This window comes from Rhodoferax sp. LS1R11 (genome assembly GCF_056521395.1).
Genome location: NZ_JBWMAW010000016.1, coordinates 1 through 54,506 on the forward strand (window position 1 = coordinate 1; position 54,506 = coordinate 54,506).

General features: G+C 60.2%; 56 protein-coding genes and 1 pseudogene (1 of these 57 running past the window's edge). 33 read left to right on the top strand and 24 right to left on the bottom strand.

The window, feature by feature from the left end; translation table 11 throughout:
* Positions 1-253 precede the first annotated feature (253 nt).
* The 3 genes from AC097N_RS16875 to AC097N_RS16885 are packed head-to-tail and all read right to left on the bottom strand — an operon-like array spanning position 254 to position 3,627.
* Positions 254-1,159 (bottom strand): LysR family transcriptional regulator, encoded by a 906-nt coding sequence (locus AC097N_RS16875; RefSeq protein ID WP_479583080.1) that lies wholly within the window; start codon positions 1,157-1,159, stop codon positions 254-256.
* 3 nt (positions 1,160-1,162) lie between these two features.
* A complete protein-coding gene (locus AC097N_RS16880; protein WP_479583083.1) occupies positions 1,163-1,951 on the bottom strand; it encodes a carbon-nitrogen hydrolase family protein in 789 nt (262 codons plus the stop codon).
* On the bottom strand, positions 1,948-3,627 hold the full coding sequence (locus tag AC097N_RS16885) for a flavin monoamine oxidase family protein (protein WP_479583085.1): 1,680 nt from the start codon (positions 3,625-3,627) through the stop codon (positions 1,948-1,950). Before AC097N_RS16885 ends, AC097N_RS16880 begins: the two co-directional genes overlap by 4 nt.
* Positions 3,628-3,847: 220 nt before the next feature.
* Here AC097N_RS16885 and AC097N_RS16890 point away from each other — a divergent pair, with 220 nt between their 5' ends.
* From AC097N_RS16890 to AC097N_RS16900, 3 genes are all read left to right on the top strand, one after another.
* Positions 3,848-5,044 carry an acyl-CoA dehydrogenase gene (locus tag AC097N_RS16890; protein ID WP_479583087.1) on the top strand — a complete coding sequence of 399 codons (1,197 nt, stop codon included), beginning with the start codon at positions 3,848-3,850 and terminating at the stop codon, positions 5,042-5,044.
* 346 nt (positions 5,045-5,390) lie between these two features.
* Positions 5,391-6,641, top strand: a complete 1,251-nt coding sequence (locus AC097N_RS16895; RefSeq protein WP_479583090.1) for a CaiB/BaiF CoA transferase family protein — start codon at positions 5,391-5,393, stop codon at positions 6,639-6,641.
* 27 nt (positions 6,642-6,668) lie between these two features.
* Complete coding sequence (locus AC097N_RS16900) at positions 6,669-7,655, top strand: hypothetical protein (protein ID WP_479583094.1); 987 nt, start codon at positions 6,669-6,671, stop codon at positions 7,653-7,655.
* A gap of 16 nt (positions 7,656-7,671) precedes the next feature.
* Here the strand turns inward: AC097N_RS16900 and AC097N_RS16905 are convergent, their stop codons facing one another.
* Both AC097N_RS16905 and AC097N_RS16910 read right to left on the bottom strand, forming a co-directional pair.
* Complete coding sequence (locus tag AC097N_RS16905) at positions 7,672-9,018, bottom strand: HD-GYP domain-containing protein (protein ID WP_479583096.1); 1,347 nt, start codon at positions 9,016-9,018, stop codon at positions 7,672-7,674.
* Positions 9,019-9,089: 71 nt separating this feature from the next.
* Positions 9,090-9,608: a flavin reductase family protein gene (locus AC097N_RS16910; protein ID WP_479583099.1), complete on the bottom strand. Its 519-nt coding sequence runs from the start codon at positions 9,606-9,608 to the stop codon at positions 9,090-9,092.
* A gap of 139 nt (positions 9,609-9,747) precedes the next feature.
* Between AC097N_RS16910 and AC097N_RS16915 the strand changes: the two genes are divergently transcribed.
* A complete protein-coding gene (locus tag AC097N_RS16915) occupies positions 9,748-10,566 on the top strand; it encodes a M14 family murein peptide amidase A (RefSeq protein ID WP_479583101.1) in 819 nt (272 codons plus the stop codon).
* On the opposite strand, the gene AC097N_RS16920 is transcribed toward AC097N_RS16915, so the two are convergent.
* The gene (locus AC097N_RS16920; protein ID WP_479583104.1) at positions 10,563-11,231 is read right to left on the bottom strand and encodes a DsbA family oxidoreductase; all 669 of its coding nucleotides are present in this window, start codon (positions 11,229-11,231) and stop codon (positions 10,563-10,565) included. The two genes, AC097N_RS16915 and AC097N_RS16920, sit on opposite strands and share 4 nt — an antisense overlap.
* Positions 11,232-11,296: 65 nt before the next feature.
* On the opposite strand from AC097N_RS16920, the gene AC097N_RS16925 reads away from it, so the two are divergent.
* The 9 genes and pseudogenes from AC097N_RS16925 (at position 11,297) to AC097N_RS16965 (ending at position 19,814) form a co-directional block, all read left to right on the top strand.
* Positions 11,297-12,433: an NrtA/SsuA/CpmA family ABC transporter substrate-binding protein gene (locus AC097N_RS16925; RefSeq protein ID WP_479583106.1), complete on the top strand. Its 1,137-nt coding sequence runs from the start codon at positions 11,297-11,299 to the stop codon at positions 12,431-12,433.
* 12 nt (positions 12,434-12,445) lie between these two features.
* Complete coding sequence (locus tag AC097N_RS16930) at positions 12,446-15,679, top strand: bifunctional diguanylate cyclase/phosphodiesterase (RefSeq protein ID WP_479583108.1); 3,234 nt, start codon at positions 12,446-12,448, stop codon at positions 15,677-15,679.
* A gap of 131 nt (positions 15,680-15,810) precedes the next feature.
* Entirely contained in the window at positions 15,811-16,389 is a 579-nt protein-coding gene (locus AC097N_RS16935; RefSeq protein WP_479583111.1) for a cytochrome b, read from the top strand.
* 42 nt (positions 16,390-16,431) lie between these two features.
* Positions 16,432-16,983: a YceI family protein gene (locus AC097N_RS16940; protein ID WP_479583299.1), complete on the top strand. Its 552-nt coding sequence runs from the start codon at positions 16,432-16,434 to the stop codon at positions 16,981-16,983.
* Between the two features lie 62 nt (positions 16,984-17,045).
* Positions 17,046-17,618, top strand: coding sequence for a YceI family protein (locus tag AC097N_RS16945; RefSeq protein WP_479583113.1), 573 nt, complete (start codon positions 17,046-17,048; stop codon positions 17,616-17,618).
* Positions 17,619-17,827: 209 nt separating this feature from the next.
* Positions 17,828-18,310: pseudogene (locus AC097N_RS16950) on the top strand (FxDxF family PEP-CTERM protein); the annotation flags it as partial.
* Positions 18,311-18,312: 2 nt separating this feature from the next.
* Positions 18,313-18,846, top strand: a complete 534-nt coding sequence (locus tag AC097N_RS16955; RefSeq protein ID WP_479583115.1) for an FxDxF family PEP-CTERM protein — start codon at positions 18,313-18,315, stop codon at positions 18,844-18,846.
* 119 nt (positions 18,847-18,965) lie between these two features.
* The gene (locus tag AC097N_RS16960; RefSeq protein WP_479583117.1) at positions 18,966-19,493 is read left to right on the top strand and encodes a cyclic nucleotide-binding domain-containing protein; all 528 of its coding nucleotides are present in this window, start codon (positions 18,966-18,968) and stop codon (positions 19,491-19,493) included.
* A gap of 120 nt (positions 19,494-19,613) precedes the next feature.
* On the top strand, positions 19,614-19,814 hold the full coding sequence (locus tag AC097N_RS16965) for a hypothetical protein (protein WP_479583120.1): 201 nt from the start codon (positions 19,614-19,616) through the stop codon (positions 19,812-19,814).
* A gap of 133 nt (positions 19,815-19,947) precedes the next feature.
* Here the strand turns inward: AC097N_RS16965 and aptA are convergent, their stop codons facing one another.
* Positions 19,948-21,297: an omega-aminotransferase AptA gene (gene aptA / locus AC097N_RS16970; protein WP_479583123.1), complete on the bottom strand. Its 1,350-nt coding sequence runs from the start codon at positions 21,295-21,297 to the stop codon at positions 19,948-19,950.
* 91 nt (positions 21,298-21,388) lie between these two features.
* Here aptA and AC097N_RS16975 point away from each other — a divergent pair, with 91 nt between their 5' ends.
* A complete protein-coding gene (locus tag AC097N_RS16975; RefSeq protein WP_479583126.1) occupies positions 21,389-22,336 on the top strand; it encodes a LysR family transcriptional regulator in 948 nt (315 codons plus the stop codon).
* A 57-nt stretch (positions 22,337-22,393) separates the two neighbouring features.
* Here the strand turns inward: AC097N_RS16975 and AC097N_RS16980 are convergent, their stop codons facing one another.
* From AC097N_RS16980 to AC097N_RS16990, 3 genes are all read right to left on the bottom strand, one after another.
* Positions 22,394-22,768 carry a hypothetical protein gene (locus AC097N_RS16980; protein ID WP_479583128.1) on the bottom strand — a complete coding sequence of 125 codons (375 nt, stop codon included), beginning with the start codon at positions 22,766-22,768 and terminating at the stop codon, positions 22,394-22,396.
* Between the two features lie 94 nt (positions 22,769-22,862).
* Positions 22,863-23,315, bottom strand: a complete 453-nt coding sequence (locus AC097N_RS16985; RefSeq protein WP_479583131.1) for a CBS domain-containing protein — start codon at positions 23,313-23,315, stop codon at positions 22,863-22,865.
* Positions 23,316-23,436: 121 nt separating this feature from the next.
* The gene (locus tag AC097N_RS16990; RefSeq protein WP_479583133.1) at positions 23,437-24,078 is read right to left on the bottom strand and encodes a dienelactone hydrolase family protein; all 642 of its coding nucleotides are present in this window, start codon (positions 24,076-24,078) and stop codon (positions 23,437-23,439) included.
* Between the two features lie 203 nt (positions 24,079-24,281).
* Between AC097N_RS16990 and AC097N_RS16995 the strand changes: the two genes are divergently transcribed.
* Positions 24,282-25,190: a LysR family transcriptional regulator ArgP gene (locus AC097N_RS16995; protein ID WP_479583135.1), complete on the top strand. Its 909-nt coding sequence runs from the start codon at positions 24,282-24,284 to the stop codon at positions 25,188-25,190.
* A gap of 108 nt (positions 25,191-25,298) precedes the next feature.
* On the top strand, positions 25,299-25,916 hold the full coding sequence (locus tag AC097N_RS17000) for a TetR/AcrR family transcriptional regulator (protein ID WP_479583137.1): 618 nt from the start codon (positions 25,299-25,301) through the stop codon (positions 25,914-25,916).
* Between the two features lie 45 nt (positions 25,917-25,961).
* Here the strand turns inward: AC097N_RS17000 and AC097N_RS17005 are convergent, their stop codons facing one another.
* The 3 genes from AC097N_RS17005 to AC097N_RS17015 form a co-directional block, all read right to left on the bottom strand.
* Positions 25,962-26,384, bottom strand: a complete 423-nt coding sequence (locus AC097N_RS17005; RefSeq protein WP_479583139.1) for a universal stress protein — start codon at positions 26,382-26,384, stop codon at positions 25,962-25,964.
* 96 nt (positions 26,385-26,480) lie between these two features.
* Entirely contained in the window at positions 26,481-27,347 is an 867-nt protein-coding gene (locus AC097N_RS17010; RefSeq protein WP_479583141.1) for a metallophosphoesterase, read from the bottom strand.
* Between the two features lie 17 nt (positions 27,348-27,364).
* Positions 27,365-28,321 carry a LysR family transcriptional regulator gene (locus AC097N_RS17015; protein ID WP_479583143.1) on the bottom strand — a complete coding sequence of 319 codons (957 nt, stop codon included), beginning with the start codon at positions 28,319-28,321 and terminating at the stop codon, positions 27,365-27,367.
* Positions 28,322-28,445: 124 nt separating this feature from the next.
* On the opposite strand from AC097N_RS17015, the gene AC097N_RS17020 reads away from it, so the two are divergent.
* Positions 28,446-28,865 carry a hypothetical protein gene (locus AC097N_RS17020; protein ID WP_479583145.1) on the top strand — a complete coding sequence of 140 codons (420 nt, stop codon included), beginning with the start codon at positions 28,446-28,448 and terminating at the stop codon, positions 28,863-28,865.
* Between the two features lie 188 nt (positions 28,866-29,053).
* Here the strand turns inward: AC097N_RS17020 and AC097N_RS17025 are convergent, their stop codons facing one another.
* From AC097N_RS17025 to pedF, 6 genes are all read right to left on the bottom strand, one after another.
* Entirely contained in the window at positions 29,054-30,934 is a 1,881-nt protein-coding gene (locus AC097N_RS17025) for a phosphoenolpyruvate carboxykinase (GTP) (protein WP_479583147.1), read from the bottom strand.
* Between the two features lie 465 nt (positions 30,935-31,399).
* Positions 31,400-31,540, bottom strand: coding sequence for a hypothetical protein (locus AC097N_RS17030; RefSeq protein WP_479583149.1), 141 nt, complete (start codon positions 31,538-31,540; stop codon positions 31,400-31,402).
* A 162-nt stretch (positions 31,541-31,702) separates the two neighbouring features.
* Complete coding sequence (locus AC097N_RS17035; RefSeq protein WP_479583151.1) at positions 31,703-32,251, bottom strand: DUF1003 domain-containing protein; 549 nt, start codon at positions 32,249-32,251, stop codon at positions 31,703-31,705.
* Between the two features lie 68 nt (positions 32,252-32,319).
* Positions 32,320-33,366 (bottom strand): L-glyceraldehyde 3-phosphate reductase, encoded by a 1,047-nt coding sequence (mgrA, locus tag AC097N_RS17040; RefSeq protein ID WP_479583153.1) that lies wholly within the window; start codon positions 33,364-33,366, stop codon positions 32,320-32,322.
* Positions 33,367-33,486: 120 nt separating this feature from the next.
* Positions 33,487-34,353, bottom strand: coding sequence for a substrate-binding periplasmic protein (locus tag AC097N_RS17045; RefSeq protein WP_479583155.1), 867 nt, complete (start codon positions 34,351-34,353; stop codon positions 33,487-33,489).
* 55 nt (positions 34,354-34,408) lie between these two features.
* Positions 34,409-34,903, bottom strand: a complete 495-nt coding sequence (pedF, locus tag AC097N_RS17050) for a cytochrome c-550 PedF (RefSeq protein WP_479583157.1) — start codon at positions 34,901-34,903, stop codon at positions 34,409-34,411.
* A gap of 258 nt (positions 34,904-35,161) precedes the next feature.
* Here pedF and AC097N_RS17055 point away from each other — a divergent pair, with 258 nt between their 5' ends.
* Positions 35,162-37,252, top strand: a complete 2,091-nt coding sequence (locus AC097N_RS17055; protein WP_479583159.1) for a sigma-54-dependent Fis family transcriptional regulator — start codon at positions 35,162-35,164, stop codon at positions 37,250-37,252.
* 19 nt (positions 37,253-37,271) lie between these two features.
* On the opposite strand, the gene AC097N_RS17060 is transcribed toward AC097N_RS17055, so the two are convergent.
* Positions 37,272-38,273, bottom strand: coding sequence for an MBL fold metallo-hydrolase (locus AC097N_RS17060; RefSeq protein ID WP_479583161.1), 1,002 nt, complete (start codon positions 38,271-38,273; stop codon positions 37,272-37,274).
* A gap of 210 nt (positions 38,274-38,483) precedes the next feature.
* On the opposite strand from AC097N_RS17060, the gene AC097N_RS17065 reads away from it, so the two are divergent.
* Genes AC097N_RS17065 through AC097N_RS17105 form a run of 9 tightly spaced genes read left to right on the top strand, consistent with a single transcriptional unit; the run spans position 38,484 to position 45,809 of the window.
* A complete protein-coding gene (locus AC097N_RS17065) occupies positions 38,484-39,221 on the top strand; it encodes an ABC transporter ATP-binding protein (protein WP_479583163.1) in 738 nt (245 codons plus the stop codon).
* The gene (locus tag AC097N_RS17070) at positions 39,218-40,198 is read left to right on the top strand and encodes a PQQ-dependent catabolism-associated beta-propeller protein (protein ID WP_479583165.1); all 981 of its coding nucleotides are present in this window, start codon (positions 39,218-39,220) and stop codon (positions 40,196-40,198) included. Before AC097N_RS17065 ends, AC097N_RS17070 begins: the two co-directional genes overlap by 4 nt.
* Before the next feature lie 20 nt (positions 40,199-40,218).
* On the top strand, positions 40,219-41,397 hold the full coding sequence (locus AC097N_RS17075; protein ID WP_479583167.1) for a type 1 periplasmic-binding domain-containing protein: 1,179 nt from the start codon (positions 40,219-40,221) through the stop codon (positions 41,395-41,397).
* Positions 41,394-42,266 (top strand): ABC transporter permease, encoded by an 873-nt coding sequence (locus AC097N_RS17080; RefSeq protein ID WP_479583169.1) that lies wholly within the window; start codon positions 41,394-41,396, stop codon positions 42,264-42,266. Before AC097N_RS17075 ends, AC097N_RS17080 begins: the two co-directional genes overlap by 4 nt.
* Complete coding sequence (locus AC097N_RS17085) at positions 42,263-42,967, top strand: hypothetical protein (RefSeq protein WP_479583171.1); 705 nt, start codon at positions 42,263-42,265, stop codon at positions 42,965-42,967. Before AC097N_RS17080 ends, AC097N_RS17085 begins: the two co-directional genes overlap by 4 nt.
* A gap of 6 nt (positions 42,968-42,973) precedes the next feature.
* Complete coding sequence (locus AC097N_RS17090; RefSeq protein ID WP_479583173.1) at positions 42,974-43,579, top strand: hypothetical protein; 606 nt, start codon at positions 42,974-42,976, stop codon at positions 43,577-43,579.
* A 3-nt stretch (positions 43,580-43,582) separates the two neighbouring features.
* On the top strand, positions 43,583-44,077 hold the full coding sequence (locus AC097N_RS17095) for a hypothetical protein (protein WP_479583175.1): 495 nt from the start codon (positions 43,583-43,585) through the stop codon (positions 44,075-44,077).
* A 14-nt stretch (positions 44,078-44,091) separates the two neighbouring features.
* The gene (locus AC097N_RS17100; RefSeq protein ID WP_479583177.1) at positions 44,092-44,817 is read left to right on the top strand and encodes a hypothetical protein; all 726 of its coding nucleotides are present in this window, start codon (positions 44,092-44,094) and stop codon (positions 44,815-44,817) included.
* A 2-nt stretch (positions 44,818-44,819) separates the two neighbouring features.
* Positions 44,820-45,809 carry a tripartite tricarboxylate transporter substrate binding protein gene (locus AC097N_RS17105; protein WP_479583179.1) on the top strand — a complete coding sequence of 330 codons (990 nt, stop codon included), beginning with the start codon at positions 44,820-44,822 and terminating at the stop codon, positions 45,807-45,809.
* A gap of 70 nt (positions 45,810-45,879) precedes the next feature.
* On the opposite strand, the gene AC097N_RS17110 is transcribed toward AC097N_RS17105, so the two are convergent.
* Entirely contained in the window at positions 45,880-47,619 is a 1,740-nt protein-coding gene (locus tag AC097N_RS17110; RefSeq protein WP_479583181.1) for a PQQ-dependent methanol/ethanol family dehydrogenase, read from the bottom strand.
* Positions 47,620-48,002: 383 nt separating this feature from the next.
* Between AC097N_RS17110 and pqqA the strand changes: the two genes are divergently transcribed.
* The 5 genes from pqqA to pqqE are packed head-to-tail and all read left to right on the top strand — an operon-like array spanning position 48,003 to position 51,289.
* Positions 48,003-48,077, top strand: a complete 75-nt coding sequence (pqqA, locus tag AC097N_RS17115) for a pyrroloquinoline quinone precursor peptide PqqA (RefSeq protein ID WP_068167214.1) — start codon at positions 48,003-48,005, stop codon at positions 48,075-48,077.
* A gap of 55 nt (positions 48,078-48,132) precedes the next feature.
* On the top strand, positions 48,133-49,068 hold the full coding sequence (gene pqqB / locus AC097N_RS17120) for a pyrroloquinoline quinone biosynthesis protein PqqB (protein ID WP_479583304.1): 936 nt from the start codon (positions 48,133-48,135) through the stop codon (positions 49,066-49,068).
* Positions 49,061-49,771: a pyrroloquinoline-quinone synthase PqqC gene (pqqC, locus tag AC097N_RS17125; protein WP_479583183.1), complete on the top strand. Its 711-nt coding sequence runs from the start codon at positions 49,061-49,063 to the stop codon at positions 49,769-49,771. The genes pqqB and pqqC overlap by 8 nt, the downstream gene beginning before the upstream one ends.
* A 27-nt stretch (positions 49,772-49,798) precedes the next feature.
* The gene (gene pqqD / locus AC097N_RS17130) at positions 49,799-50,095 is read left to right on the top strand and encodes a pyrroloquinoline quinone biosynthesis peptide chaperone PqqD (protein ID WP_479583185.1); all 297 of its coding nucleotides are present in this window, start codon (positions 49,799-49,801) and stop codon (positions 50,093-50,095) included.
* A gap of 3 nt (positions 50,096-50,098) precedes the next feature.
* On the top strand, positions 50,099-51,289 hold the full coding sequence (gene pqqE / locus AC097N_RS17135; protein ID WP_479583187.1) for a pyrroloquinoline quinone biosynthesis protein PqqE: 1,191 nt from the start codon (positions 50,099-50,101) through the stop codon (positions 51,287-51,289).
* Here pqqE and AC097N_RS17140 read toward each other — a convergent pair.
* Genes AC097N_RS17140 through AC097N_RS17150 form a run of 3 tightly spaced genes read right to left on the bottom strand, consistent with a single transcriptional unit; the run spans position 51,267 to position 54,004 of the window.
* On the bottom strand, positions 51,267-52,187 hold the full coding sequence (locus tag AC097N_RS17140) for an alpha/beta fold hydrolase (protein WP_479583190.1): 921 nt from the start codon (positions 52,185-52,187) through the stop codon (positions 51,267-51,269). The genes pqqE and AC097N_RS17140 overlap by 23 nt on opposite strands.
* 13 nt (positions 52,188-52,200) lie before the next feature.
* A complete protein-coding gene (locus tag AC097N_RS17145) occupies positions 52,201-53,187 on the bottom strand; it encodes a quinoprotein relay system zinc metallohydrolase 1 (RefSeq protein ID WP_479583192.1) in 987 nt (328 codons plus the stop codon).
* A gap of 4 nt (positions 53,188-53,191) precedes the next feature.
* Positions 53,192-54,004, bottom strand: a complete 813-nt coding sequence (locus AC097N_RS17150) for a quinoprotein dehydrogenase-associated SoxYZ-like carrier (protein ID WP_479583195.1) — start codon at positions 54,002-54,004, stop codon at positions 53,192-53,194.
* 146 nt (positions 54,005-54,150) lie between these two features.
* Between AC097N_RS17150 and pssA the strand changes: the two genes are divergently transcribed.
* On the top strand, positions 54,151-54,506 hold the 5' portion of the coding sequence (pssA, locus tag AC097N_RS17155) for a CDP-diacylglycerol--serine O-phosphatidyltransferase (protein ID WP_479583196.1). The gene runs 256 nt beyond the window's last position; only the first 356 of its 612 coding nucleotides appear in the window; it begins with the start codon at positions 54,151-54,153; the stop codon falls past the right edge of the window.

Consider the following 54,506-nt stretch of genomic DNA (forward strand, 5'->3'; position numbering starts at 1 on the left):
GGGCCCGTTGCTGGCCCCGCGGTTTCCTCCCTCGAGGCTTGTACGACGCCCGCCCTTCAGTTCACTCCTGTCGCAACTGGTGCGCCGCTGCGGGTGGGCATCCTACAACCCTTAACAGGAGTTGCCACTCGTGGTCAATTTGTGTGCCGCAAGAACCCCCATAACGGAAAGCACGCAGCGAAATCAAATGCTTTGCTTATTCCGGCGGTGGTTTATGTCATTGGCCTGCTGCCAATATGCTCCCGCACATCCATCACACCGCCTGAACCGCCACCTGCTCCAGCCAGGCCAAAAACAGCTTGGTTACGGGTCGCACGTCATCGCGCTCGGGCGTGACCAGGTAGTAAGCGCGGAGGCCTTTGAGGGGCTGATTGCACGCCACCTTCAACTCGCCCCGCGCCAGTTCGACCTCGATCAGCAAGCGCGGCACCAGTGCCAGGCCCAGGCCGTTGGCAGCGGCAGCGGCCGTCATCGAAAACAATTCGTAGCGCGGGCCTGACAGGGCCAGAGGGGCGGTCACGCCTGTCGCGTCAAACCATTGCCGCCACGCAGCCGGGCGGGTGCTTTGTTGCAGCAGGGGGAGTTGGGCGATGGCTGCCGGCGTCAGCGTGGTTTGTGTACCGAGAAACTGGGGGCTGCAGACCGGCACCACGTCTTCTGACAGCAAGCGTACCGAGCGGGTGCCTGCCCAGTTGTTGACCTGTTCCTGCGTGCCTGCATACAGCGCCGCGTCAAACGGCGATTCGGCAAACATGAAGGGCCGGGTGCGGGTCTCGATGTGCACCGTGATTTCCGGGTGCATCGCCGCCAGTTGAGGCAGGCGCGGGATCAGCCAGCGCGTGGCAAAGGTGGGTACCGCCGCCAGATGAATCGTGCCGCCGCGGCCCTGCGCCGACATCACGTCCAGCGTGTCCTGTTCCAGCGCCTGCAGCCGGGGGCCGACCTGGCGCGCGTAGTCATCCCCCCGCTCGGTCAGCGCCACGCCATGGCGGGTGCGGCGAAACAGCGTGACGCCCAGAAACGCTTCGAGCGCCGTGATCTGGCGCGACACCGCGCTCTGGGTCAACGCCAGCTCTTGCGCGGCGCGGGTGTAACTCTCGTGGCGGGCGGCGGCTTCAAAGCACAGCAGGGTGTGGGTGGAGGGGATTTTGCGGCGCATCGGTTACCTCTTTTTCAAGTCGGCCAGGTGCGTGCTGTGGACGCGGGCGGCGTCCAGCCGGTCACTCTCCAGGGTGGCGAACACCAGGGTTTCGTCCCGCCCGGCCTGCGACAGCACCCTGCCATCGGGCGCGGCCACCGTGCTCAGGCCGCCGTAGTGCAGGTCACCCTCGTGCCCCACGTAGTTGGCATAGGCCACATAGACCTGGTTTTCATACGCCCGCACCGGCACCACGGCGGTGGCCACGAAATCGAAGTCGGCCATGTTGGCGGTGGGCACCACGATGAGGTCGGCGCCTGCCAGGGCCAGACGCCGGGTGTTCTCGGGAAATTCCACGTCGTAGCAGATCAGCAGGCTCACGCGCCAGCCCTTGAGTTCGACCCAGGCCGAGGCCGCTTGACCGGTGGAAAACTGGGTGTGGTCCAGCGCGCCAAATAGATGGGTCTTGCGGTAGTGGAGGCACGGTTCTCCTTCGGCGCTGATCCACTGCGCGGCATTGAAAACCGCGCCTTGTTCGTCACGCTCTGGGTAGCCATAAACAATCGCCAGGGTGTAGCGCCGCGCGATGGCCGCCACGGCCTGTGCCCAGGCGCCGTCCGCAGACTGGGCCTGTTGCAATACAGCGGTGGGGCCAATGTTGTAGCCGGTCAAAAACATTTCGGGGCACACCAGCACGTCGGCACCGCCCATGCTGGCCTGCTGCGCGGCCAGGTCGAGCCGCTGCAGGTTGCCCGCCACATCCAGCGGGCCCGGTGTGCACTGGTACAGGGCCAGGGTCAGCGGGGTTTTCATTCGGGTAATTCGATGGGGCCCAGCGTGTCAAACACGTCGCCCGGACCGGGGTTCTCAGGGTGGGTATGCCCGCCCAGATGGTGCAGGATGCCCCACACCGCGTTGAGCGAGGTTTGCACTGCGCCTTCGACCCACGCGGGTGTCCACGACACGTCGTCGCCGGCGATGAAAATGCCGCGCTGTTGCTCGGGCATCTTGTCCTGCATGAAGTGCGCAAACATGCGCTGGTTGTAGCGGTAGTGGCCGGGCAGGGCACCCTTGAAGGCGCCCAGAAAATGCGGGTCAGCTTCCCATGACACGCAGATGGGGTCGCCCATGATGTGGCTGGCAATGTCCACGTTGGGGTAGATTTTTTTGAGGGCGTCGAGTGCCAGCTTGACGCGTTTTTCGACCGGCTGGGGCAGCATTTTCAGCGCGTCGCCCATCCAGGCGTAGGACAGGCAAATCACGGCGGGCTGGTCTGGCCCATTGTCAAACAGGTAGGTGCCGCGCGTGAGCCGGTCGGTCAGCGTCATGCTCATGACGTCGCGCCCGGTCAGCGGGTCTTTGTCTTTCCAGAAGGGGCGGTCCACCATGACAAAGGTTTTGGACGACTGCATGTAACGCGTGCGGTCCAGCGCCATCCACACCTTTTGCGAGAACAAGGATTCTTCGCAGTCAATCTGGGTGGTCAGCAGCCAGCTTTGGCAGGTGGTCAGCACCGCCGCATAAGCCCGCGTGTCGCCCCAGCGGTCGGTCACCTCCAGCTGGCCATCGATGCCGCGGGCAATGCGGGACACGCCGGCCCGGGTGGCCCCGGCGTGTAACGACGCCAGCGTGGTGCCCGCTGGCCAGTGCGTCAGTTGCGCGGGCGCCTGGCGCCACAGGCCGTGCGGCACCTGGTCGGCGCCGCCGACGATCAGGCGCTGGTTCTCGTCGCAGTTGGTCATGACCACGCGCAAAATTTCCAGCATCGAGTTGGGAAAGTCCGAGTCCCAGCCGCCGGTGCCAAAACCCACCTGGCCAAAGACCTCGCGGTGATGGAATGACAGCCGCGCAAACGCCTTGGAACTTGCAATAAAGTCATAAAAGGTGCGGTCGTCCCAGATGGGAATCAAGGTGTTCCACAGCTGCTTGAGGGCTGTTGGGTCACGCTCGCGAATGGCGTTTTGCACGTCCGTGAAGCGGGCGTCGGTTTCCAGCGCTTCGGCCCACGCCTGGGCCACTTCGCGAAACAGCGGCGGCAGGTCGGCCAGCGACTCCGCGTAGTAGGTCTCGCCCTCCAGGTCAATCACCGTGCTGCCCGAGGCGGGCGTCAGCGGGTTGGGAAAGGCCTGGGTCTGCAGGCCCAGTTGGTCGACGTAATGGTAGAAGGCCGTGGATGACACCGGGAAACGCATGCCCCCCAGTTCGGCCACCACGCCTTGCGTGCCCTCAAAGTGCTGGGAGCGCAGCCGCCCGCCCATTTTGGACGCCTCGTAAATGACCGGCTTGAGCCCGAGTTTCATCAGTTCGTAGGCCGCCACCATGCCCGCCATGCCGGCACCCACAATGGCCACTTCCTGCCCGAACCGGCTGGGCGGCAGGGTGCCCAAACCCGCGGGATTGCTGATCCAGTCATCAAACGCAAAAGGAAAATCGGGCCCGAAGTGGGTGACGGGTTTTGTGGAGATGTCCGTGTGGGGCGTAGAACTCATGGCTCACCTTGATGACGACGAAGAGCCGGAATTTTGATCCTGCCTCGCACGCTTGTAAATGGGATGGAAGACGAAGCCACTATACCGCCCAAGCGGGCTTGAGTTATGCGCCATGCGCATGTCTGGATGAGAAACGATTGATTGTGAATCCGCCAAAGCACCGCTAACATCAAGGCCGTTCTGCCCCCTCTCGTTACGACATTCATTCACGGAGATACGTATGGCCCACGCCGCATTCAACTGGCAAGACCCCTTTCTGCTCGACAGTCAATTGAGCGACGATGAACGCATGGTGCGCGACGCCTCCGCCGCCTATTGCCAGGACAAACTGCTGCCCCGCGTGATTGAGGCCTTTCGCAAGGAGCAGACCGACGTCGCCATCTTCCGTGAAATGGGCGAACTCGGCCTGCTCGGCCCCACGATTCCCGAAGCCTACGGTGGTCCCGGCCTCAACTACGTCGCCTACGGCCTGATTGCGCGGGAAGTCGAACGCGTCGATTCCGGCTACCGCTCCATGATGAGCGTGCAAAGCTCGCTGGTCATGGTGCCGATCTTTGAGTTCGGCACCGAAGGCCAAAAACAAAAATACCTGCCCAAACTCGCCACCGGCGAATGGATTGGCTGCTTCGGCCTGACCGAGCCCGACCACGGCTCCGACCCCGGCTCCATGGCCACCCGCGCCCACAAGGTGGCCGGTGGCTACAAATTGAGCGGCAGCAAGATGTGGATCTCCAACAGCCCGATTGCCGATGTGTTTGTGGTCTGGGCCAAAGAAGTTAGCGAGAGCGGCCAGGTCGGCCCGATTCGCGGTTTTGTGCTGGACAAAGGCATGAAAGGCCTCAGCGCCCCGGCCATCCACGGCAAGGTCGGCTTGCGCGCCTCCATCACCGGCGAAATCGTGATGGACTGCGTGTTCTGCCCCGAAGAAAACGCCTTTCCCGAAGTGCAGGGTCTCAAAGGCCCCTTCACCTGCCTCAACAGCGCCCGCTACGGCATCGCCTGGGGGGCTTTGGGCGCGGCCGAAGACTGCTGGTTCCGCGCCCGTCAGTACACCATGGACCGCAAGCAGTTTGGTCGCCCCCTGGCGGCCAACCAGCTGATCCAGAAGAAGCTGGCCGACATGCAAACCGAAATCGCGCTCGGCCTGCAGGGCTGCCTGCGTCTGGGCCGCATGAAGGACGAAGGCACGGCCTCGGTGGAGCTCACCTCGCTGCTCAAGCGCAACTCCTGCGGCAAGTCACTCGACATCGCCCGCCTGGCGCGCGACATGATGGGCGGCAACGGTATCAGCGACGAGTTCGGTGTGGCGCGTCATCTGGTGAATCTGGAGGTGGTGAACACCTATGAAGGCACGCACGACATCCATGCGCTGATTTTGGGGCGGGCGCAGACGGGGATTGCGGCGTTTGGCAATTGAACTTCCCGGCTTGGCGATGCCACTGGGGCGGATGGTTCTGTTCGTGTCCCCCGCCCTTCGGGCTCCTCCTTGACCTCACTGCACCATCCGCCCCAGTGGCATCGCCAGCAATCACTGTTGGCGCGCAATGAATGAATATCCTCACTGCAGCGCAAAAAGCAGGTTGACGCAGGACGGTGTGGCGTTCAGCGCAGTGAGGTTAAGGAGGAGGCCGTAGGACACGAACGGAGTTGAATGCCGCGCCGTCCTGCGTCCAGACGGGAAGTCTGGGGCCGGAATCAGCCTTCGGCAGTCACTCATTGTGGGCATCAGCGCAACGTAAACAGCACGCAACGGAAGAATCGACATGACAGATAAACCATCGGCTTTAGGCCACCTCAAGGTCCTCGACTTGTCACGCGTCCTCGCCGGCCCCTGGTGTACCCAGATGCTGGCCGATCTGGGCGCCGACGTCATCAAGGTCGAACGCCCCGGCGCCGGGGACGATACCCGCCACTGGGGCCCGCCCTTCCTGAAGGACGCTGACGGCCGCGACACCGACCAGGCCAGCTACTTCACCGCCTGCAACCGCAACAAACGCTCCATCACCATCGACATCGCTAAACCCGAAGGCCAGGCGCTGATTCGCCAGATGGCCTTGCAGAGCGACATCCTGGTGGAGAACTTCAAGGTCGGCGGCCTGGCGCACTACGGGCTCGATTACGCCAGCCTCCAGGCCCTCAACCCGCGCCTGATCTACTGCTCGGTGACGGGTTTCGGCCAGGACGGGCCGTACGCCGAACGCGCCGGTTACGACCTGATGATCCAGGCCATGAGCGGCATGATGAGCATCACCGGCAAATCGGATGACGTGCCCGGCGGCGGCCCGCAACGCGTGGGCGTGGCGCTCACCGATTTGTTCACGGGGGTGTATGCGTCCACGGCCATTCTGGCTGCGCTGGAAGTGCGCAACCGCACCGGTCAGGGCCAGCACATCGACATGGCCTTGCTCGACGTGGGCATGGCCATTCTGGCCAACCAGGCCGCCGGGTTCCTGAACACCGGCCAGGTGCCACAGCGCCAAGGCAACAGCCACCCCAGCCTGGCGCCGTACCAGGACTTTCCCACCCTGGACGGCTCCATGCTGCTGGCGATTGGCAACGACGGCCAGTTTCGCCGTTTTTGCAACGCCGCAGGCCAGCCGCAATGGGCGGACGACGAGCGCTTTGCCGGCATGGCCGCGCGCGTGGCCTACCGCACCGACCTGATCCCGGCGATGGAAGCCGTCACCTGCACGCGCACCACGGCCCAGTGGATTGCATTGCTGGAAGACAAGGCCGTGCCCTGCGGCCCCATCAACAACCTGGGTCAGGCTTTTGACGATGCCCAGGTCACATCACGGGGCTTAGTGGTAAATCAGGCTGTAGCCCAGGTGGGACGTGCGGAAGTAGCTATTAAATCAATAGCAACCGTGGCCAGCCCCCTGCGCCTGATGGCCACGCCACCCGTGCTGACCCGCGCGCCGCCCGCCTTGGGCGAGCACACCGATGAAGTGCTGGCGGGCCTGGGCCTGGACGCGGCCCGCATCACCGCCTTGCGGGAGGCGGGAGTGGTGTAATTCAAGCCTTTTCCTGTTGGCTTGATGATGAAACACCGATTTTTCAACGCGCTGGCGTGTGCAGCGCTGGCCCTTGTGCTGGGCTCGGCGGGCGCCGCCCAGGCCCAACCCGTCTCCTTCGGGCTGTTCGGCGACATGCCCTACAGCGCCTGGGAGCGCGAGCACCTGCCGCAACTCATGGCCGAGATGGACGAGGAAGGCCTGGCGTTTGTGGTGCACAACGGCGACATCAAGAGCGGCGCCAGCGTGTGCAGTGACGAGGTGTACCTCGACATTCTGGGGGTCTTTCAGGCCTCCAAAACGCCCCTGATCTATGTGCCCGGCGACAACGAGTGGACCGATTGCCACCGCCGCTCCAACGGGCGCTACGACCCGCTGGAGCGCCTGGGGAAACTGCGCCAGCTGTTCTTCGCGGGGGACACGGCACTCGGGCAGCGCCCGCTGCGCCTGGAGCGCCAGAGCCACCAGAACGACAACCCGGCGTTTGCCATCTACCGCGAAAACGTGCGCTGGGAAGCGGGCGGCGCCCTGTTTGTGGGGTTGAACCTGCCCGGCAGCGAGAACAATTACCATGGCACCACCTCCCATGACGGCCCGGTGCCTGAGTTCGTGGCGCGCAGCGCGGCGAACCGGGTGTGGCTGGCGCAGGCTTTTCAGCAGGCGCGGGTCAAAAAACTGGCGGGCATCCTCATCGTGATTCAGGCGGACCCGGACTTTGATGCGGCCAGCAAAGGCTTTGGCAGCCCCGGCTACCGGGCGTTCCTGAACCAGTTGCGCGACGAGACGCTGGCCTTTGCCGGGCAGGTGGTGCTGGTGCATGGCGACACCCACTGGCACCAGGTGAACCAGCCCCTGCTGGACCCGGTGACCCGGCAAGTGGTCAAGAACTTCACCCGGGTGGAAACCTATGGCTACCCCTTTTTCGGCTGGGTCAAGGCCACGGTCGATCCATCTGACCCGCAGGTGTTCCGTTTTTCAGCGCGCCCCTGGCGTTCGCCGTCCCGGTCGCGCTGAAGCGGGTGATGAGAGCCTATTTCGGAAAAAATTCCGGGCTGGCCTTGACGATTTTTTTCAGATGCGCAAAGCAGTCGGCATCAATCGCCGTGCCCACGGTCTCCGCCATGATGGCCAGTGTTTTGTCGACGGGTACGGCGCCGCGGTAAGGCCGCTCGGCGGTGATGGCGTCAAAGATGTCGGCCGTGGTGATGATGCGGGTTTCCATGGCAATGTCGGCGGCCTTGATGCCACGCGGATAACCGCCGCCGTCGAGTCGTTCGTGGTGCGCGGCCGATACCCGTGCCAGTTCGTCAAACACCTGGATGCGGCCCAGTATGGATTCTGTGTAAACGGCATGTTTCCTCACCGCCGCCCACTCGGCCTCGTCCAGCTTGCCCGGCTTGTCGAGAATGGCGTTGCTCACACCGAGCTTGCCCACGTCATGCAGGAGCGCCCCCCGTTTGAGCCAGCGCTGGCGTGATTCTGGCAGGCCCAAAGACTCGGCCAACAAGGCCGTGTACAGCCCCACCCGGCTGCTGTGGCCCGCTGTGTAAGGGCTTTTGGCATCCACCACTTTGCCAAAGGCCTCGGCGATGTCATCCAGGTAGTCTTCGTCCAGCTCGCTCTCGTGGCCACCGGGCTCCATGGCAAACACATGCGTCTCGATGTCCGGGGCGTTCAGGGTGGCCCAAAATGCCGGGGCGCCGCCCACCTCAAGCAGTGCGTCCACCAGGTCCGGGTCAAACCACTTGCCGCGCCGCGCCTGTACTTCCCGCAGCGCGGCCTCCTGGCCTGCGGAGGAGTTGATGACGTCCAGCACCTGCGCCAGCAGCGCAATGCGCGAGTACAGGGGAATGCTGGTGCCGGCGCGTGCTTCGGGGCGGCCTTCGCCGTTCCAGTGTTCGTCCAGCGAGTGGATGCCTAGCGCCACACCCTCGGAAAAGCGCAGTTGCCGGGCAATGTCGGCACCCCGGGTGCAGCGGGTTTGAATCAGTTCCTGGGCGATGGCGTCACCGTTGGACAAAATGCCGGACATGGCTTTGAGCCGGTCCATCAGGCCCGCGCCTTGCCCGGTGTTGCGAAGCACAAAGCGCAAGACCTGGGGCAAGCTGCCATCGACCCATTTGAAGTCGCGCTTGAAGCTGAGGTCGTCGGTCAGGTAAAGCTCGCAAATGCGCGAGGCATTGCTGCTGCATCCCAGGTCTTTGAGCAACAGGGTGTAGTACAGCTCCCACAGTTGCCCGGTGGGCAGGCCCAGTTTTTGTCCGATGTGCATGCCGATCCAGCAGCAGCGCACGCAGTGGCCTTCGGGCTGACCCTCGGTGATGTCCAGCGCATGGCTGAGCGCTCCCATGAGTTCCGACAATTTCAAGGCCTGCATAAATGCCTTTTAAAGTATCTTTTATCGGACGGTTTGGCTGGTAACTTTAAAGTTGGAGGCTTGAATGCTATTTACAGCGGATGTTCTGCATAGAACTTGCCGCCGTGGAACAGCAGTGGAGAGGCGCCTGGCCGGTGGGTGCAGCGCTCGACTTCACCGACAAAAATCACATGGTCGCCTTCTTCGTAGCGGCTGCGGTTGAAGCATTCAAATGACGCGGCGGCACCGGCCAGCAAAGGCGCGCCCGCCACGCCTTCCACAAATTCCACGTCGGCAAAACGGTCGACGTCTTTGGCGGCAAACCGCTTGGCCAGCGCTTGCTGGTCGGCGCCCAGGATGTTGATGGCGTAGTGCGAGCCTTTGCTGAAGGCGGGCATGGACGCGGCCGCCCGGGCCAGACTCCACAGCACCAGCGGCGGGTCAAGCGACACCGAGTTGAAGGAGTTGGCCGTGAGCCCCACCAGTTCACCTTCGGCGGTGCGGGCGGTGACGATGGTCACGCCGGTGGCAAACATGCCCAGCGCCGTGCGGAACTCGGGTTTTGAAAAATTGGGGGGGCGGGCCTTGGCGCCCAGATCAGAAAAAGACATGAACGCAATTTACCTGAAATTTGACAACCCTCAGCGACCCGCCTGCAAACCCCTCCAACTTCGCTTTTCCCTTGACGGACGGGCTGAATGGTCAGAAGAATAAAATGGGGGAATGCACTTTTTTTCTTCACTGGCTGCCATGCTTGCTACTTTTATGGTAGCTGAAGGCGCATTTGCCACGGGGCCTTGCGACGATTTTTATGCCCGACTGCCAAATGTGCGGCGCCCCCTGTGTGACGAAGCAAAGCTCCAGGGCAACGCCGCACGCAGCGTCAAGGGCCGGCCCATTTACACGCGCGACATCCGTCCGGTCGATGCCCGTCTGCGTGTGTTGGTGATTGGCGGCATCCATGGCGACGAGTTGTCTTCTTCTTCCGTGGCGCTGCACTGGATTGCGCTGGCTCAAGCCGCGCCGACCCAGACGCACTGGCGTTTCATCCCGGCACTGAACCCGGACGGCCTGTTCAGCCAACCCGCGAAACGGGTGAATGCCAACGGGGTCGACCTGAACCGCAACTTTCCCACGCCTAACTGGAAGCGCGATGCGCCGGCGTACTGGGAAAAACGCACCCTGAAAGATCCACGCCGCTGGCCCGGCAAGCTGCCCTTGAGCGAGCCGGAGTCAAAGTTCTTGTTTGAAGAAATGCAGCGCTTCAAGCCGAACCTCATCGTCAGCATCCATGCGCCCTACGGTGTGCTGGACTTTGATGGTCCGATTGATCCACCCAGCCGGCTGGGCCGCCTGTACCTGGATCAGGTGGGTATTTTCCCGGGCTCGCTGGGAAACTACGGGGGCGTGCACAAGGGCATGCCGGTGGTCACGATCGAATTGCCCAGTGCCCTAAAAACACCCACCGCCGCTGAAATGCGGCAAATGTGGCAAGACCTGCAAAAGTGGATGGGTGAGACGATGACCCCGCACGTCACCGCGCAGAGTCAGGGGATCCTGTCGCGTTAAGGTTTCTGGTGCCTGATTTCAACCGCGCGTTTCATGGCGCCCAGCAAAATGGCCGGATCTTGTGCACCTGAGACAGACACCTTTTGGTTGAAGATGAAAAACGGCACACCGCTCACCCCGAGGCTGCGGATGTGGGCGTCAGCCTGGGCTACGGCGGCCAACTCGTCGGGGTCGGTGACAAAGGCGCGTGCGTCCTCACCATTCAGGCCCGCCTCTTCGGCAATGTTGGCCAGCACATCGATGTTGCCAATGAATCGGTTTTCGACAAAGTAGGCGTACATCAGGCGTTCCTTGACGTCTGCGCCATTGGCGTCGCCCAGCTGGGCAAAGGCGATCAGGGCATGGGCCGCCAGCGTGTTAGGTTGCTGCGCGATGCCGTCAATGTTGAGCGTCAAGCCCACTGCAGCGCCGGCTTCACGCACGCGCTCATAAATTTCTGACGCGCGCTCGGGTCCGCCGAATTTGTCTTCAAGGTACTGCTTGCGTGCAATGCCTTGCACCGGCAGTTCCGGGTTGAGTTGAAACGGGTGCCAACGGACGACCACATTGGGCAGATCGGCGGCTTCGGGCAAGGCCAGGGCGGCCTCCAGTTTGCGCTTGCCGATGTAGCACCAGGGGCAGACGACGTCGGACACCACGTCAATAGTGAGGGTAGGGCTGTTCATGGGGCAAATTGTAGGCGGCGCCTGCGCCCGACGCATCTGGCGCAGGGCCTTTACCCGTGCCGCCGATGGCTATACTCGCGCTCAAAGTCACACTGGACAACAAAGGGTCGTTCATGAAAATCGGATGCGCCCTGTTCACCAGGCGAAGAAACCTGGCGGTTGGGATGCTGTCCCTGATCCTCTCAGGCGCGTCCGGTGCGCAGGCGTATATCGCCAGTTACGGGCTTTCCCCCGCTTCACCGGCGGTTGACCTGGGCGTGCAGCCACTGGGCTATCCCTCAGGCGTCATCAGCACCGTCATGCGGCATGACCGCATTCTGAAAAAGGCGCTGGCTGACTCGGGGCAACCCTTTAAAACACCCGCATTCAAACGGGGCGCTGACATGCTGCCCCTGCTGGCCAATCAGTCGCTTGAAGGGGGCCTGCTGGGCGATACGCCCACCCTCATCGCCGCCTCCACCGGCAATGTCTGGATCGCCGCTTTGGTCAAGCAAACTTCCACGGCCATCGTTGTCAAGGGTGATGCACCACTGTCGGGACTGGCGGGAAAGCGCATTGGCTACGTGGAGGCCTCAAGTGCGCATTACACGTTGTTGCAGGGCCTGGCCTTGGCCCGCCTTGGCGAGTCCCAGGTCAAGCTGGTGGCGATGGGTGTTGATGACATGCCGGGTGCACTTGAGCGGGGCGACGTTGATGCGTTTGTTGCCTGGGAGCCCGCGCCATCCGTGGCCTTGGGCATGGGTGAGAAAAACCGCATTGTCTTTCGGGGCCAGAGTACCGACTATCTGGTCATTGAGCGGGAGTTCGAGCGGCGCTCGCCACAGACGGCACGCCATCTGGTGGCCGGATTTGTGCGCGCCATTGAATGGATGCGACGCTCGCAGCACAACGTTGAAAAGGCCGCGCAGTGGGCCATGGCGGAAGGAGAGGCGTTTTCCGGAAAGCCTGCCGCCCTGCCCGTGATGCAGATCGTGGCCATCACCCGTCGCGAAATTCTGAACGTGCCCTCGGCACCTGCCATTTTGCTCAATCCTGATGCGCCACCGCTCAAAAACGAATTCCAATTCTTGAGCAAGCTGGGCAAACTGCCTGCCCAGGGGACCTGGGAAAACGTTGAAACCGCCTTCGCCTACGATGGATTGACCCGGGTGCTGGCCCAGGCGCGTGCCTTCCAGATCACCACGTTTGATTACGAAGACTAGAGCCGATTGACTGTGACGGGCACTTCTTTTTCCAGCCGGATTGCCGGGTATTTCGGTGCCTTGTTTCTGACCGCCGTCGGCATCCTGTTTTATCTCTGGTACTTTGGCCTGCCCCAACTGGACATCAACGGTGCGGGCAATCAGCATGTGGCCGAGGCAGTCCATATTCTGGAGGCAAAGGCTGATTTCCGGCGTGCCCTGATAACCAATAGTTTGGCCGAGCGACGAGGTAACGTACTGGCACTGGCTGAAAGTCAGGCCATCGCCAGACAACTTGAAAATGATGACCCCAGAGTGCAGCAGGGCGTGGAGCGCATCTATGAACGCTTGCAGCGTGCGTACCCGGATCGCTACCAGCAACTCTTCATTGTTGACGCGGCAGGCCAGTTTATTCGTGCCAGCAGCGTGAAGGAGGAGGTCGGGCAGCCCTTTTATGCCCCTGCCCTGATCAAACGCGCCATGCAACCCGGCGCATCAGAGATGATTGAAAAACTGGTCACCCCGGACGGTGCACCCGTGCTGGCAATCCTGCGTCAAATTCACGCTCCTGATGAAGAGGGGTACCCTCATGGAAAACTGGTGGGCATCCTGGTGGTGTTCGTCGATCTCAAGCATTTCCTGGACCAGGACACGCTGGGTGATGGGCTGGGCTTGTCCTCGCGGGGCATGACCTTGCTCTTTGATTCGGCTGGCAAGCTGCTGTCCCGGTCGACCAGCGGAACAGCCGATCGGGACGGATTTACGCTGGACAGTCAGGCCGAAGCCGGCTTTGAGGGTACCGTGCTGCAAACGAATGCCCAAGGCAAGGAGTTGGTGGTGGTCTACCGCCACCTTCCCCTCAGTGGCACCCAGGGCTGGATACTGGTGCACTATTCCACGAAGGACGCCGCCCTGGGAGAACTCAAAGGCCGAGCCAACACCCTGGCAGTGATCGGGCTGATTCTCACGTTAACGGCCTTGTTGCTCATTAGCGTGGCCGCACGCAGCCTCACCCGTCCGCTTAAATGGCTCTCGATCGCTGCCCGGCAACTGGGGGCCGGTGACCTGTCCATACGCATGCCCCGCTACCCGAGGGAAAGCCGGGAGATCACGGTCCTGTCAGACGCATTCAACGGGATGGCCCAAAGCATTCAGAAAGCACATCTCACCCTGGAAGCCACGGTGCTGGAGCGCACCGCGGAGTTGCAGACGTCCGAGGCACGCCATCGGACCCTGTTTGAATCGACCGCCGACGCGGTACTGGTGATTGACCATGACCTCCTCATCGATTGCAACCCGGCAGCCTTGCGTCTTTTTGGTGCCAGCACCAGGGCAGACATGGTCGGAAAACATTTTGCCCAACTTTCTCCCTCCAGGCAGGCCGACGGTGAGGATTCGCAGATTGCGGCTGACCGCCAGACCCAACGCGTGTTGTCGCTCGGAAGTTTGGCTTTTGAATGGCTCCATTGCCGCGTTGACAGTGGCCAAAGCTTCATGGCGGAAGTACTCTTGAGCCGCATGGAAGTGGATGGGCGAGTGATTTCGCAGGCGACCGTGCGCGACATCAGTGCCCGCAAACAAGCCGAAGCCGAGTTGCGCATTGCCGCCATTGCGTTTGAGTCGCAGGAGGGCATGTACGTGACCGATGCCCAATGGGTGATCCTGCGGGTCAACCATGCGTTCACCGAGATCACGGGTTTTTCGGCCCAGGAGGCGTTGGGCCGTTTGCCCCGGGATTTGCTGAGCTCTGGCCGGCACGATGCCAGTTTCTATGCTGCCCTTACCCAAAGTATTGAGTGCAGCGGTACCTGGCAAGGCGAAATCTGGGATCGCCGCCGATGTGGCGAGGTGTACCCGGCGTGGCTCATGATCACCGCCGTCAAGGCTGATGATGGCGCCGTCACCCACTATGTGGCCACACTCACCGACTTCACCGCGCGCAAGGCGGCGGCGGACGAGATCCGGAACCTCGCCTTTTACGACTCCCTGACCGGCCTGCCCAACCGGCGCTTGCTGATGGACCGGTTGACGCAGGGGCTGGCCGGGTCGCTGCGCCATCAACGCAAAGGTGCGCTGCTGTTTGTCGATCTGGACGATTTCAAGACGCTCAATGACACCCTCGGGCACGACAAGGGCGACCTGTTGCTGCAACAGGTCGCCCAGCGTCTGTCATCCTGCATCCGCGAATGCGACACCGTGGCCCGCCTGGGCGGTGATGAGTTTGTGGTGATGCTGGAAGACCTCAGTGAGGACGTCCCGGTGGCGGTCATTCAGGCCGAGGCCGTGGCCGAGAAAATTCTGGTCACCCTCAACCAGCGTTACCAGTTCACGGGGTATGAGCACCACAGTACGCCCAGCATTGGCATTACCTTGTTCGGCGAGCAGCAGGAAACCATCGACGAGCCCTTGAAGCGGGCTGACTTGGCCATGTACCAGGCGAAGGCGGCAGGTCGAAATACCCTGCGCTTTTTCGACCCCAACACCCAGGTGGCCGTGACGGCAAGGGCTGCGCTGGAGGTCGCTTTGCGCGAGGCGGTGGAGCGCAAGGAGTTCATCCTGTTCTACCAGGCGCAGGTGACGGACAAGCATCAGATTACCGGGGCTGAAGTGCTGGTCCGCTGGCGCCATCCGTTGCGCGGCATGGTGTCGCCGGCAGAGTTCATTCCCCTGGCGGAGGAGACGGGTGTCATCTTGCCGTTGGGGCGCTGGGTGCTTGAAACGGCCTGTACCCAACTGGCACGGTGGTCTGGCCGGGCCGAGACGGCCCACCTCACGATCGCGGTCAACGTCAGCGCGCGGCAATTTCACCAGGCTGATTTTGTGGCGCAAGTCCTTAACTTGTTGACGCTGACCGGCGCCAACCCGCAACGGCTCAAAATCGAACTGACCGAGAGCATGCTGGTCTCCAATATTGAATCCATCATCGAGAAGATGCACGCGCTGAAAGAAAAGGGTGTGGGTTTTTCGCTGGACGATTTCGGGACCGGGTATTCGTCGCTGTCGTACCTGAAGCGCTTGCCGCTGGACCAATTGAAAATCGACCAGGGTTTTGTCAGGGACATCCTGATTGACCCCAATGACGCAGCCATTTCCAAAATGGTCGTCGCCCTGGCTGGGAGTTTGGGGCTGTCGGTGATTGCTGAAGGCGTTGAAACCGAAGCGCAGCGGGACTTTCTGGCCGAACAGGGCTGCCATGCCTACCAAGGCTATCTTTTCAGTCGCCCAGTGCCGCTCGATGAGTTCGAGGTCTTGGTGATGTGCCCTTGAATATGCCGTTGCCGTTCAATATTACTGAATATAAACTTCAATTCGATTGAACTTGTTTGCATTTGTTGACACCTAAACTTTACTCACTCCAAGAGGCTTGCCCTCTTGAGTCAACTTTTGGGGAGTCTGATATGTCGACATCTACAAGCACGGATCGTGCGCAGCCGGTGACCCGCTATTCGGCGGTTGCCATCGCCCTGCACTGGGTGCTGGGGCTGACTATTCTGGCCATGTTTGCCGTGGGCGTGTACATGTCCGACCTGCCTTTCTCGCCGCTGCGACTGAAACTGTACAACTGGCACAAATGGGCTGGCATTACCTTCCTGGCCCTGTCTGTCTTACGCCTGTTGTGGCGCCTGACCCACCGGCCCCCAGCGCTGCCGCACAACATCGTCAAGACCATGCCGTCTTGGCAAATGCGGGCCTACCACGCCACGCACCAGTTGCTATATGTGCTGTTCTTCGCGGTACCGCTGATCGGTTGGGCCTACAGTTCCGCAGCCGGTTTCCCTATCGTGCTGTTTGGGCAGATGCCGTTGCCGGACCTGCTGATGGCCGACAAGGAGGTGGCCGCTTTGATCAAACCCCTGCATGAGTTGTCGGCTTTTGCCCTGGTCGGTTTGGCGGGTTTGCACATTGCAGCCGCCCTGAAGCACCACTGGATTGACCGCGACGGCCTGCTGCCCCGCATGTTGCCCGGGCGCTCGTGAAACCATTTTTGGAGTAATTCTGTGAAATTGACATCTTTTCTGCTGCCTTTCGCCACCTCCTTGCTGGCGGTGGCGACTTTTCCTGCCTTGGCCCAACAAAAGCTGATGCCCGCCCAAAGCGAGATGAGTTTTGTGTTCAAACAAATGGGTGTTCCTGTTGAAGGGCATTTCAAGAAGTTTGATGCCCAGGTGGCCTTTGATGCGGCCAAGCTGCCCACCAGCAAAGTGGCGTTCACGGTTGACATTGCCAGCGCGACGCTGGGCTCGCGCGAAACGGATGCCGAATTGCCGAAAGCTGACTGGTTCAACACCGCCAAGTTCCCGCAAGCCACGTTTGCATCTTCCGGCTTCAAGGCCCTGGGTGGTGGCAAGTATGAAGTGGCGGGCAAACTGAGCATCAAAGGTCAGTCCCGCGATGTGGTAGTGCCTGTGACCATGACCCAGTCCGGTGCGGTAACGATGGCCGTTGGCTCGTTCCCGATCAAGCGTCTCGTCTTCAAGATTGGTGAAAACGACTGGGCTGACACGTCCATGGTGGCCGACGATGTCCAGGTCAAATTCAAGCTCGCACTGAGTGGTGTGGGCAAGCTTTGACCCGTTGCCAAGTCAATTCTTTCTCAACTGTTCCCTCAACCTGATTTTTTTGGAGTTTTCTCATGCGTTTATCTCTTTTGTCCCTTGCTGCAGCCACTTTGTTTGCCGGTGCTGCCCAAGTGCAAGCCGCCGACTATGCCATCGACCCGACTCACACGTTCGTGACGTTTGAAATCGGTCATTTCGGCACTTCCACCAACCGCGGCCGTTTTGACAAAAAAGAAGGTACCGTTCAGTTTGATCGTGCTGCCAAAACCGGCAAGGTCGAGATCGTGATCGACACCACCTCCATCAACACCGGCACCGCCGGATTCAACAAGCACCTGCAGAGCGCAGATTTGTTCGACACCGCCAAATTTCCCACCGCCAAATTCGTGGCCGACAAACTCAGCTTCACTGGCGACAAGGTGTCCGACGTGACCGGTACGTTGACCCTGCTTGGCAAGACCCAGCCTGTGACCCTCAAGGCTACCAATTTCAACTGCTATGACAGCCCGATGCTCAAGCGCGAAGTGTGCGGCGGTGACTTTGAAACCACCATCGATCGCACCCAGTTCGGCATGAACTACGGCATTGACTGGGGTTTCCCGAAGAATGTCCGGCTGGTCGTTCAGGTCGAAGCAGTCAAGCAGTAATCGCCTGTTCTTCCAAAAAGGCCGTCTTCGACGGCTTTTTTTTGAGCAGTGAAATGGTTGCCAGAGCGCTGCAAAGTGATTGTCAGCAGGCAAATTAGTCCGAATGGACTATTGCTGCGATGCAGCAAATTATTCAGAATGGAACTGTCCACATCAATTTGGGAGGTCCAATGGTTTATCCAGCACTCAAGCAAGTCGCCGCAGCGGCTGCGCTCATCGGCGCTTTCGGGGTCGCCAGTGCGACCACGTATGACCTCGGACCGCTGACCACGACGATCGGCCTCTCGGGTATTAAGATCAGTGGCGGCAGCTTTGACGACACCTTCAGCTTCACAACGACATCAACCAATCCGGTTCTCGGAACTTTCGTGGGTCTCTCGGGTGTGGATGACATGACCGTGTCGTATCGCTTTGGTGTGGGTGCCACAACACCAACCTGGGGTGCTTTCACGACGCCTGTTGCGGTGACGCTTGATGACGCCAGTTTTGCTTATTCCCAAACAGTGAGCGGTTTGCAGGCGGGTACCCAGTACTGGTTCAACCTGAAGGGAACGGGCACGGAAGCCGTCTATGCCGTTACGCTGGCACCCGTGCCAGAGCCAGAGACCTATGCCATGTTGCTGGCAGGTTTGGGATTGGTCGGGGCAATTACCCGTCGGCGTAAATCCAGCACAACCAAATTGGGAGCATGAACATGAAAAAATTTCTCCAACTCTCTATCGTTGCTTCTGCCCTGGTTGCTGCTTCTGCTGCCAACGCGCTCTCTTTTGAAACAGTGGCAGGCACCCCGTTCACCGAGTATTTTTCAGTGATGCCAACAGGCAATGACAAACTCATCCTGTCGGTTTCTGGCCTTTCATTCCAGTTGAGTGCCCTGAGCTTTGTGATCGGAACGGGTACTGGCCCTGCCGGTGCATCGGTGACAGCCGGCACGGCGGGGGCCAATATCAAAGGCACTTTCAATGATCGCAGCAACATGTCCGTGTCATTGTTGGGCGGCGTGTCTTACACCCTTCAAATTGATGGCGTGACCAATTCGGGTTTTCCCGGTGCGGTTGGTCTTGTCTCCATCAACGCGTTGGGCGGCACCGTCGTTGCACTTCCTGGTGACCCCACCGGCGGTGGCGTCAGTCCTATTCCAGAGCCTGAGTCTTATGCCATGTTGTTGGCGGGGTTGGGTGTGATTGGCACCATTGCCCGTCGCCGCATGAAAGTCAAAGCATCTTGATTTTGGCGTAACTTGAAAAAGGCTTGCTTCTTAGCAAGCCTTTTTTTCGTGGTGGCATCACAATCCAACACCAGCAGTCCATGATGTGCCTTTCAGACTATTCAAAACAATATTCGTCTATGAGCAGGCTCAATATTCCGGATTTTCCAGACCTTGTCCACCTTGGCAGTGCGACCGGTTTTGTGGGAGAAATACACGAAGTCGTGAACGCGCTCGCCCTGTTCGAGGGTTTTACCTTGTCGGATTACAGCGTGTTGTGCGAATACATGGAGTGCTTTGCTGCGCCTGGCCACGCGACCATCCTGACGGAGGATACGGTGGGTGATTTTCTCGTGATCATTCTCACCGGCTCGGTTGACGTCGTGAAGGCGGCGGGCCCCGGCCAGCAAAAAGTAGTCGCCCATGCTGGACCAGGCAGTTTTTTGGGCGAAATGTCCTTGATGGACGGCAAGCAGCGTTTTGCCAGTTGCGTCAGCACCCAACCGGCTGACTTTGCTGTGCTCACCCGCGAGGCATTGAGCGAGATTTTGGCGAATCACCCACAGCTGGGCAGCAAGGTGTTGATTCTCCTGCTGCAATTGATGACGCGTCGTTTACGTGACGCCGTCACGAAAATGCTGCCCACCCTTGAAGGCGAGTGGCTGTAGAGAGCTGCAGGCTCAATTTTTGATTTTGCTGCACCGCAGCAATAGTCCGAATGGACTATTGCTGCGGTGCAGCAAAAAGATCAAACTGCAATGGCCTCTTCAACCACCCAAGGAGAAATCATGAACTTCAAATTGCTGATGGGTACTGCTGTTGTTGCCATTGTTCTCGCGTCTGCCAGTGTCAGCGCCTCCACCGAGACGGTTAGCGCCACACCGGTGGCACCGCAGGAGTCGCAGTCCGAATCGTTGGCCATGCTGCTGGCAGGTCTGGGCATGATGGTCACCATTGCACGTCGACGCAGCACGTCGAACGACGACTGACCGCGTTTGAGGGTTTCTCAACAAAAAAGGGCTTGCTGAACAGCAAGCCCTTTTTACTTGGAGTCTGGATCCATCAGCGTGTGCTGGGGAGTCCGGTGCCGCATCAGCGGAAATGTGGACCTGGAAATGAAGATCAGGCTGTTTGGTTGATGGTGTCACCCAGCGCGTTGACCAGGCTGTCGATTTGCGCGGGGGTGGAAATGAAGGGTGGGGCCAGCTGGATGGTGTCACCGCCATAACGCACGTAAAAGCCCTTGTCCAGCATCGCCATGGCGATCTCGTAAGGCCGGCGTGCCGGTTCACCCGGCAGGGCATCGATGGTGAAGCCCGCCGCCAGGCCGAAGTTGCGAATGTCGGTGACGTGTTTGGCGCCCTTCAGGCCGTGCACGGCGTTCTCGAAATAGGGCGCCAGGGCCTGGACCTTTTCAACCATGTTCTCCTTCACCAGAAGGTCCAGCGTGGCCAGGCCCACCGCGCAAGGCACGGGGTGCGCGGAGTAGGTGTAGCCATGGGCAAACTCCAGCATGTAGTCGGGCCCGCCTTGGGCCATGAAGGTGTCGTAGATGTCCTTCTTGGCCAGCACGGCGCCCAGGGGCTGCGAGCCGTTGGTGATTTGTTTGGCCACGTTCATGATGTCCGGCGTGACGCCAAAGGCCTCGGCGCCGGTGTAGGCGCCCATGCGGCCAAAGCCGGTGATGACCTCGTCAAAAATCAACAGGATGTTGTGGGCGGTGCAAATGTCACGCAGACGCTGCAGGTAGCCTTTGGGTGGGATCACCACGCCCGCGGAACCCGACATGGGCTCGACGATGACGGCCGCAATGTTGCTGGCATCGTGCAGGGCAATCAGGCGCAACAGATCGTCGGCCAGTTCCGCGCCCTTGTCCGGCATGCCGCGTGAAAATGCGTTGCTGGCCAGTTGGGTGTGGGGCAGGTGGTCGGCGGCGATGCCCTGGCCGAACATCTTGCGGTTGGCCACGATGCCGCCCACCGAGATGCCGCCAAAGTTGACGCCGTGGTAGCCCTTTTCGCGCCCGATCATGATGGTTTTGCTGGCCTGGCCCTTGATGCGCCAGTAGGCGCGCGCCATCTTGAGCGACGTGTCGGCTGATTCGGAGCCGGAGCCGGTGAAAAACACATAGTCCAGCCCGGCAGGGGTCAGTTCTTTGAGCTTGTTGGCCAGCTCAAACGACAGCGGGTGGCCGTACTGGAAGGCGGGTGAGTAGTCCAGCGTGGCCAGCTGGCGGGTCGCGGCGGCGGTGATTTCTTCGCGGCCATGGCCCAGGCCGCTGCACCACAGGCCGGACAGGCCGTCAAAAATCTGCTTGCCGTGCTGGTCGGTGAAATAGCAGCCCTGGGCCGCCACCATCATGCGCGGATGGGCCTTGAAGTCCCGGTTGCCGGTGTAAGGCATCCAGTGCGCCTCCAGCCAAGCAGCGTCGGTGCGGGGGGCTGCCACGTGTTGGGCGTCGTTCATGTTCATGGAGGCTCCTGAATGGGGGGAAGAATGGGCCATTTTGAGGGGCTCTGTTACTCTTATAAATGTATAAGTATCACGGGTCAGTTATCAATCTATGCAAGTAAACAGCCGGGCCCCCCTGGGGCAACTGAGTGACATGGACCTTCGCCTGCTGCGCGTGTTCAAAAGCGTGGTCGAGTGCGGCGGCATGGCGGCGGCCGAGCTGGAGCTCAACATTGGCACCTCCACCGTGAGCCGCCACATCAAGGACCTGGAGACCCGCCTGGGCCTGACCCTGTGCCGGCGTGGGCGGGCCGGCTTTGCCCTGACCACGGAGGGGCAGCAGATTTACGCCGAGACCTTGCGGCTGCTGGCGGGCGCCGACGCTTTTCGCAGCAGCGTGGACGAGATCCACCGTCACATGGGCGGGCAGCTGAATATTGCGGTGTTTGACAAGACTGCGAGCAATCCGAATGCCCACATCGGCAAAGCCATCGCAATGTTCACAAAGCTCGCACCAGATGTGAGTCTGCACTTACATGTGGCGCCATTGAATGCCATTGAGCGCGGCGTGATTGACGGGCAGTTCCAGGTCGGGGTGATTCCGGGGCACCGCAGCTCCGAGACGCTGGCCTACGACGGGTTGTTTGCCGAGACCATGTTGCTGTACTGCGGCGCGCAACACGTGCTGTTCAACACCGACCATGACGCGATGGGCTGGGACGATGTGCGCCAGCACCACTTTGCTGGCCTGGGCTACCACTCGCCGAACATGGAACTCAGCCAGCAGTTGCACTTGGCGCGCCGGGCCACGGGGTATGACCAGGAGTCCATCGCCACGCTGATTCAGTCAGGCCAGTACCTGGGGTTTTTGCCCGACCACTATGCCGAGGCGTTCGTGCGCAGCGGCCAGATGCAGGCCGTCAATGCGCCGCTGTTTCGGTATGACTGCCGTTTCTTCAGCATCGTGCGGCGCTCACCTCAGCCCTCGCGGGTGGTGCGGGCTTTTCAGGACTGCCTGTTACAAACGCATGTGGGGGCGGTTCGTGCAACTGATTTATAGGTTTTGAGGCTGTAGCCCAGGTGTAACGTGCGGGAGAAGCTATCAAAATAATAGCGATCAAGCTGCCTGCGGGCGGGCAATTCGTTTGCCGTGCGGCAGGGTGGAGAGCCGGGTGTACAGGCGACTGCAATAGCCGCTGATTTGCAGGCATTTGTTGATTTCGTCCACCGGCAGCGGCCCGGAGACCACCACGATGTCATTGGCGCTGTCCTGCTCGCCCGCTGCCCGCAGACGCCGCCGGGCACCTGTGGCCCAGGAATGGATGCGCGTCGGTGTGCCGTGTTCGTGCAATTCGCCGGTTCGCAGGTCAAACGCAATGGCCACGGTGTCGGTCTTGAGCCGCAGGCGGTGCTCGCCGGTCACCTTGCTGGCCGGGGTACTCATGTCGTACAGGTGGTAGTTGCCTTCTTTGAGCTGGTACTGCAGTGCCATGAATTCTCCTTGTTGAAAGACATTCTGGACGGTCGCCGTGAGAACTAAAGAGGGAAAAGCGCCTGGAAATCAAGCTTGTTTTGTCTCAGACGCGTCAGACCCGCTCCGCGATCTCCCGATCCCGGGCACCTGCCAGGCCGGCTGCCAGATTGGCGAGCTCGCGCGTCAGGAGTTCGAGCACATCCTCCATCGTCACAATGCCCACCAGGCGCCCTTCGTCATCGGTCATCACCAAGCGGCGTAGCCGGTGCTTTTTCATCAGCTGGACGGCGTCCATTGCATCCATCTCCGGACTGGCCAGCACCAGGTCGACCGTCATGATGTCGCCCGCGGTGAAGACGGCCGGATCCAGGCCTTCGGCCATCAGCTCCAGCACCAGATCGCGATCGGTCACGATGCCGATCGGGCGGCTCTTCTCCTGTGCATCCACCACGACGAGGGCGCCAATGTGATGGCGGCGCATGAGCTGGGACACCACCAGCGCCGGGGTTTCGGGTTCCACCACGGCCACCACCGAGGTGGCAAAGTTTTTGAGTTGTGCGGCCATGAGGGTCTACCTTTCCAGGGTCAGCGGGGTGTTCACCCGGCTCACACCAGGCGCCGATCCAGAATAGTCGCGGCGGCTTGTGCCTTGTTGAGAAAAATCAAGTTCACATCGGGGCTATGGCTCAGGACCTCAGGTGTTGCCCGAACCAGTGCGCCGACTGCCGTGCCACTTCTTCCAGCGCGCCGGCTTCCTCAAACAGGTGGGACGCACCAGGAATGACGCTCAGCTCCTTGGTGCAGGACAGACGCGTGTAGGCCACGTGGTTGAGTTCCCGCACCTCCTCATCGTGCTCGCCCACCAGCAGCAGCGTGGGGCAGTGCACCAGGGTGAGGTCATGGGTGCCGGCCAGGTCTGGCCGACCGCCGCGCGACACCACGGCATGAATGTCTTCTCCCAGCACAGCGGCCGCCTGCAGTGCGGCCGCTGCACCCGTGCTGGAGCCAAAATAGCCCATGGGCAGTGGTCGGGTCGGAGGGGTGTGCTGGCGAACCCAGCGTGTCGCCATCAGCAGACGCTGGGTCAGCAAGTGCGTGTCAAAGCGGGTCTGGTAGTCCAGGTTCTCGACCAGCGTGAGCAGGTCCAGCAGCAGCGTCCCCACGCCGTGGGTGTGCAATATTTTGGCCACAAAGTTGTTGCGCGGGCTGTGGCGGGTGCTGCCGCCGCCATGGGAAAAAATGACGATGCCTGTTGCATCGGCGGATAACTCCAGCCGACCTTCCATTTGCACGCCATCGGCGGGAATGCTGACAAGTTGTGTGCTCATGGGCTCCTTCTGGCGTCCAGACTCGTGGCAGGAACAGGGAAGGTTAGCGGCCAATGTCGCCAGTCATATTGATTGATCGCAAATTTCGCTCAATGGCAGAACCCGGACCCGGCAAGATGGCATGGTGGTTTCATCGCGTGGCGCACGGCCTGCCACAAGCGCCTTAAAATTAAAGTTCATAAGAAAACATTAGGCCTACTTATATGAGCACCTTTGACCCCAACGCCCTGGAATGTCTCGCGGCCATTGTGGAAGAGGGGGGCTTTGAGCGCGCGGCGGTGCGCTTGTCGATCACCCAGTCGGCGGTGTCGCAGCGCTTGCGTTCACTGGAGGTTCAGGTCGGCACCGTGCTGATCGTGCGCAGCCGACCCTTGAAGGCCACCTCCGCCGGACGTTTGCTGCTGAAGCACGCCATGCAGATGCGCCTGTTGCGGGCTGACCTGGAGCGTGATCTCAAGGAGATGGCCCCTGGCGCGGCCGGCAGTGGCCGTGATGACGAGCGCATTTCCATCGCCATCAATGCCGACAGCATCGCCACCTGGGCGCTTCCGGCCCTCACCGCCCTGGCTCGCCAGGGCTTGGGCCTGGAGATCATCACCGATGACCAGAACTTCACGGTCGAGTGGCTGCGTGAAGGGCAGGTGCTGGGCTGCGTCACCACGCTCAAGCAGGCGCTGCGCAGCTGCAAGGTGGTGCCGCTGGGGGTCATGCGTTATGTGGCCGTGGCCGATGCCACTTACGCGGCCCAGCATTTTCCGGATGGGCTGACACCGCATAATTTTCGGGCCGTGTCCTTCATCGCCTTCAACCGCAAGGACGACCTGCAGACCGAGTTCATCAGCCGTTCGTTCGGGCTCAAGCATGTGTCCTTGAGCCAGATGTATGTGCCCAGCTCGGAGGGCCAGGTCCGTGCCGTGATGGCCGGGTGGGGGGTGAGTGTGTTGCCCGAACTGGAGGTGCGGGACCATTTGCAAAGCGGCCGCCTGGTCGACATTGCGCCCGGGCATGCCTTGCCGGTCGAGTTGTACTGGCACTGCTGGAACCTCGATTCGGCCGTGCTGGACGCCCTGACGACCGCCTTGACCGAAGCAGCCACTCAGGCGCTGAAATAGGGTGGTCATGCCCGCGTGCGTGGCAGGAAGATACAAAAAAATAAAGACTACCGAGTAATAAAACAGCCGAAGTAGCCAGAATTCGACGCGTCTGGATAAAATTCAGACATGAAATCCACCCCCGTCGTCAAAATTTCTTTTAAACAGCAAATGCTTCAGGCGCGGGAAGTGGCCATCGTGCAAACGGTCAACCGCCTGCTGGCTGAAAAAGGCTTTGAAGCCATGACGGTGGACGAGGTGGCGGCCCAGGTGGGCATTGCCAAGGCCAGCCTGTACAAACATTTCTCCAGCAAGGAAGAACTGGCTGCCGCGGCCATGGTGGGCGTGATGCGCCGGGCCCAGGACTACATCAGCGCGCGCCCTGCTACCGACACGCCGCTGCAAAACCTGCGCGCCGTGGTGCGCTGGACGCTGGAGGTCAAACTCGCGGGCGACATGCCCTCCCTGCCCAGCCAGAACTCCACCTTGCGCGCCACCCTGATGGCAAACAAAGACTACATGGATGGCTTGATGGAGGTGAGTGACCGCCTGGGGGCGTGGATTGAAGCGGCCCAGGCCGCTGGCGAACTCAACCCGGCCTTGCCCGCGATTGCCATTCTGTACACCTTCTACGCCCGGGCCTGCGACCCAGTGCTGGAGTTCCTGAAGATGGGCGGGCTGTACCAGGACGCACAAATCATCGAACTGGTCCTGAGTACCTGTTTTGAAGGTCTAAATGCCCGCTAGCCCAGGTGGGCTGTGCGGGAGTAGCTATTAAACAAATAGCAAAAATTAACGCACCAGCAGCACGGGCACCTTGCATTGCGCCAGCACCTGCGTGGCGACCGAACCCATCACCAGGTTAACCAGGGTGCTGTGGCCATGGGAGCCCATGATCAGCATGTCGAACTTGCCGCTCTCGGCGAATTTGGCAATGGTTTCGCCCACGTGGCCGGCTTTCCAGCTGCTTTTGGCGTCTATGCCATGGCGCAGCAAAAACTTGGTCACGGGGGCCAGCACTTTTTCTGCCTCGTCCGAGTAGTAGGTTTCCACGATCTCTTTGCCCACGGCGGCCCGGGCACGCGGCGGCAGGGCCGGCTGAACCGTGAACACCGTGTACTCGTTACCGGCACTGAACAACTCAGCATGCGTGGTCAGGTAGGCCAGCATTTTCTTGGTGTAGGGACTGCCATCAACGGCGAGAAGAATCTTCATTTGGGGCTCCTCTTGTAAAGCCCCAGTGTAGTCAAGGGCGCCCATCGTCATTTGACCAATGTCAAGGAATGCCCGTTGGATCAACGGCGCAGGCGCTCAAACCTCAATACAACTCGCAGGCAGAAACTCGGCCTGTTCGTTTTTGCGGGCATAGCCCAGGGGGTTGGCCACCACGCGGCAGCCCTGCTTGATGTAATGGCTGGGCGCATGCAAGTGGCCATGCAGCCACAGCTGGGCCTTTGGCAGCAGGTGGTCCAGCGCATTGCAGAAGCCGGCCGTGCCGGGCACCAGGCCGTAACGGGGGTCGGCGCTCATGAGACTGGGGGCAAAGTGGGTTACCACGACCGTCTTGCCCTCAAACGGCTGCGCCAGGGCCTCGGTCAACCATTGCTGGCAGACCAGCGCCTGTTCCCGCACGGCTTCGGCCAGCAGGGGGAGCTGGTGGCGCGTGGTGTTGGTTTTTTTCAGGTAATAGTTGGCGGCACGAAACGCCTTGTCTCGCGCCTTGAGCTGTTGCGTCAGCAGGCTGGGCGCCGCGCTGTGGGGCGGCGGTGCACCTTCGGCCGGGGTGGGGCTGAGGGCGTCAAAGTCAGTCCAAAGCGTGGTGCCGACAAAACGCACCGGTGGATGTCCGGCCTGATGAGCGCGCGGCGGCCAGACGATGACCTCACGCTCCAGCCACTGTATGCCCAGACGCTCACAGGTGGCGCGCAGGCGGGTGTTGGCTTCGTCAAAGTCCATGCCGTCGTACTCGTGGTTGCCCGGCACAAACATCACCGGTGTGGGCCAGCCCAGCAAGGGCGAAAAGCGGGCCAGTCCAAAATCGTCGTCCAGAAGCAGGGAGCCGGGCTGGTACGAGCCAACGTCCCCGGCCAGTACCAGCAGGTCGGCGCCAGGGGCCGGGGTGGCTACCCAGTGGGGATGCACTTCAAGGTGCAGGTCGGAGAGCAGCTGAATTTTCATGGGCCGATTGTCCGCGCTCAGTGCGTGAACACCGTGTGGGCCAACGTGGCCAGCGTCTCGCGCAGCCAGGCATGGGCGCTGACCCGCTGCTCGCGGTGGTGCCAGACGGCATCCACATGCACGGGCGGAACGCCAAATGGCAGTTCCCGGTAGGTCAGCTGCTCGGCATACCCGGTGACGTTCACAAAATGCCGGGGCAATACCGTCAGCAGGTTGGAGCTGGCGACCACCTTGCCGGCCGTGAAGAACTGGTTCACCGTGAGGACAATCCGGCGCTCACGCCCCAGCAGCTTCAGTGACTCGTCGATGAATCCGAACGGACGCCCCGAAAAGCTCACCAGCAAATGCCGGGCTGCGCAGTACCGGTTCAGCGTGAACGGGCCTTTGGCCAGCGGGTGGTCGTGCCGCATCACACACACGTACTCGCCGCTGTACAGGCGCTGGTGGGTGAACGCCACGGCCTCACCCGCCTGGGCCTTGGCCGTCAGGTCGGCAAAGACGGCGGGAAAATACCCAATCGCCATGTCCACCGCTTCGGCGTCCAGCAGGCGGCGCGGGTCGCGGGTGGTGAGCGGGACCACCCGAATCGAGATGCCCGGGGCGTCCCGGTCCAGCACCTCGACCAGGCCAGGCATCAGCTTGGCGGCCGTGGCATCGGCCATGGCCAGCACAAAGGTCGTGGTGGCCGCGGACGGCTCGAAATGGCTGGGGGCCATGATGTCCTGTAACTGGCGAAGCGCCTCCCGCACGGCGGGCCACAGCTCCAGCGCACGTGGCGTGGGCACCATCTCCCGCCCGCTGCGCTTGATGAGTTCATCGCCCATCGCATCGCGAAAGCGTTGCAAGGCATTGCTGACGGCGGGTTGCGTGATGGCGAGCTTGTGGGCCGCGCGCGTGAGGCTGCGTTCGGACATCACTTCATCAAAAACCCGAAGCAGGTTGAGGTCCAGGGTACGGAAATTGGTGCTGTTCATGGTTATTCATCACTCTTGTGAATAGCAATGATCATAAATATAAATTAGGAAAATATCAGTATTAACCCTAATATTCACCCATGTCCTTGCCATTCTGGTGGGGTATTGAAGGAAGGAACCGACCATGACCAGCTTTATTCAACCCAGCTTTCCCAGCCAGCATCCGGGCGTTGCCCGTATTGAAGCGGCCGCAGGTGCGGTAAGCGCCATGCGTCGCGACCTCGACAGCACCCGTGGCCTCAGCGCCATGCTGCTCGCCGCCATGGTGTCCGCACTGGTGGTGGTCGCTGACCAATTGATCGATACCTGGGCTGACGGACATTTGCTCGCCGCCTGGGTTGCCTTGTGGGTGGTCGGGTTTGCCGCCGTGGCCATTTTTGCGGGGGCAGCCCGCCAGTTGGCCTCTACGACGGTCAAAGCGCTGGACAACTGGTCGCACCAAGTGGCCTTGAAGCGCGCGGACCAGCGCCTGTGGGCCACCGCCCAAGCCGATCCTCGCGTGATGGCCGACCTGAACGCCGCGTTGACACGCAGTCAGCGTTGAGCCGGTCGATCTGAGGGATACCCTGCGGCCTTCTGCCGCAACAAAGCAAAAAGCCACCTTCGGGTGGCTTTTTGCTGGATCAAAACCATCTCGACGACGCATTCATGAGTAAAAAACCACCCCGGTTTGTGACCGGGGCGGTTCAGGGTGGGGTGGCCGGGTAGGGCCACTCCCGCTTCAGTCTGGCTTCAGAGGGCCGCGAGGCGTTTCTCAATCTGGGCTTTGGTCTCTTCGAGTTCTTTGGGCAGGTGGTAAGCCAGCTGCTGGAACAAATCGGCGTGCAGTTTAAGTTCTTCGGTCCAGGCGGCTTTGTCAATGCTGGTCACGGTGTTGAACTGGGCCTGGCTGAAATCCAGTCCGGTCCAGGTGATTTCGTCATACGTGGGGCTCACGCCGAATAGCTGGTCCACGCCTGTGGCTTCGCCTTCAATGCGGTCGATCATCCACTTGAGTACGCGCATGTTGTCGCCGTAACCAGGCCAGACAAACTTGCCGTCGTCACCCTTGCGGAACCAGTTCACGCAGAAGATGCGTGGCAGGGTGTGACCGGTGGCTTCGAGCTTGTGCTCCATGTCCAGCCAATGCTGGAAGTAGTCGCTCATGTTGTAGCCACAGAAGGGCAGCATGGCGAACGGGTCGCGACGGACCACGCCCATTTGGCCGGCCGCTGCAGCGGTCGTCTCGGAGCCCATGGTGGCGGCCATGTAAACGCCTTCCATCCAGGTACGGGCTTCGGTCACCAGCGGCACGGTGGTGGAGCGGCGACCACCGAAGATGAAGGCGTCAATCGCCACACCCGCGGGGTTGTCCCACTCTGGGTCGAGCGCGGGGTTGTTGATGGCGGACACCGTGAAGCGGGCGTTGGGGTGGGCCGCCTTGGCGCCGGTTTCCTTGCCAATCGCAGGGGTCCAGTCCTGGCCTTGCCAGTCAATGGCGTGGGCCGGGGGCACGTCACTCATGCCTTCCCACCACACGTCGCCGTCGTCAGTCAGCGCGACGTTGGTGAAAATTACGTCGCGGTTCAGACTGGCCATGCAGTTGGGGTTGGTTAGCGTGTTGGTGCCGGGGGCCACGCCAAAGTAGCCAGCTTCGGGGTTGATGGCGTACATCTTGCCGTCGGCATGGGGCTTGATCCAGGCGATGTCATCACCAATGGTGGTCACGCTCCAGCCTTCAAAGCCCGCCGGTGGAATCAGCATGGCGAAATTGGTCTTGCCGCAGGCGCTGGGGAAGGCCGCTGCCACATGGTATTTCTTGCCCTTGGGCGAGGTTACGCCCAGGATCAGCATGTGTTCTGCGAGCCAGCCCTGGTCACGGCCCATGTTGGACGCAATGCGCAGCGCAAAACACTTCTTGCCGAGCAAGGCGTTGCCGCCGTAGCCGGAGCCATAAGACCAGATTTCGCGGGTTTCGGGGTAATGGACGATGTATTTGGTCTTGTTGCAAGGCCACTTCACATCGGCCTGGCCGGCTGCCAGAGGCGCTGCCACGGTGTGCATGCAGGGCACAAAGTCGCCATTCACGCCCAGCACGTCGTACACGGCCTTGCCCATGCGGGTCATGATTTTCTGGTTGACGGCGACATAAGCGCTGTCGGTCAACTCAATGCCGATATGCGAAATGTGCGAACCCAGCGGGCCCATGGAGAACGGCACCACATACATAGTGCGGCCTTTCATGCAGCCGTCAAACAGGGCTTTGGTGCCGTCGGCCTGACCTTGCTGCAAGAGCGCGCGCATGTCGGCGGGGGCCATCCAGTTGTTGGTGGGGCCGGCATTTTCTTTTTGCTCGGAGCAAATATAGGTGCGGTCTTCGACACGGGCCACGTCGGTGGGGTCGGAGCACGCCAGAAAACTGTTGGGCCGCTTGGCTTCGTTGAGCTTTTTGAACGTGCCAGAGTCCACCAGTTGTTGGCAAAGACGGGCGTATTCGTCGTCGGAGCCGTCACACCAATAAATGTTGGCGGGCTTGGTCAGTGCGGCCATGTCGGCCACCCAGGCGATCAATTTTGCGTTCTTGACAAAGCTTGGGGTGTTGAGGTTCAAGCCTTGCATGGCAGGTGAGTTCATGAAAATGCTCCAGAGATAAAAAATCGTTTTTTCAAAATGAACCAACCCGTTGAACGGGGGGCCTTGCGGTAGTCATTTTGAGAAAACGTTTTGTACAAACTGCCTCGCCGGGTCAGCGGGGAATGAACTTGAACGCAGCAAATGGCTGCTTCAACGGCATTGCTTGGGCGTGGGTAACGCCGGACTCACGATTTTAAGAACTTGACTGCCAGTTACCTGACAGTTACACGTAAAAGTCATGCAAAGCTTGCATGACTTTATGTTGTTTTTGACCATTCAACTCGTCGCTAAACAGGTCAAAGGCGTGCCAAGGGCTTGCGCAATACAGGACGGTGTCAGTGGGGGAGGGTGCCCGGCGCGCCATGGATGGGGCCGGGACTTGGCGGCTGCCGCGACGTGCAGCGCGCAGAAGGCTGGCTACAGATGAGCCAGCGCTTCGATAACCATAAAACAGGGGACGGCTGATCAGGCCATTGAAACGGCAATGAAAGCCAGCAAAAACATCAGCACGGCGCCCACGAGCGGCAAGACGAGTGGCATGGAAGACACAACAGCTTCTACAGCGTCAGGTTCGTTGCTGGGGGTGTGAGGTGTGGGGTTGGACATGATGATTCCTTTGGTTATTCAGATTCGCAATGGGTGAATTTTACCCATCCAGAGGCGATGGTTGATTTCAATCAGTGCTGGATAAGTAAAAAGGCTTCTCAACTCGTTGGCAGGAGCAGGCGCCACGGAGCGCCATGCCAGGCCAAGTTACGAGGTATGCCTTCAGGCGATCCGCGCCGTCAGCGTTTCGAGTCGGGCAGAGAGGTCCCGCACCGCTTCGGTCAGGGCCAGTAACTCCTGTTCTTTCATCAAGTCAATTTTTTGATGAAGCAGCTCAATTTCGAGCTCGGCTTTCACATTCACTTCGTAATCATTTTCCGCGTGTGTGCGGTCCAGCTCGGATTGCCGGTTCTGGCTCATCATGATGGCGGGTGCGGTGTAGGCGGCTTGGAATGACAACAGCAGGTTGAGCAAAATGAAGGGATAGGGATCCCACGCGCCGCGCCCGGTCAGGGCATTGCCGGTAATCCACAAGGCAATGGCCGTGCTTTGGAAAATGATGAAGCGCCATGACCCGATGGTGGAGGCCACGGCGTCCGCCAAGCGCTGTCCCCGCGTTGGGGGAGCAAAAGCAAAATGCTCCGGTGCTGCCGGTGGGCGGGGCGGATGTTTTTGCCGATGAGCCCGCCGGTGCGCACGCAGCAGCTTGAGTTGGCTCTGTTCCTCTGGCGCCAACGAAGCGCCTGGCTGGGTCTGGGTGGTGTGATTCATGCCTGCATTGTGTGCTTCAACCCGTCGTGTGCAATTGCCATTTCAGAGGCCTGGCCCAACGGTGCGGATCAACCGGGTCGCTGGTTGGTCGACGGGCGCTGCCACAGGTTGATGCCGCCGTCCACCGCATGCTGGTCGATGGCCGCCAGTTCTTCAGCCGAGAACTGCAGGTTTTGCATGGCGCTGACCAATTCGGTAATCTGCTCAGGTCGGCTGGCCCCGATCAGGGCCGAGGTAACGCGCGCATCGCGCAAGACCCAGGCGGTGGCCATTTGGGCCAGGCTTTGACCGCGCGCCAGAGCAATCTCGTTGAGGGCGCGGACATGTTTGATGTTCTGCTCACTGAGATGTTCCGCCTTCATGGAGCCGCCGCCGGGGCGGTTGATGCGGGCGTCGGCAGGAATGCCATGGAGGTATTTGTTGGTGAGCAGGCCCTGGGCCAGCGCGCTAAAGGCGATGCAGCCCATGCCGGTGTCGCCGAGTGCGTCGAGCAGATCTTCTTCAATCCAACGGTTCATCAGGCTGTAGGACGGCTGGTGAATGAGCGGCGCGACGCCCATGGAACGCAAAATGGAGGCCGCTTCGCGGGTCTTCTCTGCCGAGTAACTGCTGATGCCAACATAAAGCGCCTTGCCCTGCTGAACCGCGCTGGCCAGTGCCCCCATGGTTTCTTCAAGCGGTGTGTCCGGATCAAAGCGGTGAGAGTAAAAAATGTCTACGTAGTCCAGGCCCATGCGCTTGAGGCTTTGGTCCAGACTGGCCAGCACGTATTTGCGGGAGCCGCCGCCTTGGCCGTAGGGGCCGGGCCACATGTCCCAGCCAGCCTTGCTTGAAATAATAAGCTCATCGCGATACGGTTTGAAATCACGACGCAGGTGTTCGCCAAAATTGATCTCAGCACTGCCGTAAGGCGGGCCATAGTTGTTGGCCAGGTCGAAGTGGGTGATGCCTGAATCAAAAGCAGTACGAAGCATGTCGCGCTGTGTCTGGAAGGGCGTGGCGTCACCAAAGTTATGCCACAGGCCTAAGGACACCGCCGGTAGTTTCAGCCCGCTTCGCCCGCAAACGCGGTAAGGCATGGTGTCGTAGCGGGTCGTTTGGGCGCTGTAGTTCATGGGGTCTCTCTCTATGTGGGCAGACCGGTGGCAACAAGCCGCCGATTTTTAGCTGAGAAACATTATCTGCCCGCGCCGCTTTACGCTGCGCGGGCAAGGGCATTGACAGAGCCAATGGTGTCAGGCCGATCCCCAAGGCACGTTGTAGCTCGCAAATATTTTTGAAAGACGGTCATCTTTGGCCATGGTGTTGATGGCCGACTGCAACGCGCGAGCCAGGTCGGTCGAGTTCTTTTTGACGGCCATCCCGACTGCCCAGCCATTGCGGGGTGCGCGAGGCATGGGCAAGGGAATGACCTTGTACTGCTTGTTGCCCTTCAGCACACTGTGAAGTTCGGACGCATCGCCTGCAGCCACAGCCACATCGCCTGCCAACAGGAGGCTGGCGGCTTCGGTCCCGTTGTCCATGCGAGTCATCAGCTGGTCACGGTAAGCGCCACCGTCGGCGCCCAGCAGCAGCCAGCCCGCAAGCGTCTGCCCTGCCACCGCCACTTTTTGGCCTTTCAGGTCCGCCAGGGTGTCGAGTTGGGGAACACGACTCACGTCATAAGCCATTGCGACCGTTTCACGGTAGTAAGGCGCGAAGATCAGAACCTGCTTCTGGCTGTCCATGAGTGGCTTGTCCACCGGCACATGCAACAAAACGTCAGCCGGCCCGAAACCCAGGTAGTGACCTTTCCAGACCATGTTACGGATGTCGTCCTGCATGTTTTCGCCAGCCGAGAACGGCAGCAGGTTGAGCTTCACCCCCAGTTCGCTGGCCAACTGTTCCGCAATCAGCACATCAATGCCTGCACCATCGACGCTGAAGGGGGGCATGGCCTTGTAGACCGCCACAATGAGGCTGCCCCGCGCCTTGATGCGGGCGAGGGCGTTGGGTTCCTCTTGCGCCCATGCGGCGCTTGCGAGACCGCCCAGCGGCAACAGGGTGGCCCCTTGCAGCAAACGGCGGCGTGTCACCGCGTTCAACCTGGTTTCAAGTGTCATGCCAATTCCTTTTTGAAATCAAGTGTCATAGAGGTGAAACGATTGTGCAGTCAATTTACTTGGCGGCAACCAAGGGTTTTTCCCGGCGGGTTTCCAGGTAGCTTTTGAGCGCCCAAACGGCTTCCTGGTTCAGGATTCCTTCAAACGGAGGCATGTACACGGCACCGTTGCGTGTCAGGCCACGACGGACCCGGCCCACAAAATATTCGTCGGTTGACTGCAGGCACATCGCCTGTTTTTTGGCATCTTTCAAATTGACGCATTCGTTGTCCATCTTGCGAAGGTCGGGTGCTACACCGCCGGAGATGGCTTCCAGCCCGTGGCACCGTGCGCAATTCTGGCCGTACGCAGCCGAGCCTATCTTGACGGCGGCCGCGTTGCCACGGTAAGGGTTGTCAACTTTCCAGTCGGTGCCGAGTTTAGGCAGCGTGGAGGTATCAACCGACTGGGGCGTGACATCGCCGTGGGCGAACACCACAGAGGAAACAGACAGAGCAAGTGCTGCAATTGCGCTCAAGCCAAGCAAGCGGAAGAGAGAGGAGTTTTTCATGATTTCGAACCATTGGAGTTAGTGAACTCGTTTAAACCAGCAACTACTATGCCAACCCCTGGGCCTTGCCAAAAGGGTGTAAGGTAAGTAGATTCCAAACATGCGTACACTCCCGTCGCGATGGGCTACAGCCCGTGTTGAAGCGGGTTGACGAACTTGGGCTGACCTGATCGGGCCGCCGGGTTGATCCAATTCGCTACAGGTTGAGACAACTGATAGACAAATAAATACGGGAATACCCGAACAGGAGACAAGTACATGTCCGCGCAATATGAAGAGGCGTCATTTGACAGCCTGTCCATGCCTTTGGCATATCGGGGGCATGCCGTTGATGCGCGGCCAATGACACCGAATCCGTTCATCATCGAGTCACACGCCCGCTGCGAATACCTGGGTCTCAAGACCTATGAGCCTTGTGATTTTTCAGCCCAGATGCATGCCGACTTTCGCATCACGCTTGAACGCAATGCCAGGCTGATTGCGCAGGCCACCTCGGTGGTGGAGATGTTGGGAAAATGTGTGGGTGACTTTGGCAGCATGATTGTCCTGACCGATGGCAACGGAACGGTTCTGCGCACGCGCTGCCAAAGCACCTTTATCGAGTATGCGGAAAAAGTGGCGTTGCGCCCCGGTGTGAGTTGGGCGGAGTCTTCCAAAGGTACCAACGCGGTGGGTACCGCGCTGGTCCTGGAAACAGACATTTATGTGCATGGCAATGAGCACTACATGCAGTCCAATCATTTTCTCTCGTGCGCCGCGTCACCCATCATGGATCACTCCGGCAATGTCATTGGGGTGCTTGATGTTTCCGGCGATAAACGCTCATTTCATCCCCACACCATGGCACTGGTGGAGATGTGCGCGCGCACGATCGAGAGTCATTGGTTTCGAGACAAGTTTCGCCAGTCCCTGCAATTGCACTTTCACGCGGCGGCAGATCTGATCGGCACGCCTGAAGAGGGCATCATCGCTTTTTCGGAAGACGGGAAAGTACTGGGAACCAACAGGGCTGGTCTGCGCCTGCTCGATGTCAGTGCCTCAGCCTTGCGAATCCAGGGCATGCGCACGCTGTTCGGTTTGGCTTTTGGGGATTTGATGGACAAGCTCCGGCTGGCGTCGTTTGCGCCGATGAAGATGCACCTGTCAAATGGTGCAGAAATATTCGTTCGCGTGAGCTGGGGTGAGACCGCGATGGCCTTGAGCACGGTCAACACCAACTTCACCACGGCGCAAGCATCGTCGACCTCAGTCGTACCTGCTGTGCCCTCACAGAACGCCATGCAAACAGGCAAGCGTGTGCCTCATCAACTCGATGAGCTTGACTTCGGCGATGCCCATGTGCGTTCGGTGATTCACAAGGTTCGGCATGTCATTGACAAGGATATTCCCATTCTGATCCTGGGTGAAACCGGAACGGGTAAAGAGCTTTTGGCCAATGCAGTTCATCAGTTCAGTCAGCGCCGGGATCGCCCCTTTGTTGCGATCAATTGCGCGTCGATACCGGAGGCCCTGATTGAGTCGGAGCTGTTTGGCTATGAAGAAGGTGCGTTCACCGGCGCCAAGCGCAAGGGTGCGGCAGGCAAGCTCCTGCAGGCCAATGGCGGTACACTTTTCCTTGATGAAATTGGAGATATGCCGTTGTCGTTGCAGGCTCGCCTGTTGCGCGTTTTGCAAGAGCGCAAGGTGGTTCCGCTGGGGGGGCACCGGCCCATCGATATTGACGTGAACCTCATCAGTGCAACTCACCGGAACCTGCGGGAGTTGATTGATCAGCGTGCTTTTCGGGACGATCTTTACTACCGCATCAATGGCATTTCAGTGAAGCTGCCGCGTCTGCGAGACCGGACCGATCTGGCCGCACTGGCACAAAAGATTCTGCGTGAGCATTCGCCAAACCGACCGCTGTCGATTCAGCCAACGCTGCTTGAGGCCTTCTTGCGTTACCCGTGGCCTGGCAACTTGCGTCAACTCAACAGCGTGCTGAAGACCGCCGCCATCATGGCCAGTGAGAGCAACGAAATCACAGCGGCGCACCTGTCCGACGATTTTCTCGATGAGTTGTCGATGCCCTTGTCCGTCAGCGCGTCCACGCTGCAGGCTGCGCCACCGGCAAGCGATGCCTCTCTCCATTCGGCCAGACCTGCGAACATGGCCGCAGATTCAGGGGATCGATGGCGGGTGCAAGATGCATCGGTGCCTGTCTCGTCGGTGTTCGACAATCTGGAGCAAGTGGAGTTCATGACCATTCGGCGAGCATTGGACACTTGCGCGGGCAATGTTTCCCGAGCAGCAAAGTTGTTAAACATCAGCCGCAACACCATTTACCGGAAATTGAAAAGTCAGGATTGACGTTCCCGGTATTTGTCCGCTAACGGCGGCTGGATGGGTCGCCGTTAAAACTGTTGTTCTCGAACTGTTGCCACGCACGTTGGACATTGAGTCGATCACGCAGTCGTCCTTCCGGCCCGGTCGCATCCCATTCAGCTGCAGTCAATCCCGACGCCATGCCTGGCTGACTTTCTCCCCTGTCCCAGAGCTCTTGCAGGGACCTCAGCAAACGCTGCCAGTACCGACGGTCTTTTTCAATCAATGAGTCATTGGCCGCCGGGCCCTGTTCCGGCACCACTGTCTTTGGGTTTAGCGCCGTCAATTGGTCAAGTATGCGTTGCAGGTGTGTTACTTCGGCTTCCCGCAAGTCCGGTACCAGGTCGCGGCCCCAGATGACACCGGGCAATATCCAGACGTTACTGGCGCGATGGTGAAGCAGCGCGACCGCCTGTCCGGGCTGAACTTGTACAGGCATCACATTGAATGGCCCCAGCAGAGGACCCTCTATCAACTGGTTGGGTAAGGCCACCTGATTGACCAGAGGCTGTCGCGCCTCGAGCGCTGCCTCCAGTCGCTTGACGCAGCGCTCGCAGCGTTCCCCCATGGCCGCTTGCACCTCAGGCAGCGCCCAATGGCGAACCACTTCCAAACCGGCGGCGCCGAGCACGCTTTCAGGCTGAGCCCTCGGACTGATCACGTCGGTTATTTCATGGCCCAAGTCTCGTCTGACACTGCATGCCAAGGCGCGACCTGTTTCAGCATCAGGCCCGCTTCCCACCAGCCAACCCCGCTCGGTGTTCTCCGATGGATCAACAACGAACACCACGTTGCTGACGTGGCCCCGATTGAGCGGCGTGCTCAAGGCGTCCGATGCGCCCTGGTTCAGCCAGATGTTTTCCCCAACCCTTTGCCACCGGGAAAGTAGCGGATTTTCAACGGGTGCGGACTCGCAATTCAACGGGTCATTGCCTTGCGTCGTGTTGTTCAGAGAAGCACACCCGCCAAGAAGCAGGGTGGCCAGGGCTACCCATGCCCTGCTCATGGCGCAGTCGGCGTGGCACCGGTTGCGCTCCGGGATTGCCCTATTGGTCGAGGAGGATGCCGGGTCAATAATGACTTGGGATGCTGCATGGGTTGAATACCTGTTGGCATGAATTGTGCAGATTTAGCTGGCAATAAGAAAATGAATTTAAACAGAACCATGTGCTCCAAATCGCGACATACCCTATGCGGGTTTATACCCGTCTGAACCATGCTGTCTATCAAGAACATCAGCAAACGGTATGGATCGCAAGTTGCGTTAAATGAACTCAGCATCGACGTGCAGCCCGGTCAGTTCTGTGTGTTGCTCGGTCCCAATGGAGCAGGCAAATCGACGCTATTCCAAATTCTGACCGGGTTATTTTCACCCGATGCCGGTGATATCGAGTTGTTTGGCGTTTCTCTTCGCCATCAGCCTCAAAAAGTGCTTGCACGCATTGGCGTTGTCTTTCAGCAGCAGGCGCTGGACATGGATTTGTCGGTCAAGCGCAACCTGAAGTTTCACGCCCAGCTCCACGGACTGCGTTGGCACGATGTGCAAGACCAAGCGCGGGCCCTGTTGGGTCAATTGGGGTTGCCTGATGATCCGGACCGCACCGTACGGGAGCTCTCCGGCGGTAATCGCCGCAAGGTTGAGCTTGCGCGGGCCTTGCTGCATGGCCCGTCGCTCATTTTGATGGATGAGCCCACGGTCGGACTCGATCCCAAGTCTCGTCGTGATTTGCTTCAGGCCGTGAAAACCCAGGTGAGCGAGCATCAATGCATGGTGTTGTGGGCCACTCACCTGGTTGATGAGGCCGAGCAGGCTGACCGCGTCCTGGTACTGAACCACGGCCACCTGATGGCCTCGGGTTCACCGGTCGAAGTCCGGCAGCAACTCGGCGCGGCCACGCTGGAGCAAGGATTTATTCAAATGACCCAATCCCCCCGATCAAAGGAATATGCATGACGCCCTCCCCACGAGTCTTTTCGGTCCTGTTGCTCTCATTGAGCTTCTTCGTTATGGCTCCGGCGCATGCGCAAAGTGTGGCGTGGGTGTCCAGCGAAAAAGACAATGCCATTACCTTGGTGGATCTGGTACAGGGCAAGGTCACCGGCACGGTACCCACCTGCAAGCGTCCGCGGCACATGCAGCTGAGTGCCGACCGCAAACAGATGCTGGTCGCCTGCAGTGACTCCAATGCGGCCGATGTGATTGACCTGGCAACGCGCAAGTCGGTACGCCGGGTCCCCTTGGGAGATGCGCCTGAAATTTTTGACATGTCCACAGACGGGAAAACATTTTTTGTATCCAACGAAGACGATGCTGAATTGACCTTTGTTGACGCGGAGACGGGCAAGAAAACTGCCCAGATCAAGGTCGGCAAGGAGCCTGAGGGCGTGAAAGTGTCACCGGATGGCAAGACCGTGTTTGTCACCTCTGAAGTCGCCAGCATGGTTCATGTGATCGATATTGCCAGTCAAACCATCAAGAAAAATGTCACCGTCGGCAAACGGCCGCGGCGCTTTGCGATCACACCCGATGGTCGGGAGTTGTGGGTCACGAACGAATTAGGCGCGAGCGTGAGCGTGATTTCGATGAAGGATTACAGCGTTTTGGCGACGATCCCGCTGAAGCTGAAAGGCGCGCGGTCGACCGACATCACGCCGGTCGGCCTGATCATGACCCGTGACGGCAAGCGAGCCTACGTGACGATGGGGCGAGCCAACCATGTGGCCTTTGTGGATGTGGCAACCCGTCAGATGACCGACCAGGTATTGGTCGGCAAACGCCCCTGGAGTCTCGCACTCAGTCAGGACGAAGCCAAACTTTTTGTCGTCAACGGACTGTCGGATGACATGACGGTGATTGACACCGTCAAGGCCAAAGCTTTGGTCAGTGTGCCAGTGGGGCGCGTGCCCCATACGGTCGTGCTGACCAATTGATGGACCGGATGACCTCACTGATGAGCAAAAATTTCTCTCGGCGTGTGCGGCGGCTGAGCGTGTTGGCGTTCGGTGGCCTGGTCTGCGTGCTGGTGCAAGCGGCCAGTTGGAATGTGACCCTCCTGGAAGACGCCAACGCGCCCGATCTCGAAAAACCGCGCCTAGACCGCGCCTATCTCGGACATGCAGGCGGCTCGGCGGTCGATGGCTGGAGCCAGGCGATTGAGGACGCTCGTTTTGAGCTGGAAGCGGCACGTACGCAGATCAATTGGAAAACCCTGCCGGTCTCCACGCTGGAGGCTGCACGCACCGCAGCGCAGCAGGCAGAAAAAGCCGGGCAGCATGCACTGGTGGTGAATCTGCCCGCCAGCTGGGTGGCCGCATTGGCAGCAGCAGTCAAAATGCCGGTCATCAATGTCGGGGCGGGCGCTGACAGTTTGCGCGAAGCCCAATGCCAGCGCAATCTCCTGCACACCCTGGCCAGCGACCGCATGCGCTCCGACGCCTTGGCACAGGCGCTGGTGTCACGCAAATGGCTGCAAGTGCTGTTGCTGAAAGGTCCCTCCGCCGAGGACCGCGTGCGTTCTGCCACGGCCCAGGCCAGTTTGCGTCGTTATGGTCTCAAGGTGGTGGCTGAGAGGCCTTTCAAAATATCAGCCGATCCTCGTGAACGTGATCTGGCCAACACGAAGTTGCTCAGTAGTGGTGTCAGCTATGACGTCGTCTGGGTCGTCGACGGCGATGGCGAGTTCGCCCGTGCCTTGCCCTACAACATCCAGGCAGCCCGGCCCGTGGTTGGCGATGCCGGCCTGCTCGCTTTGGGCTGGCACGCGCAATACGAGCGTTATGGCGCTCCACAGGTATCCCGGCGTTTTGCCAAAACCTATAAACGGGCCATGACCCAGCAGGATTGGTCCAGTTGGATGGCGGGCAAAGCCGTCAGCCTGGCAGCCGGTAGTTTGACCAAGGTGGCTGCTGCCGATCTTCTGACTGGTTTGAACCTGTTGAGCCTGGATGGTTCCAAAGGAGTACCCATGCAGTTTCGTCCCTGGGATGGTCAGTTGCAGCAAACCATGCTGCTCACGGATGGACAAGGGGTCATCGGCACGGCGCCTGTCGAGGGCATTCTTCACCCCCGCAACACGCTGGACACACTGGGCGCTGACAGCAATGAAAAACGCTGCCCCAATCGCTCATGACGACATCTCCTTCATCGCACAGCTCGCGTCCGCTTCCCGTGACCGGTTGGCGCCATGCCTTGCTCGCCCTGCAGGCTATTGTCGGGCGCGAACTGTTCAAGTTTTCGCGTCAGTACGGTCGCTTGCTGTCGGCGCTGGTTCGGCCCTTGTTATGGCTGGTGGTGTTTGCCGCGGGTTTCCGGAACGTCTTTGGCGTGTCCGTGGTCGACCCGTATGACACCTATATCACGTACGACGAGTACATCGCGCCGGGTCTGATCGGCATGGTTCTGCTCTTCAATGGCATGCAGTCCTCGCTGGCCATGGTCTATGACCGTGAGATGGGCCTCATGCGCCTCTTGTTGACGGCGCCACTGCCTCGCTGGTGGGTGCTGGCCTGCAAGCTGTTGGCTACCACCGTGCTTTCGCTGATTCAGGTGATCGTGTTCCTGGCGGTTGCCGCTCTGCTGGGCACACAACTGCCATTGCTGGGTTGGCAGCTGGGGCATTTTTTGTTGGCTTTGCTGTGTGCTGCCTTGATGCTTGGCTCCATTGGTCTGCTGCTGAGTGTTCACATTCGCCAACTCGAGAATTTTGCCGGCACGATGAACTTTGTGATTTTCCCGATGTACTTCATTTCTACCGCCTTGTACCCTTTGTGGAAGCTCCAGGAGTCAGGCGCTGAGTGGGTGTACCGGTTGGCGAGTTGGAACCCCTTCAGTTTCGCCGTGGAGTGGATGCGGTTTGCCCTGTACGGAAAAGACCCGGGCCTGGCGCCCTGGGTGGTCATGGGGACGCTGGCCGTTTGTTTTGGTTTGGCCTGTTGGGGTTATGACCCGCAGCGTGGCTTTGGTGCCTTGGCCAAGCGTGGGCCGGGAGGTGCGGGATGATGACGTGGTTGACGGCCGCCCGCTGGCGAGGGGTGTCAACCACCGTCCTGAGTCGCAAGACCGAGATTGAGCCCCTGTGGTTTGAATGGCTGGCCCTGTCCGGCCTGCTGGTCTTTGGTACCTGGCTCATGGGTGTGCGGGGCGTCTGGGCGTTGCTGCTAACCTCGGATCCGACCGGCCTCACGCTGGTCATCATCGTGGTGTTTTTGCTCTCCACACTTTGGTCGGGCAGTCGGTCACGCGAGTTGGTTCAACAGCGTCAGTGGCTGGCCCGTGCACGCACGGGTGTCGCCCTGCCGGATGTGCCAGGCTGGGTGGGTGAATACCTGCGCGCCATTGCCGCCGCGCCTCCGGATACCCACACCCCGCTGGACTTGCTTCTGGAGAACACCCATGGCCCGCACCAGACGGCATGGTGGGTCAATGGCATCCAGCTCAAACTAGGTTTACTGGGCAAGGTGATCGGATTCTCTGTGTTGGCCCTGCACATCGGACAGCTTCAAAATTTTGATCCAACCCAGTCTCAGGACCTGCTCAAGAGCCTGACCTCCGGTCTGGGCATTGCGCTGCTCACCACGATGGTGGGACTGGTGGGGAATATTCTGCTGGGTATCCAGCTCACCCGGCTGGACCGTTTTGCGGACACGTTGGTGGCTGATTGCCAGCGTGAGGGGTTGCGCCGTTTTTCGCAAACTGCCTGAGCCGACATGCCGAGCCGCCGCCACACGCGTGAACCGGAGGTGGATCCCTTCTATGACATGTTGTTCAACATGCTGATTGCCTTCGTGTTTTGTTTCATCATTGCCCTGCTGGCGATGAACCCGAAGGCCTTGAAAGCGGGGGATATTCCGGCCAAAGCCGAATTCATGATCACCGTCTCCTGGCCCGACATGAACCCCAACGACATCGACACCTGGGTCGAGGACCCTTCTGGTCGCGTGGTGTGGTTTCGCAATCGCGAAGCCGGGCTGATGCACCTGGACCGTGACGACCGCGGCTTGACTAACGACAGCATTGTGGTCAACGGCAAGCAAGTGACCAATCCCTTGAACCAGGAGGTGGTGGCCTTGCGTGGTATTGCCCCTGGCGAGTACACCGTCAACGCGAGTTACTACGAATCCAAGGATGGCAAACCGGTCGAGGTGAGCGTCTCGGTGGTCAAGGTCAATCCCCGCGCTGAAGTGGTCTATTACGGCCAGGTCATGTTGTCCCGCAAGGGCGACGAGGCCACGGCCTGCCGCTTCACCGTCTTGCCTGACGGCACGGTAGGCAATATCAATACGCTGCCCAAGACCCTCGTTGAAAGGATTTGAAAGATGTCCCTCGCCATCGTGCTCGCTTTCTCGGCTCTGGTGCTACTCACCACCTTGGCCTTGCTCTGGTCAAGTTGGCCGGTCTGGTTGAAGGGTGTGTTGGTCGCATGTGTTGCCGTGTTTTATTTTTGGGCGGACAGTGTCGTTCACGACCAATGGGGCTGGCCCACAACCGATCCCATGCCCGAACGTTTTGTTCTATTGGCGGCGGTCATTGATGAGCCCACCAAACAGCGCGCCGGTGCCTTGCATGTTTGGGTCAATGCGATTGACAACGGCAAGCCCGTTGAGAAACCCCGTGCCTACACCTTGCCCTATGCCAAGGATGTGCATGCGCTGCTTGAAGAGGCGATGAAGAAAAACCGGCAGGGCGTCAGCCAGGTCGGGACGACCGAGCCCAAGAAAGGCAAGGGCGGCGTGTCCTGGCTGCGTCCCGGCAATGATGAACAAGTGCTCAAAATACGCGACCTGCCCGCCCCGCAGTTGCCAGAAAAATGAAGCGAATACACCGCATGTCCCTGCTGCGGCGAAGAAGTGCCCTTGTTTGCGGCTTCAGTGCCTTGCTGGCGTTCGGCCTTTTGGCCTGCCAGCCGACAACGCGGTCCGCCGGGTTTTTCCCATTGGAAGAGGGCCGTTCCTGGACCTACAAAGTCACCACCGAATTTGAGAATCAGACCGTGGAGCGGGACACGCTGGTTCTGCGCAACCAGGGGCGTGACACACTGGCCGACGGCCCGGCCTGGCGCCGCCACAGTGATTCCGGCATGAATTACTGGCTGCGCCAGGACGACACCGGGATCTACCGCGTGGCGTCCCGCCCTGAATTGCAGGCGCAGTACCAGGTAGACGCACCACACCGCTATGTCCTCAAGGAGCCCTTGGTAGTGGGAGCGCAATGGCAGGCCAGCACCACGGCCTACATCCTGCACCGCCGCCAGGATTTTCCGCGTGAGATCAAGCACTCCCACCCCAACATTCCCATGCTGTACACCATTGAGGCGCTGCAGCAGTCTATTGACACACAGGCCGGGCGCTTCGAGGGCTGCCTCCTGGTTCGGGGACTGGGCGCGGTGCGCTTGTTTGCCGACCCGGTCGTGGGCTGGAAAGACATGCCATTGACCACCCGTGAGTGGTATTGCCCTGGCGTTGGTCTGGTGAAGCTGGTGCGAGAAGAACCCGCCCACTCCACCTTTCTCGGTGGTGGCACCACCACACTGGAACTTGTTGAATGGAAATAGGAATGAAGAGCACCCGGCGCCAGCATCTGGCCATGCTGGTCAGCATGTTGGGTATCGGGCCCGCCATGGCCGCGACAGAGGTCAATGCCGAGGAGCCACCGTTCCCGCAGCGTCCCATCACCTTGCTGGTGCCGTGGCCTGCCGGTGGGTCCACGGACATTTCGATGCGCATTCTGGCCGAGGAAGCAGGCAAACACCTGCGCCAACCGGTCATCATTGAAAACCGTCCCGGCGCCGGTGGCACCATGGCCATGCCAGCGTTGCTCTCAGCGAGGCCCGATGGTTACACCGTGGCGCAGTTGCCACAGCCGGTATTTCGCATCGTCCACACACAAAAAGTGTTGTGGGACCCCGTTCGCGACACGACGCCGATTGTTCAAATCTCTGGCTACACCTTCGGCATCGTGGTGCCCGTGGACAGTCCATTTCGGTCAGTTTCCAGCATGCTGGAGTGGGCACGAGCCCATCCCGGGCAACTCACGGTAGGTTCCAACGGCGTGGGTACCACGCCGCATACGGCGATGGAAGAGGTGATGGACCGCCAGGGCATCACCTACATCCACGTTCCCTACAAAGGTACAGTCGAGCAGATGGTGGCGGTGGCGTCGGGCCAGCTCATGGTGGGTGTGAATTCCACCGGTTTTGCTCCTTATGTAGAGTCAGGCCGACTGAGGCTGCTGGCAACCTTTGGCGAGGTCCGCAGCAAGCGTTGGCCCGATGTGCCGACCATGAAAGAGCTGGGTTTGGGGGTGGTGGCCATGTCGCCTTACGGCATTGTCGGGCCACGTGGTCTCTCTGCCTCGGTTGTGCGTACGCTGCACAGTGCGTTCAAAGCCGCCATGTACGAGCCGAGTCACCGCCGCGAGATTGCCAAATACGACCAGGAACTCAACTACCTCGGGCCAGATGAGTATGGGCATTTCATGCGTGAAGCGTATGCCTCTGAAAAACGGGCTGTGGACCGCTCCAATCAAACCAGAGCGCCTGGATAGCCGGCTCGCAACGCGGAACGCCAATAAAAAATGCCACTCGAAAGTGGCATTTTTTATGTCAGCCAGCAGCTTATTTCAGCAGCTTGAACACCCAGACCGAGCCACCTTGTTCCAGGAAGTTAACTTTCTTGGCCACATCGCCGCCCCACAGGGGAACCGCGCCGCCCCAGCCGGAAACGACCGCAACGTATTGCTCGCCATTCACGTCCCAGGTCACGGGAGGAGCGACCACGCCAGAGCCGGTCTGGAATTCCCAGACCACTTTGCCGGTGGTGGCATCTGCGGCTTTCAGGAAGCCCTCAGGCGTTCCCCAGAACACCAGGTTGCCAGCGGTGGTCAACACGCCACCCCACAAAGGCGCGTTGTTGGGAACTTCCCATTCGATCTTGCCGGTCTTGGGGTTGATGGCCCGCAGTGCGCCGATGTTGCCTTCGTTGAGCGTCTTGATGGTGAAGCCGGCACCCATGTAAGCGGCGCCCTTTTTGTAGGTCACAGGCTCGTTCCAGATCTCCATGCCCCATTCATTGGACGGCACGTAGAACAACTTGGTGGCTGGGCTGTAGGCCATCGGCATCTGGTTTTTGCCCCCCAGGAAACTGGGCGCTGCAAACACCGACTTGCCCTTGGTGCCGTCGGCACTGGCCACGGGGTCACCCGCGCGGTTTTCGGGCACAAAGTTGGGACGTCCTGTTTTCAGGTCAATGCCTGTCGCCCAAGTAATCTTCTTGACGAAGGGGAACGCATTGAGTAATTGGCCGGTGGTGGCGTCATTGACATAGAAGAAGCCATTGCGGTCAGCCTTGCCGCCCACGCGCTTGCCGTCCATGTCGAAGGTCACAAACTCGTTGGCGCCATCGAAGTCCCACGCATCATTGGGGGTGTTCTGGTAGTGCCATTTGATCTGGCCGGTCTTGATATCCAGCGCGACCGTGGAGCAGGAGAACAGGTTGTCGCCCTTGCGCAAATGGCTGTTCCACGGCGCCGGGTTGCCGGTACCAAAGTAAGCGAGGCCGGTCTTGCTGTCGTAGGTGCCGCCCAACCAGGTGGTTGCGCCACCGGTCTTCCACAGGTCGCCCGACCAGGATTTGTTCAAGGTGCCTGAAATGCCGTTTTCAGTCTTGTTGCCATCCTTGTCATATTTGTAGCCCATATGGCCTTCAACCGTGGGGCGGCTCCACACCATCCGGCCGGTCTTGGGGTCGCGCGCTTCAACGCGTCCGACCACGCCGAATTCTCCGCCCGAGATGCCGGTCAGCAACAAGCCGCCCGCAATCAGGGGCGCGGCCGAGGCCGAGGCGCCCGTGGCATAGTCTTCAATCTTTTCCTTCCAGACCACGTCGCCCGTGTTCTGGTCGAGTGCCACGATTTGGGCATCCAGCGTCATGAAGATCACCAGGTTGTCATAGAGTGCCGCGCCGCGGTTGATCACGTCGCAGCAAGGCATGATGCCTTCGGGCAGGCGGTGCTCATACTTCCACAGCTTGGCACCTGTCTTTGCGTCCAGCGCGTAAATGCGTGAGTAAGAGCCCGTGACAAACATCTTGCCGTTGTGAATCACCGGCTGCGATTCCTGGCCACGTTGTTTTTCACCGCCAAAAGAAAAGCTCCACGCCGGAACCAGTCTCTTGATGCTTTGGGGGTTGACTTGTTTCAGGGGTGAGAAGCGCTGGCCCTGGTTGCCCAGACCCCAGGAAAGAACTTCCTTGGTGTCGCTCGCATCGTTGTCAATCATCTGCTGCGTGACAACGGCTTGAGCCGTCCCCGCCGCAAACCCATAAGCCATCAAAGTAGCCAGTAATTTCAAGCGCATGAATGTCTCCTTGTTGTGTCAATGCTGAACTGAGGTGTATGGAATTTGGAACTCCAGAGCATGAAATTGCAAAGATCGTGCCTGAGCACTGCATATCGGTATTTGGCTCGAAAGTTCCGTGGTCAGGTGGCATTTGTGGCTTGGTGTGCGGGTTTGTACGGTCAGCACTAACCCTAGCCACTGTGTCAATCGGGAGCAATGCATGCCCCTTCGGCATTGCTCCAAGGGCCACCAAAGACCTGTCAGTGGGGTTTCCGGGGTCTGAAAGTGGGTATCCGGGCCTTATTTGTCTTGGCGCAAATATTGCAGTACAACCGGGCTGCCGACCTTCACGATTCAGGAGGCGGCGGTTCGATTCAATCAACTACCCAAGGAGTACTTCTATGCAATGGACCACACCGGCCTTCACCGATTTGCGTTTCGGTTTTGAAATCACGATGTACATCGCCAATCGTTGATCGTGCCAAGCGACGTCTGTGCCTTGTGTGCAGCGTCGCTTTTTAATTTCCAAAAATCATGCACATACGCGTTCTCGGGTCCGCAGCAGGCGGTGGCTTCCCCCAATGGAATTGCAATTGCGCCAATTGCGCAGCGGTACGACAAGGTGATCCGGCGCTGACACCCCGTACCCAGTCTTCCATCGCGGTTTCACGCAATGGGCAAGACTGGTTATTGGTCAATGCGTCGCCAGACATACTGGCGCAGATACGTGCCATGCCGGAAATACAACCCGCCAGGGCTCTGCGGGACAGCGGCATTGCCGCGGTGTTGCTCATGGATGCACAGATTGACCATGTGACGGGCTTGCTGATGTTGCGTGAGCGGCGTACGCCGCTGCCTTTGTACGCTACCCCGCAGGTTCTTGACGAGCTCAACACCAGCTTGCCGCTGGTTCGTGTCTTGTCGCATTACGCCGGGGTGCAGGCGCATCCCCTGTCGCTGACCGAACCCGCATTCGAAGTGGCGGCATTGACTGGCATCAAGTTTTCAGTGATGCCGCTCACCAGCAACGCACCCCCTTATTCTCCGCGTCGCGATGCGCCCTTGCCGGGCGACAACATCGGGCTGCTGATTGAAGACACCGTGACCGGAAAGCGTGTGTTTTACGCCCCCGGGCTGGGTCGCATCGAACCTGCCGTGGCCCACGCCATGGCCACCGCGGATGTGGTGCTGGTGGACGGCACCTTCTGGCGCAACGACGAAATGCAGACCTTGGGCCTGTCCACCAAGACCGCTGCCGACATGGGTCACCTCGCCCAGTCCGGACCGGGGGGCATGCTGGAAGTGCTGCAGGCGTTGCCCAAAAGCATTCGCAAGATTCTTATCCACATCAACAACACCAATCCCATTCTGCGCAGTGACTCCCCCGAGCGCGCAGCCCTGAACGCCGCGGGTATCGAGGTGGCCTGGGATGGCATGGCAATGAAACTTGAAAGTTCACATGGCTGATCACCTTTTGGCTTGGGATGCTGCGGAATTTGAAAGCCGCCTGCGTGAAAAGGGCGCGGCCTATCACATTCACCAGGCCTTCAACGTCCGTCTCAACAGCGGGCAATGCTCGCCCGAGCAGGTGCGCGGCTGGGTGAGCAACCGTTTTTATTACCAGTGGTGTATTCCGCTCAAAGACGCCGCGGTCATGTCCAACATGCCGGACCGCGCGCACCGCCGACTCTGGATTCAGCGCATGCTGGACCACGACGGCCAGGGCGACTACGAGGGTGAACATGCCGGTGGCATGGAGGCCTGGACCCGTCTCGGCGAGGCTGTGGGCCTGGCACGTGATGAGTTGTGGTCGCTCAAGTCGGTGGTGCCGGGTGTGCGTTTTTCGTGTGATGCCTACGTCAATTTTGCCCGGCATGCGCCGTGGCAGGAGGCGGTGTGCTCGTCGCTGACAGAAATGTTCGCACCGCAGATTCACAAGGACCGGCTGGCCACCTGGCCCATTCATTACCCCTGGATTGAGGCTGGCGGACTGAGCTATTTCCGCAGCCGAATTCCCTTGGCCTCACGCGATGTCGAGCACGGCCTGAAGGTCACGCTGGCGCATTTCACCACCCGTTCGCAGCAGCAGCGGGCACTTGATATTCTGCAATTCAAGCTAGACATTCTCTGGTCCATGCTGGATGCGATCGACGCCGCCTACCCGGCATGAGCCTGGCGTACCTGACTGAATGACGCAATGGAATCAACCCAGACAACCCCTGCACCCCCTGCACCTGCGGGCGATGCCCGGCCGCGCCTGAACAAGATGTTTCGGCTCCAGTGGGAAGAGGTGCAACAGAGTTACGTGCTGCTTTATCCCGAAGGCATGGTGCAGTTGAACGCCTCTGCGGGGGAGATCATGCGGCGTTGCGATGGCCAGACCACCGTGGATGCGCTCGTGGGCGATATCGAGGTGGCTTTTGGTCAAACCGATCTTCGCAGTCAGATTGAGCAGTTGCTGGCACAGGCGTATGCGCGCCGCTGGCTGGTCTGAGCCATGATGCTTGCCCCTGCGCCCGGCACGGCAGACGCCCCTGCGGTCAAACCCCCCTTCTGGTTGTTGGCCGAGTTAACTTATCGCTGCCCTCTGCATTGCGTGTTTTGCTACAACCCCACGCAGCACGCCGCGGTGCGCGATGAACTCACCACGCAGGAATGGGTCAAGGTCTTGCGCGAAGCGCGCGCGCTGGGCGCCACACAACTGGGATTTTCCGGCGGCGAGCCGCTCATGCGCGATGACCTTGAATTGCTCGTGAAAGAGGCGCATAGTCTGGGCTATTACACCAACCTGTTGACGTCCGGCGTGGGCTTGACCGAGCCGCGCATCAAGGCACTCAAGGAGGCCGGGCTGGACCACATTCAGCTGTCCTTCCAGGATTCGACACGGGAGCTGAACGATTTTCTGAGCAGCACCAAAACGTTTGACCTCAAGCGCAAGGTGGCGGCCCTTATCAAGGCCTATGACTACCCGATGGTCATGAACTGTGTGCTGCACCGCCACAACCTGCCGCACATCGGCACCATCATTGACCTGGCGCTGGACATTGGCGCGGAGTACCTTGAACTTGCCAACACGCAGTACTACGGGTGGGCCATGCTCAACCGCGATCACTTGCTGCCCACGCGCGAGCAATTGATTGAGGCCGAAGCGGTGGTCAATGCCTACCGGGCGCGCATCGGCTCGCAATGCCAGTTGCTGTTTGTGGTGCCGGACTATTTTGAGGAGCGCCCCAAAGCTTGCATGAACGGCTGGGGCAGCGTCTTCCTGACCATTGCGCCCGATGGCCTGGCCTTGCCCTGCCACAACGCACGCGACCTGCCGGGCTTGAAATTTCCGTCGGTACGAGAAGAATCGATTGCCGAGATCTGGCACCACAGCCCGGGTTTCAATGCCTTTCGCGGCGAAGACTGGATGCAGGAACCCTGCCGCTCCTGCGACGAGCGCCACAAGGACTTTGGGGGCTGCCGCTGCCAGGCCTACATGCTCACGGGCGACGCGGCGGCGACGGATCCGGTGTGCAGCAAATCACCCCTGCATGAGAAGGTGGTGTCCGTGGTTCGTGCCGCTGCCGTGCGGGCTGACAACGGTCATGCCAAAACGGCCGACTGGCAACCGCTGGTCTTTCGCACCGACCGGAATTCACGCGCCATCACCGCCGCTGAACTCACGCTGCCGGATGTGCGGTAAAACGGCCGGTTTGAGCAAACCGGGTGAGTGAGTCGCGCATGGCTTGCGCCATGGCGGGGTGAAATGGATCATGCCCTGCGCCGGCCACGGTGTGCCAATCACTGCCTTTGAGCCACCCCTGCACCGGTTGGGCGCTGGCGGGCGGGCACACCCGGTCATCACTGCCCTGTAAAAACTGGATGGGCAGGTCCGCCAGCTCTGCCGCTCCCCGACCCAGCGACCGCGCATTCAGCCAGCATTGATGCTGCAGGTAATGGGCTTGCACGCGGTAGCGGTCACACCAGGTGTCCAGTTGCAAGGCCGTGGGCTCATCAGACGGGATCATCGTGTCAGCGTTCGGTGACGGTGCCGGGCTTGATTGCGACTGTTCCCAGCGCCACCAGGCCCGTGCAGCGGCATGCCGTTCGGACAGGGAGCCCACGTCGAGCTGCAAAGCCCATTGCCGCCAGGGTTGGCCCGCAAAAAATTGGTCAATGTTGTCGGCCCCCGGCCAAAAAACCCCGCGCAACAACAAGCCGCGCACGCGTGCTCTGTGGCGCGTGGCATAGGCCAGGCCCAGCGTGGCGCCCCATGAGCCGCCCACCACCAGCCAGTGCGCCACCCCCAGCGCCTTGCGCAAATGTTCGATGTCGTCAAGCAAATGCGCCGTGGTGTTGTGGCTGCATTCGCCTCGTGGTGTGCTGCGGCCGCAGCCGCGCTGGTCAAAAGCAATCACCCGAAATTGCCCGGGGTCGAAGAACGAGCGCAGGCGTTCGGTGAATCCCGAGCCGGGGCCGCCGTGCAGCACCAGCGCCACCGGGCCGTCGCTTCGTCCCCACTGCTCGTAGTACAGGCGGTGACCTTCGCCCACAGTGAGCCAGGCGTGGTCCCACGCTGGCAGGGAAGGGGATGGGTTCATGGTTAAAGGCCGTTCAGGGCGTGGCGGCAGCACGCAAGCTCTGCGCTTCGTAACGCGGGTACAAGTGCACCACGTTGCGGGTGAATTCAGTCTTCAACGCGGCCCAGCCCTGAAACTCGGGCGGCACCGGCGTTCGCAACACGTCCACCATCTCTTGTCCTGTCTGTGCGGCCTGTGTGAAAGTGCGGTCCAGCCAGGTCAGGTAGTTGCGGGTTTGTTGCAACGCTGTTGTGTCAGCGCGTACCGGTCCATGGCTGGGCACCACGTAGCGCAAGGTGTTGTCCGGCAACACCGTGCGCAAATCGGCATCGAGTTGGTCGAGGCCCGCCAGCCAGCGCGCCAGGTTGGCGTGCGGCGTGGTGGGAATGCGGTCGGCAAAGGCCAAGCCCCCGACAAAGGCCACGCCACTGGTTACATCCATCAACACCAGATCCGAGGCGGTGTGGCCCTGGTAAACGCGTAGTTCAAAGTGGCGGTTGCCCAGCGTCCAGCGGCCGGGGCCTTGGGGGGTATCGGGCGCGACCGTCTCGGTGCCTTTCATCCAGTCGCCGCACAGGCGGTACAGGTTGCTCTCGTAACTGCCGGATTCGCGGGCGATGCCTGCTTGTGTTTCTGCAGTGGCGCGGCGCGGCACATCGGCAAACGCCTGGTTGCCCAGAAAGTAGTCGGGGTGCAAGTTGAGGTGCAGCACCTGCGTCACGGGCTGGCGCGTGGTGCGGCCAATGAGCGCGCGCAACTGCTCGCCATACAGACGCGACGGGCCGGTGTTGATGACCAGCACCCCCGCGTCGGTCTCGATGAAGCCGGTGTTGATGATGTTGCAGCCATTGGCGGGTGAAAAATCGGCGTTCGTGCCTTCCACCACATAGACGCCGGGCGCCAGCGCGCGGGCCTTGAGCTGGTAGTCCAGCGTGGCTTTATCCTGTGCGATTGCGGCCTGGCCGACCCACAGAAAAACGAGCGCCAGGAGGGCGCGCCTCCATCCCTTGAATCCAGTCATGGTCTTACTCAATTTGCGCGGACACGCGGTTGCCGTTGTTGTCGGTGCCGCTGAGCACCAGCGGCCCGGGCACGCGCTGTGCGAAGTCAAAAGAAAAAACCGGATTTTCACTCACCGGCTCAAACAGCTCCATGCGCAGCAGGGGCGTACCCACGCTGCTGCTGACCTGCAGACGGTTCAGGTAGAACGCCGGGATGCCGCCGACCAGCCCCGTGTCCATCGGGTGCATGACCCGCAGGCGCAGCCGCATGCCCGCGTTGGCGGCCTGCGCCGGATCGACCGACTGGGCCTGAGCAGGCTCAAACACGCGGCTTGACACCTGCCCCAAAATCTTCGACCAGCTGCCGTCCTGGCGCGTGGCACCGGCCACCGTGCAGCCACCGCCCGTGGATTCCACCCAGGTGCTGCCCACATGCCACACACCATCTTTGGTTTTGGCCGCGGCGCGCACCGGGCTGGCCTGCTCCAGCTTGAAGCGAAACGACACCTTGGGCAGCACCGACTGCGGGTAATACACCAGCACCTTGCGGATGGGGTTGCGGTCCACCATGACCACAATCTGCGTCACGTCCGCCAGGTCTTTGGCGTCCACGCTGATGGGCACATTCATCGGGTCTTCGGCAAAGGCCGGTCCGCTCACCTGAACCCGCGCGTCAAAAACAAAAGGTTCACCGCCCAGGTACAGCTTGTGCAGGTCGGCCCAGGCGTAGGACTGGTAGGGGTCGGCCGCCGGGACGGTTTGCGCCCGGCTGGCGCTGCACCACGCGATAACGCAGGTGAAGCACGTAACGAAGGCAATGAATTTAGGGTGTGTCATACCTGGACAATCAAATCATGTTTGGGGTGAAGAAGCAAGTCACGTGCCGATACCTGCGGGCGGCAACAAGATCGTTCGTGTCCCTGAGCGTGCGCATTTCATGAAAAGACGAAGTGGAGTAACCTGCAGTTTTGAGGACATCCACCATGCAAAAACCTTTCTCGATGATTCGAGAGTTCCATCTGGCGGACTGGGTCACCCTAGCGAACGCGGTGTGCGGTACCGGTGCCATGTTTTCCATGATGACCTACCTGCAGACCAGCGATGTCATGCATGTCTACTTTGCCTGCGCGCTGGTGCTGGCGGCGCTGATTTTTGACGTGCTGGACGGACGCATTGCGCGCTGGCGGCAAAAAACATCAGCCCTGGGGCGCGAGCTGGATTCGCTGGCCGACATCATCTCCTTTGGCGTGGCCCCGGCCCTGATTGCGTATGGCTGCGGCATGCAGGGCCTGTACGACCGCATCATCCTGACTTACTTTGTGGCCTGCGGCGTCTCGCG

Coding starts and splice junctions, on each gene's coding strand:
- AC097N_RS16875 (WP_479583080.1), bottom strand. CDS start 1,159: ATGCGCCGCAAAATCCCCTCCACCCACACCCTGCTGTGCTTTGAAGCC.
- AC097N_RS16880 (WP_479583083.1), bottom strand. CDS start 1,951: ATGAAAACCCCGCTGACCCTGGCCCTGTACCAGTGCACACCGGGCCCG.
- AC097N_RS16885 (WP_479583085.1), bottom strand. CDS start 3,627: ATGAGTTCTACGCCCCACACGGACATCTCCACAAAACCCGTCACCCAC.
- AC097N_RS16890 (WP_479583087.1), top strand. CDS start 3,848: ATGGCCCACGCCGCATTCAACTGGCAAGACCCCTTTCTGCTCGACAGT.
- AC097N_RS16895 (WP_479583090.1), top strand. CDS start 5,391: ATGACAGATAAACCATCGGCTTTAGGCCACCTCAAGGTCCTCGACTTG.
- AC097N_RS16900 (WP_479583094.1), top strand. CDS start 6,669: ATGAAACACCGATTTTTCAACGCGCTGGCGTGTGCAGCGCTGGCCCTT.
- AC097N_RS16905 (WP_479583096.1), bottom strand. CDS start 9,018: ATGCAGGCCTTGAAATTGTCGGAACTCATGGGAGCGCTCAGCCATGCG.
- AC097N_RS16910 (WP_479583099.1), bottom strand. CDS start 9,608: ATGTCTTTTTCTGATCTGGGCGCCAAGGCCCGCCCCCCCAATTTTTCA.
- AC097N_RS16915 (WP_479583101.1), top strand. CDS start 9,748: ATGCTTGCTACTTTTATGGTAGCTGAAGGCGCATTTGCCACGGGGCCT.
- AC097N_RS16920 (WP_479583104.1), bottom strand. CDS start 11,231: ATGAACAGCCCTACCCTCACTATTGACGTGGTGTCCGACGTCGTCTGC.
- AC097N_RS16925 (WP_479583106.1), top strand. CDS start 11,297: ATGGCTATACTCGCGCTCAAAGTCACACTGGACAACAAAGGGTCGTTC.
- AC097N_RS16935 (WP_479583111.1), top strand. CDS start 15,811: ATGTCGACATCTACAAGCACGGATCGTGCGCAGCCGGTGACCCGCTAT.
- AC097N_RS16945 (WP_479583113.1), top strand. CDS start 17,046: ATGCGTTTATCTCTTTTGTCCCTTGCTGCAGCCACTTTGTTTGCCGGT.
- AC097N_RS16955 (WP_479583115.1), top strand. CDS start 18,313: ATGAAAAAATTTCTCCAACTCTCTATCGTTGCTTCTGCCCTGGTTGCT.
- AC097N_RS16960 (WP_479583117.1), top strand. CDS start 18,966: ATGAGCAGGCTCAATATTCCGGATTTTCCAGACCTTGTCCACCTTGGC.
- AC097N_RS16965 (WP_479583120.1), top strand. CDS start 19,614: ATGAACTTCAAATTGCTGATGGGTACTGCTGTTGTTGCCATTGTTCTC.
- aptA (WP_479583123.1), bottom strand. CDS start 21,297: ATGAACATGAACGACGCCCAACACGTGGCAGCCCCCCGCACCGACGCT.
- AC097N_RS16975 (WP_479583126.1), top strand. CDS start 21,389: ATGCAAGTAAACAGCCGGGCCCCCCTGGGGCAACTGAGTGACATGGAC.
- AC097N_RS16980 (WP_479583128.1), bottom strand. CDS start 22,768: ATGGCACTGCAGTACCAGCTCAAAGAAGGCAACTACCACCTGTACGAC.
- AC097N_RS16985 (WP_479583131.1), bottom strand. CDS start 23,315: ATGGCCGCACAACTCAAAAACTTTGCCACCTCGGTGGTGGCCGTGGTG.
- AC097N_RS16990 (WP_479583133.1), bottom strand. CDS start 24,078: ATGAGCACACAACTTGTCAGCATTCCCGCCGATGGCGTGCAAATGGAA.
- AC097N_RS16995 (WP_479583135.1), top strand. CDS start 24,282: ATGAGCACCTTTGACCCCAACGCCCTGGAATGTCTCGCGGCCATTGTG.
- AC097N_RS17000 (WP_479583137.1), top strand. CDS start 25,299: ATGAAATCCACCCCCGTCGTCAAAATTTCTTTTAAACAGCAAATGCTT.
- AC097N_RS17005 (WP_479583139.1), bottom strand. CDS start 26,384: ATGAAGATTCTTCTCGCCGTTGATGGCAGTCCCTACACCAAGAAAATG.
- AC097N_RS17010 (WP_479583141.1), bottom strand. CDS start 27,347: ATGAAAATTCAGCTGCTCTCCGACCTGCACCTTGAAGTGCATCCCCAC.
- AC097N_RS17015 (WP_479583143.1), bottom strand. CDS start 28,321: ATGAACAGCACCAATTTCCGTACCCTGGACCTCAACCTGCTTCGGGTT.
- AC097N_RS17020 (WP_479583145.1), top strand. CDS start 28,446: ATGACCAGCTTTATTCAACCCAGCTTTCCCAGCCAGCATCCGGGCGTT.
- AC097N_RS17025 (WP_479583147.1), bottom strand. CDS start 30,934: ATGAACTCACCTGCCATGCAAGGCTTGAACCTCAACACCCCAAGCTTT.
- AC097N_RS17030 (WP_479583149.1), bottom strand. CDS start 31,540: ATGTCCAACCCCACACCTCACACCCCCAGCAACGAACCTGACGCTGTA.
- AC097N_RS17035 (WP_479583151.1), bottom strand. CDS start 32,251: ATGAATCACACCACCCAGACCCAGCCAGGCGCTTCGTTGGCGCCAGAG.
- mgrA (WP_479583153.1), bottom strand. CDS start 33,366: ATGAACTACAGCGCCCAAACGACCCGCTACGACACCATGCCTTACCGC.
- AC097N_RS17045 (WP_479583155.1), bottom strand. CDS start 34,353: ATGACACTTGAAACCAGGTTGAACGCGGTGACACGCCGCCGTTTGCTG.
- pedF (WP_479583157.1), bottom strand. CDS start 34,903: ATGAAAAACTCCTCTCTCTTCCGCTTGCTTGGCTTGAGCGCAATTGCA.
- AC097N_RS17055 (WP_479583159.1), top strand. CDS start 35,162: ATGTCCGCGCAATATGAAGAGGCGTCATTTGACAGCCTGTCCATGCCT.
- AC097N_RS17060 (WP_479583161.1), bottom strand. CDS start 38,273: ATGAGCAGGGCATGGGTAGCCCTGGCCACCCTGCTTCTTGGCGGGTGT.
- AC097N_RS17065 (WP_479583163.1), top strand. CDS start 38,484: ATGCTGTCTATCAAGAACATCAGCAAACGGTATGGATCGCAAGTTGCG.
- AC097N_RS17070 (WP_479583165.1), top strand. CDS start 39,218: ATGACGCCCTCCCCACGAGTCTTTTCGGTCCTGTTGCTCTCATTGAGC.
- AC097N_RS17075 (WP_479583167.1), top strand. CDS start 40,219: ATGAGCAAAAATTTCTCTCGGCGTGTGCGGCGGCTGAGCGTGTTGGCG.
- AC097N_RS17080 (WP_479583169.1), top strand. CDS start 41,394: ATGACGACATCTCCTTCATCGCACAGCTCGCGTCCGCTTCCCGTGACC.
- AC097N_RS17085 (WP_479583171.1), top strand. CDS start 42,263: ATGATGACGTGGTTGACGGCCGCCCGCTGGCGAGGGGTGTCAACCACC.
- AC097N_RS17090 (WP_479583173.1), top strand. CDS start 42,974: ATGCCGAGCCGCCGCCACACGCGTGAACCGGAGGTGGATCCCTTCTAT.
- AC097N_RS17095 (WP_479583175.1), top strand. CDS start 43,583: ATGTCCCTCGCCATCGTGCTCGCTTTCTCGGCTCTGGTGCTACTCACC.
- AC097N_RS17100 (WP_479583177.1), top strand. CDS start 44,092: ATGTCCCTGCTGCGGCGAAGAAGTGCCCTTGTTTGCGGCTTCAGTGCC.
- AC097N_RS17105 (WP_479583179.1), top strand. CDS start 44,820: ATGAAGAGCACCCGGCGCCAGCATCTGGCCATGCTGGTCAGCATGTTG.
- AC097N_RS17110 (WP_479583181.1), bottom strand. CDS start 47,619: ATGCGCTTGAAATTACTGGCTACTTTGATGGCTTATGGGTTTGCGGCG.
- pqqC (WP_479583183.1), top strand. CDS start 49,061: ATGGCTGATCACCTTTTGGCTTGGGATGCTGCGGAATTTGAAAGCCGC.
- pqqD (WP_479583185.1), top strand. CDS start 49,799: ATGGAATCAACCCAGACAACCCCTGCACCCCCTGCACCTGCGGGCGAT.
- pqqE (WP_479583187.1), top strand. CDS start 50,099: ATGATGCTTGCCCCTGCGCCCGGCACGGCAGACGCCCCTGCGGTCAAA.
- AC097N_RS17140 (WP_479583190.1), bottom strand. CDS start 52,187: ATGAACCCATCCCCTTCCCTGCCAGCGTGGGACCACGCCTGGCTCACT.
- AC097N_RS17145 (WP_479583192.1), bottom strand. CDS start 53,187: ATGACTGGATTCAAGGGATGGAGGCGCGCCCTCCTGGCGCTCGTTTTT.
- AC097N_RS17150 (WP_479583195.1), bottom strand. CDS start 54,004: ATGACACACCCTAAATTCATTGCCTTCGTTACGTGCTTCACCTGCGTT.